Below are 57671 nucleotides of genomic sequence, written 5' to 3'. Positions count from 1 at the left end.
CGGATGCCCGTCAGTGACATTTCCAAGGTTCGCGGAATCGGCGTGGCACTCATGGCCAGCACATCGACGTTGGTGCGCATCTTTTTAAGCGCTTCCTTGTGCTCCACGCCGAAGCGCTGCTCCTCGTCAACGATCACCAGGCCCAGGTCTTTGAACTCGAAGTCCTTGGACAGCAGCCGGTGCGTACCGATCACCACGTCCACGGCGCCGCTCTTAACGCCTTCAGCCGTCTCCTTGGCTTCCTTGCCGCTTTGGAACCGGGACAGCGGTTTCACTCGCAGGGGGAAGCCGGAGAAGCGCTCGGTGAACGTTTCGTAGTGCTGTTGCGCAAGGAGCGTGGTGGGCACCAGAACCGCCACCTGTTTGCCGTCCTGGACGGCTTTGAAGGCAGCGCGGACGGCGATTTCGGTTTTGCCGTAGCCCACGTCGCCCGAGACCAGTCGGTCCATGGGAATCTCGCGCTCCATGTCGGCTTTGACCTCGTTGATGGTGGTCAACTGGTCCGGCGTCTCCACATAGGGGAACGCTTCCTCCAGCTCACGCTGCCACGGGGTGTCGGGCGCGAAAGCGTGGCCCCGGGAGGCCATGCGGGCGGAATACAACCGGATCAGCTCACCGGCGATCTCCTTGACGGCCCTGCGTGCCTTGGACTTGGTGCTGGCCCAGTCCGCGCCGCCCATCTTGCTCAGCGCCGGCGCGTCTCCGCCCACGTAGCGCGTCACCTGGTCCAGTTGGTCGGTTGGTACGAAGAGCCGGTCCCCCGGCGCGCCACGCTTGGACGGCGCGTACTCCAACACCAAATACTCGCGCAGCCCTGCATCGGACGACGACGTTCCGGTTACCTTGCGCTGGATCAGCTCCACGAACCGGCCGATACCGTGTTGTTCGTGCACCACGAAGTCGCCCGCATGCAGCTGCAACGGGTCCACGGCGTTGCGGCGCTTGGACGGCATGCGCCGCATGTCCTTGGTGGAGCTCGCTGTGGCACGGCCCAGCAAATCGGCTTCAGTCAGCAAGCCAAGTTTCAGGCCGTCCAGGACAAACCCACGTCCGACGGCGGCAGTGGTCACCTCGATGATGCCCGGCTGGGGCTCCTTATCCAGGGACTCCACGCGGGAACAAGGAATGTCTGCGTCATGGAACAGTTCGGCCAGGCGCTGGGCGGGTCCGGGACCGTCGGTCACCACCACCACACGCCACTGCTCGCGGACGCGGGAGCCGATGAATTCCAGCATCTCGGCCACGTCACCCTGGTAGCCACGAGGTTCGCGGGCACGCATGTTGAGCACATCGATGTCCAGGACCAGGTCCTCATCGGAGGCGAGTGAGGTGATGGACCACCAGGACACGCCATGTTCCAAGGCGGCCGAGCGGGTGTCGGTGAGCGAACGGAAACTGGCGGCATGCAGGTCGGCAGATGCCTGGGACGAAAGGTCGAGGGGCGCCGCACCGCCGTCGGACGCCGTTGACCAAGCAGCTTCCAGGAACTCCTCGTTGGTCGCTGCGAGGTCGTGCGCGCGGGTGCGCACTTTCTCCGGTTCGATGACCACCGAAAGCGAGCCGGCCGGGAGCTGGTCCACGAACGGGACCATGGCATCTACCAGCACAGGGGCCAGTGATTCCATGCCTTCAACAGCGATGCCGCCCGCGATCTTCTCCAGCATGTCAGCCGCGGCAGGCATGTCGGCTTTGAGCTTGGCCGCCCGGGACATCACGGAAGCGGTGATCAGGATTTCCCGGCACGGCGGGGCATGCAGTTCTGTGGGGTGGTGGATTCCGGGTGCGGACAGCGAGCGCTGGTCGGCCACGGCAAACCAGCGCATCTGGTCCACTTCGTCACCGAAGAATTCCACGCGGATGGGATGGTCTTCGGTGGGCGGGAAGACGTCAAGGATGCCGCCGCGGACCGCGAACTCACCACGGTGGGTCACCATATCAACGCGGGCATACGCGGCGTCGGACAGGGCCCTGACAACTTCCGTGAACGAACGCTCCTGCCCTACCTGTAGCGTCACCGGAACCAGGTCGCCCAAGCCGGCCACAATAGGCTGGACCACGGCGCGGACCGGGGCCACCACCACGCGCAAGGGGGCCGCCGTCGAGCTTTCAGGGTGTGTCAGGCGGCGCAGGACGGAGAGTCGGCGGCCCACAGTGTCGGATCGGGGCGAAAGCCGCTCATGCGGGAGGGTCTCCCAGCTGGGGAAAGTGGCCACGGACTCCGCGGGGAGGTAGGAGGCGAGCGCCGCGGTGAGGTCCTCGGCTTCACGGCCGGTGGCGGTGACGGCGAGGACCACGGGAGCGCCCGCGCCATCGGCAGCAGCATCAGTCAGCGCATCGGCCATTTCGGCGAGCAACACGGCACGCATGCCAGTGGGAGCGCTGATCTGGTAGTCGGCGTTCCGGTCGCTGAAGGACCGCTGTGCCTCCGTACGAACGCGCGCAAAAGTCTTGTCCTCCGCCAGTGCGCGGCGCAGACCGTTGAGGCTCATGGCAGAAACTCCTAGGGTGGGTCCAAGGGCAGGCAACACAAATGCCCGGAAATTCAGATGAATGCCGGGTCATTCCAGCCTACCTCTACCCCCAGCCACAGGAGTTCCTTTGCAGCCTTCGGAAGCTACGCATTCCAATACCCCGCAGGACACCAAGACGGTGCTGGTCACCGGTGCCACGGGCTACATCGGCGGGCGGTTGGTCCCCCGGCTCCTCGAGGCCGGTCACAGGGTCAAGGTGCTGGTCCGCACACCACAGAAGATTGCCGATGTTCCCTGGTACGATCAGGTTGAGATCATCCAGGACAGCCTGTCCGATGCCGGCAGCCTGGCGACCGCCCTGACCGGCGTGGACGTCCTCTACTATCTGGTCCACTCCATGGCTTCCGGCAGCGGATTTGAAGCCAAGGAAGAATCGATGGCCAGGCTCGTGGCGCGTGCAGCCACGGATGCGGGCGTGGACAGGATCGTCTACCTCGGCGGCCTGCACCCCGAAAACGCGGAACTTTCCATCCATATGCGCTCCCGCGAGACCGTGGGCCGGGTGTTCCTCGAGTCTGCGGTTGACTCCATCGTGTTCCAGGCCGGTGTGGTGATCGGTTCGGGTTCGGCGTCTTTCGAGATGATCCGCCACCTTGCTGAGACCCTGCCTGTCATGCCTGCGCCAAGCTGGGTTAATAACCGTGTGGAGGCCATCGCCGTCCGTGACGTCCTCCACTACCTTGTGGCCGCCGCCGCACTCCCGGAAAAGCTGAACCGTTCCTTCGATGTCGGTTCCAGGGACGTCCTGAAGTACAAGGACATGATGAACGAGTACGCCGTGGAGCGTGGGCTCCCCCGGCGGCTGGTGGTCGCGCTTCCGGTGCCGGCTCCCAAGCTTGCGGGCTTGTGGGTAGCCCTGGTGACTCCCATTCCGTTGTCCATGTCCCTGCCCTTGGTGCAGTCGCTGCAACACGACGCGGTGTCGCGGGAGCACGACGTCGACGATTACATTCCCCAGCCCGACGGCGGCCTGACTCCCTACCGGCGCGCCGTCGCCTTGGCGTTGGGCAAGGAACGGGACGGGCAGGTTGAGACGACGTGGGCGAACGCGGGCATTGACGCCGATCCCCTGCCGAGCGATCCCGACTGGGCCGGTTACAAGGTATTCCTTGACGAACGGACCTTCCACAGCGAGGCCAAGCCGGAGCACGTATGGACCATCATTGAGGGCATCGGCGGCAAGAACGGCTGGTACTCCCTTCCACTGGCTTGGCGGGTGCGGGGTTGGCTGGACAAGTTGCAGGGTGGTGCAGGGCTGTTGAGGGGTCGCCGGCACCCGAAGACCCTGAACACAGGTGAAGTGGTGGACTGGTGGCGTGTGGAGGCCATTGACCGCGGGCACCTGCTGCGATTGCGCGCGGAGATGCGGGCCCCCGGCGGCGCCTGGCTGGAGTTGGCAGTGGAGCCCGATGGTGACGGCAGCCTCTATAAGCAACGCGCCATTTTCTTCCCGCGCGGCTTGGCTGGACGGCTCTACTGGCTTGGCGTGTACCCCTTCCACGGGTTCATTTTTCCCTCAATGGCCCGCAACATTTCTGCCGCGGCCACTACCCTCCAGGAGGCCGGTTCAAGCGTGTCCACCCAGACCCCGTAGGATGTTGGGAGCTAAAAAGCTTCACCACAACCATCCACGGAGGACCCATGGCCCTGAGTGCATCCACCACCCTGCCCCACAGCGTTGACCGCGTAGCTGCCGTCTTCGTCAACGAAGATTTCCTGCGTCACACCAGCGAATACGTGGGCGGCTCCTTGGAATCGTTCACCGTTGACGGCGAGACTGCCGGCGCTTTCACCACCACCACGGTTCGCACGCTGCCCACCACGCGCCTGCCGGATATCGCCCGCAAGTTCGTTGGCGAAACCCTCAAGGTGACCCAGACCGAGAAGTGGGAAGCCCCGGCTGCCGACGGTTCACGGTCCAGCACGATTGCCCTGAAGATCTCCGGCGCTCCGCTTGATGTCACCGCGGTCCAGCGCCTGGTGGCCGAGGGCAGCAGCACCCGGATCGAGCTCGAAGGCAACGTGACCTCCTCGGTTCCGTTCCTCGGTGGCAAGATCGCTGATGCTGCCGAGCCCATGGTGGGCAAGGCTTTGGGCATTCAGTCGCAGCAGGCGCAGGCCTGGCTCGAAAGCCACTAGCGTGGAGATCCCCGCAATCCTGGCGGTCGTCCTGATCGTTGCCGGTGTCTGGTCCTTGGTGGTGTGGCCGCAGTTCCTTAAGCGCGTCATGAAGGATCCGCGAGCCCGCGACGCCGCCGGGAAGGCCACCAAGTTCCTCACGGTCCACGTTGTGCTGGTCACCATCTCCATGGTGCTCGGACTCGCGACGGCGGCCATCGGAATCGCGGGCCTGGTCGCCTAAGTTTCACCCAACTGAGTCGCAACAGTGCGCGTTATGAGAGCTCAAAACGCGCTCTACTGCGACTCAGTTGGGTAAGATGGATAGTGGTGTGCCGGGAAGTCTGGTCGGCGGTTCTTTTGCAGTACCCGCAAATGCCCGCCCACTTTTGAGGAGCCCCTGTGCCCCAGCCATCGAACCAGCCCGCGGCACCCGAGCCCGGCGCATCGAGCCAGACCGGCAAAGTTTTCTCACGCTCCAGCTACCCCGAGTACCGCAGGATCCTCTCGATCCTCCGCACGGAGACAGTTGGCGGCGCCCTCCTCCTGGCAGCCACCGTGGTTGCCCTCATTTGGGCGAACTCCCCTGCAGCAGACGGCTATTTCGCACTCCGCGACGTCAAGATCGGCTACGAACCCTGGCATCTTGACCTGAGCTTGGGCCATTGGGCCTCGGATGGCTTGCTGGCGGTGTTCTTCTTCCTCGCGGGCCTCGAACTCAAGCGTGAATTCGTCGCCGGGGAACTCCGCAAACCTGCCCGGGCAGTTGTCCCGGTAGCCGCTGCCGTTGGCGGGGTGGTGGTTCCAGCCCTGATCTACGTTCTCTTCAACCTCGGAACAGCCGGAGAAACCCTCAAAGGCTGGGCGATCCCCACTGCCACGGACATCGCCTTCGCCCTCGCAGTGCTGGCCGTCATTAACACACATTTGCCCGCCGCGCTCCGGACTTTCCTGCTGACCCTTGCAGTGGTGGATGACCTCATCGCTATCGGCATCATCGCCTTCTTCTACTCCACCGGGCTCCAGCCCCTCATGCTTTTGGCCGCGCTGGTCCCGCTGGCGCTGTTCACGTTCCTCGTCCAAAAACGGATCCGTAGCTGGTATCTCCTGCTGCCGCTCGCCCTGGCAACGTGGGGCTTTGTCCATGCCTCCGGCATTCACGCCACCGTGGCCGGAGTGCTGTTGGGCTTCGCCGTTCCGGTCCTGGCCAGCGGCAAAAAGGGAGAACCGGCCGAGGGCCTGGCCGAGTACCTCGAACACAAACTACGCCCGTTCTCAGCAGGCTTCGCCGTGCCTGTCTTCGCGTTCTTCTCCGCAGGCGTGGCCTTGGGAGGGTTGGACGGCATGGGGGCCGCCCTCCGGGATCCGGTGGCCTTGGGCATCGTGGCCGCGCTGGTGATAGGCAAGGCCGTGGGTGTCTTCGGCACCACGTTCCTGGTCACCAAAACCACCCGCGCAAGCCTCGATTCCAGCATCGCCTGGATCGACCTCTTCGGGCTGGCACTGCTGGCCGGCATCGGATTTACTGTCTCGTTGCTGATCGGCGAGTTGAGCTTCGGCGCTGGCTCTGCCCATAACGATCACGCCAAGGTAGCCATCCTGGCAGGTTCCCTGATCTCGGCGCTGCTGGCCGCCGTCGTGCTCAAGGCCCGCAACCGGCGCTACCGCCAGGTCCAGGCAGATGAAGAACGGGACGACGACGGCGACGGCGTCCCTGACGTCTTTGCGCGCGCCTAACGCGGAGGTACTGCTGTTACGCGGTGGCTTGGTTGAGCGCGTCCTCGGCGGCAACCCAGGAAATCATGGCGCATTTCACGCGGGCGGCATAGCGGGCCACCCCTTCGAACGCAGCTGCATCGCCCAGAATCTCAGGGTCCGCCTGGACCTTCCCACGGGAACGCAGAACCTCCCGGAAGTTATCAATAACGGAGTGCAGTTCGTCCACGGACATCCCCTCACCCAGTTCGCTGAGCACCGAGGCCGAGGCCATGGAGATGGAACAGCCCGCGCCGTCCCAGCTGATCTGCTGGACGGTTCCATCGGAAACTGCAAGCCGCAAGGTCACCTCATCACCGCACACGGGGTTCAGCTGGTGCGACTGACCGGTGGATGTACCGTCCGGGGCGTCCGTTCCCGCCAGGCCGCTGCCGTGCCGCTGCTTGGAATGGTCCAGGATGATCTGCTGGTACAGCTGGTCAAGACTCATGATGCTTGTTGCCTCTTCTAGGGGAAATCGTTGGGTGACGGCTGTGCGGCCGAAGGCCCGTGCCGCGTGTCAGGCTTGGAAGTAAGCCCGGACACCCGAAACGGCGTCGAGGAAAGCATCGACGTCGTCCGTGGTGTTGTAGAGGTACGTGCTCGCGCGGGTGGTTGCCGTGAGTCCGAGCCGGCGGTGCAGCGGCTGGGCGCAGTGGTGGCCCACGCGAACGGCGATGCCGCGGTCATCAAGGAACTGTCCGACGTCGTGGGCGTGGACCCCGGCGACGTCGAAGGCTGCCAGTCCGATTCGTTCAGAGCCGGACGCCGGACCCACCACGCGAATGCCGTCGATGCTTTCCAGCCCCTTCACCAGACGCTGGCCAAGTTCCGCTTCCCAAGCGTGGATGCGATCAATACCCGTCTCGGTGAGATAGTTCACGGCAGTTGCGAGCGCAACAGCCTGGGAGATCCGTTGCGTTCCGGCCTCGAACCGCTGTGGCGCCGGCAAGTACTCTGCCCGTTCCATGGTGACCGTGGTAATCATGGACCCGCCCGTGAGGAAAGGCGGCAGGACATCCAGGAGCTCCTGCTTCCCGTACAGCACGCCCACGCCGGTGGGGGCCAACATTTTGTGGCCGGAGAAAACGGCGAAATCAACGTCCAGTTCCTTGACGTCAACGGCCATGTGAGGAACGGACTGGCAAGCGTCCAGGACCACCAAAGCACCCACACGTCGGGCCATGGCTACCAGTTCGGGTACCGGGTTGATGGTGCCCAGGACGTTCGATGCGTGGGTGAAGGCCAGAAGCTTGGTCCGCTCCCCCACAATCTCGCCCGCTGCATCGAGCCGGAGCATCCCGTCGTCCGTGACGGGGATGTATTTCAGTGTGGCACCCGTCCGGAAGGCCAGTTCCTGCCAGGGGATGAGGTTGGCGTGGTGCTCCATTTCGGTGACGACGATCTCGTCGCCCGGACCGATCGCCAGGTCCTTCAGACTGGAACCACCGCGTCCCTGGGCAGCCCACAGGGCGGCGTTGGATAGCGCGTAGCTGATGAGGTTCAGGCCCTCCGTGGCATTGGAGGTCCAAACGGTTTCCTCGTACTGCGCGCCAATAAAGTCCGCCACGGTCTGGCGTGCGTCCTCAAAGACCTCGGTGGCTTCCACCGCAAGATGGTGTGCACCGCGGTGAACGGCGGCGTTGCGTTGCTCGTAGTACTCCTGCTCGGCCTCGATGACGCTGAGCGGGTTCTGCGACGTAGCGCCGGAATCGAGGTAGATCAAGGGTTTGCCGTTGACCAGCTGATCCAGCACCGGGAAATCGTTCCGGATCCGCAACACCTCCGCGTTGTCCATGGCATGCATGGACCGCTGCAGTGAGGCGGGAGTTGATACGGCAGTCAAGGGGCGCTCCTTGGAAATCCTTCAGGGACTCCTCATTATCCCACGCTGGCCCCTACCCGGCGGTGTGCCGTACAGCACGTCAGCTGCCGGCCCGCCCCGGCACCCATCCCAGTGGTGGGACCATACCGCTGTCGAAGGCACTCCGGAGCCGTTCGACGAGCACCGAGGCCCGACGACTCGCGGCAGCGCGCGTCCTGGCCTCGTAACCGCTGGCCGCCCGCGAATAGCAAAGTGCTGCGTGGGCAAACTGCCGGTCTGCAGACAAATTCCGCCCAGCCGACTCCAGTGCCTTGGGGTCGTTGTCCGTCAAGGCCGATGCGAACCTCCCGAGCGCCGCACCGCCCGCGCCGTGGAGGGTGGCGGCCAGAGCGTCCAAGCGGCGCAGGATCTCAAGATCGTCGACGGCGGCACTGCCCGCGTTAAGTGTCAGGAGCGAGAACACCTCAGCCTCCATCAAAGTGCTCCCCTGTGAGTGCAACCTTTCCGCCAAGGCCAACAGATGAGTTGCTGTGCCGGAGGCTTGGTCCTGCGCTGCCGCGATATACACGGTACTGAGCTGTAGCAAGAGGCCATCAGGGCTCGCAGTGTTCCGAGCGGCTTCCTGCGCGGCCTTGCCCTGCTGGACCCGTGCCATGGCCTGAAGTGAGTTCCCGCACCACGCCTCGCAGTAGGCAAACATGGCCGCCGCCAGGGCGAGTACCGGCGGTAGGCCGGCGTCGTGCAGTTCAGCGAGGACGGGCTCCAAGGTGACGCGGGCTGCGCGCGGGAGCCCCTGGCTGAGCTGGACGTAACCGCGGGCGACGTCCAGGCATGCCGAAAGGTGCATAGGCATGGCGTACTCGGCGGGACAGTCCAAGAGCGGGTCCACCAGTCCCCAGGCCAGGTTGTACCGGAGACTCACGACATGCCGAAGCATCGTCCCCGGCAGGAACATCTCCATCGCCGGGTCAGCACTGATGGCTCCCATCGCAGCAGAGGACCCCTGCAACGCTTCCGGCGCCGCACCGGAAAGCAGCAGGCGCTCCGCTTCCTGCACATTCCACATGATCAGGGCGGCAGGGTCCGCGGGTTCCCCGGAGCCCTGGCCGCCAGGCGCCTGCCCCACATGCTCCAACCCGGCAGGCTCCGCTTCGAGAGGCACGGCACCAGGCGCGGCACCCAGCAATCCGAGGGCCATGAGTCTATGTGCGGCGTCGACCTTCACTCCAAGGGACCCACCCGCGGCCGCCAAGCGCCGAAGTTCCGGAGCTGCTTCCGCCAGCTGGCCCTCGGCGATCAGCGCCCGCGCGCTGAGCAGTCGGGCCTCGTCTGCGTGATCCGCACCCCTCACTGCTGAAGCAACCCTCCGGGCGAGTTCGGCAGTGGACGGCCTGTCAGCGGCGGGAGCGGCGGCCAAGAGAAGCTCGTCGGAGAGGCTCAGTCCGCAGTCGAGGGTCCATGTCATCCATCGCAGCATGGCGGGGGCCGTCTCCACAGTCAGTGCCGGTTCCTCCACACCCAGCCGGAGTGCCAGGCTCCGGGACCGCGGCACGGACAAACGGGTTCCTTCCCCGCGCAGCCACGAACTCGTGCGGACCAGCAGGGGCTGGCCCGGCAACAACCTGATGTCATGGTTCGTGAAGAGATGCTCCATGGCCTTCTGCCCGAAATGTCGCTCCACTACCTCCAACGCCACGGGCTCAGCCAGCGCGATGAGTTCCAGCGCCTGGCGTTCTTCCGGCGGGCGGGAAACGTTCTCCGCCCGGACATGCTCAACCACGCTGGGCCAGTCGCAGTGCGCCCGGACATCGATGGTCCAGAAACCGTCCATCTGCACCAGGAAACCGGAGCGGCGGGCGTCATTCACCGCGAGGCAGAGCAATCCAACGTTGAAGCCGCTCATGGCAGCGAGGAGGCTGCTTGCTCGTCGCTGGACGTGTCCGCCCAAGACTGTCTCGCACAGAGCGTGAGCCTCTTTGAAGCTAAAGGGCGGCAGGAAGTACTGCTCCAGGAAGCCGTCTTCCCAGAGCTGGTAGAGGTCCTGCGGGAGGGGGTAGCGGCTTTCCGCCGTAGCCACCAACGTTGCGCCGAATCCCGGAATGAGTTGCAACAGGACCGCCAGCGAGGCTGGATCGATGAAGTGGATGTCGTCCACCAACAGGACCAGCTGCGGCCGCGCCGGTTGAGCGTGCCGCTTGTTCCGGCGTCGTCCAAGCGGGGGTGTGTACAAGTAGTCGGCTGGTCCCAGAGTATTGGTGAGGGCCCGCAGCACGTGGAGGCCCGGAGCTGCAGCCTCCTCCGCTTCGCCTGCGGAAACGGCTCCCAATGCGCCGAAGTGGAGTGCCCTAAGTTCAGGCTTTCCGGTGAAGGTGCGGACATCCACGGTTTTGGGGAGCCTCTCTTTGAGGGAGAGCAAAAGGTGGCTCTTTCCCGAACCCCGTTCTCCCACCACCACGATCCCACTGGTGGAAGCCGATGGAACGGCGGAAAGAATGAGGTTGAGCAGCTGCGCCCTGTCCGGGAGTGTTGATGGCCTCAGCCCTGCTGTGACGGTGTCTTCGTCCAGCCAGGGGTCCGGCAACATGCACACTCCAATAGCAGCAGTCCCATGATGCGGGAGGGGGTTGGGGGTCCGCGGTTCGCGGGGTCCCTGGCCTAGAAGCCGGCGGCGGCTGGGGGGAGAGTCTCGGTCTCAGAAGACTCTGTCGCCGCCGGCTTCGTACAGGGCCGGACCACCTTTCGGCGGCCGGAGCATCGGCTCAAGAGACCTCCGATGCGGGTGATGCGACTTTCGGAATCCCGGTGATGCTTGGGGCTGAACCGTTCTTCCAAGATCAATATTGCCGGGGCGCAACATCGCGTACATCAGTAGTTGGTACTCGAAAAGTAGGCAGCATTTGGCGCCGTCATACTCTGTTGTACTCAGTCCCCGGATAGGGCACTACTTGGTTTCGACACGGAATACCCGCGCATTACTCCATTGATTTGGTAAATCCCGCGCGATTCCGGGGGTAGGTGGGCCGGGAGGCCCTGAAACGGGTACTCAGCAGCGCGCGTCAGTGACGGACGGCCGCACCCAGATCTTCACGCCGCCGGATGCCCAGTTTGGCGTAGCTCCGGTACAAATGACCTTCCACGGTCCGGACCGACACCATGAGCTTCTCGGCGATCTGGCGATCAGTCAGTCCTGAGACGGCCAATGCCACGATGTCCTGCTCACGTCGGGTCAATGGCACGGACCGGTCCGCCTTGGTGTGCGGGTCATGAACCAGGGCATCGCCCAGGCTGGCCTCGCTGACATCGCGCAGGACAGCTGCTTGCCGCGCCTCGGGCCGTTTGCCTTCAGCGTCGAAGGTCACAGCAGCCCTGTCGAAGGCCACCGCGGCGGGCCCGGGCATTCCGGAAGCAGCCAAGAGATTGCCCGCAGTCACGAACCCTTGGCCGTCACCGCGCAACTGTGCCGCCGCCATGGACTGCCAGCCCGCTGCCCAGCCCCCGCCCATCGGCGACGCCGTTTCCTGGATGGACTCCATGGCCTGCACGTCCCCGACCTCGGCCCTAAGGACCAGGTTCTGCAGCAAAATGCCGGGCAACCGGTGCAGATACCCGGATTCCGGAAGTCGGCTCAATTTCTGCAGGCCTGTGCCTTTACCGAGAAGTTCCTGGCCTGCAAGCCTGAACAGTTCCGCGAGTGCTTCCACAAAGGCGCCTGCGCCGGCTGCCGCTCGCTGCTCGCTTTCCAGGCGCCGGGCAAGCAGTGTGTTGCCGGACTTGGCTGCGGCATAGAACGCCAAGGCGTTTCCAAGGCCTCGCAACTGCAGGGGGTCCCTGACCCGCAGCGCTTCGACGGCGGGCGTCAGCAGCTCCGTTGCCTGTTCCAGGCGGCCCTGGCGCAACAGTGACATGCCTTTGAGCGCTTCGATGCCTCCACCGAAATAGATGAGTCCCATGGCCGAACCGGCGGCGTAGCGGTCAAGGCCTGTAGCGGCCGCTACCCAATCTCCGGATTCCAAGGCGGCCAGGGTATATCGCAGCAGAACAAAGTCGCTGAAGTACAGGAGGTCATTATCGTATTCCAACAGCAGCAAGGCCTCGCGGCCAGCCTCCAAAGCCTGCCCGGGTTGCCCCTCCACAGTCAGGAGCTCACACTGCATCGCCAGCAGGAAAATCCGGTTCATGGCAAGGTCAGGCCCATCATCCCCGAGCGCTTCCGCGAACCCGTCCAGGCCCTCACGGAGTTCCTCGTAGCGGCCGTCATTGGCGAGCACTGCCAATTCCAGCGCCCGCACGTGCCTTTCGACTTGCCGGACAACAGGGTCCGAGATCTCCCGGTCACCAATCAGGACTTTGGCAGCGGTCCGCGCATCGGCCACGATATCAGCTGGCGGATCACCCGCGGCAATGCGCGCGGCAGCCCACAGAAGGCCTGCGCCTAAAGGTCGCGACGGATCAGCGTCCAGGAACCCGGAGCCTTCCTCCAACAAGCCGACGGCACTGCGGTAGTCGCCGTCGTTGTAGTGGACCATGGCCATCACCGCGCGCGCCCGCGGACGCAGCGCCTCCGCCCGGACTTTGCCCGCTGCAGCTAGCGCCAAGGGATTCTGAAGCAGCTTGGCGGCCAGGAATGCTGCCTGCAGCAGCCGTTCATCATCGACGTCGGCGCCACAGTCCAGGGCCCAGCTCACCATCCGCAGCAGTCCCTCCGCTGTGGACGGTTCCGTGGGCAATTGCTGCTCCATGCGCTGGCGGATTTGGAGGCTGCGGGCAGGCGAAACGATCTTGCGCAGCGCCTCACTGTACATGGGGTGCCACATTTTGAGGGGCCCGCCGGCTCCATTGGCGGAGAGTACAAGCCGGCTGTCCATCAACGCCCGTACAGTGTCCCTGCCCACCTGCGTATCCAGCACAGCGGCAGGGACGGGCTCGGACAGGGCGATGATGTACATCGCCTCCCGTTCAGCTTCGCTGGTCCGGAGTACCCTGTTGCGGACTACCTCGGCCAGGCTTTCCCCGCTGCCGGAGAGTGCCCGGGTCAGGAGCCAGACTCCGTTCCGGCGTACCAGGTTTCCCTCAGACTTTGAATCCTCAAGGAGGCAGTGAAGCAGCAATGGGTTGCCTTCGGACGCTGAGTGCAGGACCTCAACCGCGCTGGACATGACGATCCCGCCGAGCGTCTTTTCTGCCAGCTCAGTGACCGTTTGCTTGTCCAGCGGGTGGAGCTCCAACCGTTCTGCCAGTCCGTCGTACCAGAGTTGAAGCAGGGCCGCGGGCAAACCCGGCCTGGGCCTGCTGGTGGCTACGAGCCGCGCCCAGCCCGCAGTGACCAGCTCGGCGAGAATCTGCGTACTGCCTTCATCGAGGTCGTGTGCGTCGTCCACGATCAACAGCAGGCGCGCTCCTTCGCCGCCACGCCGTTTCTCGAATTGGGACCAGAACTCACGCAGGATCGCCACAGGCGACGTCGCTTGCTCAACCGGAAGGTCCAGTAAGTATGGGGCAAGGACGCCATAGGGCACGGCGGACAAGGCGGGACTCCCATGAACCCGCATCACCACCATTTCCCCAGCCAGGCGCGCTGCGATTTCCGCTGCCAGGGCGGTCTTTCCGATGCCGGGATCCGCAACCAGGAGCACGGCCCCGGCGCCTTCCTGACGCAGAATCTCCATGGCCAGTTCCAGTTCGGCGTCCCGCCCTACAAGGTGCTCAGCCTGCATGGGCAACCCACACCGTGTCTACGGAAGTTTCGCCGCTAGCCTCACAGCAGTCCATTGAGCTCGCCCCGAGACGATACGCCGAGCTTGGTGAACACCTGGTACAGATGACCTTCTACAGTTCGCACAGACACCCCAATATCCATCGCGATTTCACGGTTGCTGACACCCTTTCCCGCGAGTTTAGCAATCTGGCGTTCCCGTTCGGTTAACACCGGCGCGTCGCTGCGTGGCTGGATCGGCAATGCCGGGACCGAATGTTCCAGCCGTTCAAGCCTCAGCTGCGCCGTTCGGGCCGCTGTTGTTTCCCCGGCGTCCCTGGCGTAATCAAGTGCCATGGCCACGCACCGGGCTTCCACCACCAACAGGTCAAGGGATGCTGCAGCATCAGCGGCCGCCAGCAATGAGCGGGAGCTCTTGGTCAGGGCGCCACGCGCAAGATCGCCGGAAATCTTGGCCAAGGGCCCTTGGCGGCGGCCGGCAATATCCTCCAGCAACCGGTATTCCTCGTCTGTCCCTTCCACGGTGGCGCCAAAAAGGTAGATGCCGGCCGTGGTGAAGCGCTGCTGCTCGATGTCTGTACGCACCCGGGCCAGGAGCCGCTGCTTCACATCAGGGTCACCCATCCACCGCCCGGCCAGCTCCGCACAGAACTCAGCGACGGATTCGGAGAAATACGTCCCCACTCCCCTGCAGGTTCTGTAGAGGTCCAGGTACCGGCCTGCCTCCACGGAATTGCCCAGTTGAGCGTAGGCAAAAGCGGTGGCTGCATAGGCAACCTTGTTCATGTTCATGCTGGGCCGGAGCTCCAATTGCGCAACGGCCGAGCGCAGGGGTTCGATTGCGCTGGCAGGCTTGCCCGCATAAGCGAACGCAAGCCCAACGCCCAGTTCAGTGAGCGCACCCCGGTATTGAAGGCGTGAGGACCCTGAGGGTGTGCGGCGCATGAGTTCGATGCACTTCCGCCATTGGCCGGACAACAGCAGGACCAGGAACGCGTGCCTCGCGAAAGATTCCTCCAGCTGTGCGGGGCGGTCCGTGTCCCCCAAGTGCCGTGAAACGGTTCGCGCAAGCTGTTGTGCCTCCAACTCCCTGCCAAGCATGCAGCGGGCCTCGATCAGGAAGAAGGATGACTTGAGCCAATGTTCGCGGTCCTCCGAGGGATCTTTGGCCTGTTCCTCCTCCAAGGCGTCAATCATGGCGGCGTACTCACCCATGTAGGTTTGGTACTCGTAGCCGCAGAGCCGGAGTCGGTTGCGCGCCGCCGTCATTGCCTGTGCCGGGTAATCCCCGGCCTTGGCTTCGAGCGTCTCCACACCGGCGGCGATAACCCCCGGCACCATTGCTGACCGACCGTCGATCCACGTCATCGCCTGGCATTTTGCTGCGATGACTTCAGCGAACTCCAATGGCTCCAAAGCCTCGATGTGGGAGTCCGACACCTCATCCAATGCCTGGGCTGCGTGCAACGGCAGGTCCAGCAAGAGGTAGGCCGCAGCTTTGAGCCTCTGCCCGGGCACCCATTCGCTGTCCTTCGGGTCCAGTGACAGCGTGCACTGAATGGCGAAGTTGGGGTCATAGTCATCCAGCGCGGCCCGCCCGGCCGCAAGTGCATGCGCGGGTGAGGGCGCGGGCTCGTCCTCGGAGGCATGCATCCACGCCGCATAGCTGAGGAGGTCCTGCGGCGCCAAAGCTTGGAGTTCAGGCTCTTTGGGACCGTGCAGCATCAACCGCAGCTCACGCATGCGGCGGGTACTCAACCAGCCGCGCACTACCTCGCCCACGTACGGGTCCCGGAGCGAAACCCAGTGGTCGCCGTCCTTTTCAATGGTCAGCAGGGCTGACTCTTCCATCTCCACCAGAACTTCGGTGCCGAAGATGTCGGCCAGATCCAACAGTGTTGCGCGCTGCGCACAAGCCAGGATTTCGACGACGGTCCTGCTGGCTTGCGCTTCGCGCGCCAGTCTGGAGCGGACAAAGTCCTCCACAACCGTGGCGCCCTCAAGTTTGATTCGGTCACGGAGAGTCCAGACGGAGTCGTTGAGAACCAGGTTGCCAGTATGCCGTTGCTCCTCGAGAAGCGCATGCAGGAGCATGGGGTTACCACCCACGGCGGAGTGCAGTGAACCTACCAATGTTGAAGAGACATAATGCCCCAGGACCGAACCCAGGACCTGCTTGGTCTGTTCCTCGCTGAGGGTATTCAAATGCACCTCACCCAGCGTTCCTTCAAGGACCAGGCGATGGAAATCAGCTGGAAGGTCGCTGGCGCGTTGGACTGTGGCGATGACTTTCGCGGTGCCCGTAGCCATGAGGTTCAACAGAACGCCTGTGCTCATGGGATCCATGCCGCCGGCGTTGTCCACGATGAAGACAGTTTCGCGGCCCGCGGCTTCTGTCCTGATCAGGTTCGTGACCGCATGCAGGATGCCCGTAGGCGAGCCCACGGCACCCGAAGGCAACCGGGCCAGCAGGAAACCAAGGCATCCATAGGGGGTTTGGCCGCTTGCTACTGTGTTGCGCAGCTGGAGGCTGTGGACTTTGGGACCAAGAGAGGACACTACTGCCCTTGCCAGGCCTGACTTACCGATTCCCCGTTCCCCTGTTAGGACCACTCCGTAGGAGTCGGGCGATTCGAGGTGTTTGCCCGCCTTGGACAAATCGTGGCTCCGGGCCAACAGCGACCATGTTTGACGGTCTGTTGGGCCGCCCACAAGATCGGGAGCCGCAGCTCTCGCTGCGCCTCCCCCGCTCCTGTTTAGCAACTCCGCCGACATCCGCATCCTTAGCTACACATCCGCGACAGTCCCCCACCGCTTACTTGCGTAAGATGCACACTACCGCCGGGGGCCCACAGTTTGTAGGCCTTAAGGTCCTCGGGACCATCAGGCTTTCCTCAAGATTTGCTCAAGCTTTGGCAGGGTGGTGCTTCTGTTGCGCGGCGAGCAGGCCCTGGTCCATGAGCAGCTCCACTGCGTCAGCCGCTTCGTCCACGAGGAACGGCAGTTCCTTCTTCTCCGCGGTGGCGAAATCCCGGAGGACGTAGTCGGCTGTCTCCATGCGGCCCGGCGGTCGGCCCACCCCTACACGGACACGCAGGTAGTCCTTGGTGGCAAGTGCTTTGGAGATGTCCCGCAGACCGTTGTGCCCGCCCTCACCGCCGCCTATTTTTAGCTTGACTGTGTTAAAAGGGATGTCGATCTCGTCGTGGACGGCTATGACATGGTCCGGTGCGATGTCGAAGAAGTTGCACAGCCCTGATACGGGTCCGCCTGAGACGTTCATGTATGTCATGGGCTTCGCCAGCACCACGCGTGGACCTCCAATACCCAGCCGGCCCTCCACCACCTGGGCGCGAGCCTTGTGGACCTTGAACTTCCCACCCATGCGGGAAGCCAGTTCGTCCAGCACCATCTGGCCAACATTGTGCCGGTTGTTGCTGTACTCGCTGCCGGGGTTGCCGAGGCCGACAATCAGCCAGGTGTCAGTCATGGTCTCATCCTAGGGAGGGTTCGGTTGATCAGCAGGGATGGTGGGTGGCAAAGAAGAAGTGGCCGGGACCCCAAGGGTGCCCGGCCACTCAACGGCGTAAGCCTCAAGCAGTCAGAAGACTACTCAGCGGCAGCTTCCGTGCTCTCTTCTTCTTCAGCACCAGCGGCTTCAGCGATGCGGACCACCAAGGTGTCGCCTTCGGTGAGCAGGATGGAACCCTTCGGAAGGACCAGGTCGGAAGCGTGGATGCTCTCGCCGGCCTTGAGGCCGTCGATGTTGACCTCGACGGCGGTGGGAACGTGGGTTGCTTCAGCTTCGAGGGAAACCGTGGTGGCTTCGAGGCTGGCGACAGCACCCGGAGCAACTTCACCGGAAACGTGGATGGCGATGTCGACGGTAACCTTCTCGCCGGCCTTCACGGTCTGGAGGTCAACGTGCTCGATGATCTGCTTAACGGGATCGCGCTGGATGTCCTTGACGAGCGTAAGGTGCTGCTCGCCGTCGACGTCGATTGCAAGCAGGGCGTTGGAAACGCGAACTGCCAGCGTGGTGGCGCGGCCCGGCAGGTTGATGTGGATGGGCTCTGCGCCGTGACCGTAGATGACAGCCGGGATCTGGCCGGCCATGCGTGCACGGCGGGCGAAACCCTTGCCGAATTCGGTGCGCAGTTCTGCGGTGAGCTTCTGCTCAGACATGTGTACTCCTTGATTACTGTGGCACCCGGGAAGTCCGGGCTGGTCTATCAGCAAGGGCGGAGGTCTGGAGACCTTCTACGCCCGGCTGAGATCGGCCGCCGAGCAGCCGTTCCGCCTGTGTTGAAGGAGATGCAGACCCAGTCGATAACGGAGACCCGCAACCCTGGTCCACAAATGCGGACCGGATGTGCTCTCCCTCGCCAAGGTATCCCCAAGAGTTTAGCAGCGGTTCGCGCCCTTTCTGAAAACGGGCAATGAAAACGGGCCACCCGCACGCCCGAAGGCGGCGGATGGCCCGCTCAAATTCAGCAGTCCGGCGCTATGCTTTGCCGTCGAACAGGCTGGTGACCGAACCGTCGTCGAACACTTCACGAATGGCGCGGGCAATCAACGGTGCGATCGACAACACCGTCAGCGACGGGAAGCGCTTCTCTGCCGGGATGGGCAGCGTGTTGGTGACCACGACTTCGCGGGCACCGGAATCAGCGAGGCGCTGCGCGGCGGGATCTGAGAAGACCGCGTGCGTGCAGGCAATGATGACGTCCTTGGCGCCGGCGTTCTTCAGGACCTGAACGGCGCCGGAAATGGTTCCGCCAGTGTCGATCATGTCGTCGATGAGGACGCAGGTGCGGCCTTCAACCTGGCCAACAACAGTCTTGGAGACTGCCTGGTTGGGGACGGTGAGGTCGCGGCTCTTGTGAACGAACGCGAGCGGGGCACCGCCCAGGCGCTCAGCCCACTGCTCGGCTACCCGGACGCGGCCTGTGTCAGGCGAAACAACCGTGATGTTGTCCGCTTCCACCTTGGTGCGGATGTAATCGGCCAGCAGCGGGATGGCCATCAGGTGGTCCACAGGACCGTCGAAGAAGCCCTGGATCTGCGAGGTGTGCAGGTCAACGGACATGATGCGGTCCGCGCCGGCGGTCTTGTAAAGGTCGGCAACCAGTCGGGCGGAAATGGGCTCGCGGCCGCGGCCCTTCTTGTCCTGGCGGGAGTACGGGTAGAACGGGGAAACAACCGTGATCCTCTTGGCAGAGGCGCGCTTGAGCGAGTCAATCATGATCAACTGCTCCATGAGCCAGTTGTTCAGCGGAGCCGGGTGGGCCTGGATGACGAAGGCATCAGTGCCTCGCACGCTCTCGGCCGAACGGACGTAGATTTCCCCGTTGGCGAAGTCGTAGGCGTCGATGGGCAGGAGCTCGGTCTCCAGCTCCTTCGCGATTTCCTGCGCCAGCTCCGGATGCGCCCTTCCGGCGGCGAGAATCAGTTTCTTCTCGCCGTGTGCGGTAATTTCGCTCATGCCTGTTTGCCTTCTTCTATGGTTGCCGGGGATTGTGAAGATGTGGATGCGGACGCCGGCTCCTGCGCGGCTTCGGCCAGCTTCGCGGAGGCGGTGCCCGGCCGGTTGGCCGCTACCCAGCCTTCGGCGTTCCGCTGTGCGGCCAGGCTGAGCGCGAGGGCTCCCGGGGGAACATCCTTACGGATGACCGCACCGGCGCCACTGTAAGCGCCGTCGCCAACTGTCACAGGTGCCACGAAGACCGTGTTTGAACCTGTGCGGACGCCCGAGCCGATCACAGTGCGGTGCTTCTTCTCGCCGTCGTAGTTGGCCGTGATGTTGCCGCAACCGATGTTGGTGTCTTCGCCGATCTCAGCATCACCGGCGTAGCCCAGGTGGGACAGTTTGGAACCGCGGCCGATTGTCACGTTCTTGGTTTCGTAGAACGCGCCGATCTTGCCGGTCTCGCCCAGGACCGTGCCGGGGCGGAGGTACGTGAACGGTCCGACACTTGCCTTGGCGCCGATGGTGGAACCCGAACCGTGCGTACGGATCACCTTTGCGCCTTCGCCAACGCTGACGTCCGTCAAGGTTGTGTCAGGACCAACGACGGCGTCGCGCGCCACCGTGGTGGAACCGTGAAGTTGGGTGTTAGGCAGCAACCGGACGTCTTCATCAAGCGTGACGGTGGAATCGATCCAGGTGGTGGCGGGATCCACCACGGTCACGCCAGCACGCATCCAGGACTCGATGATGCGGCGGTTGTGCTCTGCACCAAGCGCGGACAACTGGATGCGGTCATTGGCACCTTCAACCTGCCAGCGGTCCTCAGTCACGACGGCGGCTACCCGGCCGCCTGCGTCACGGGCCAACCCGAGGACGTCGGTCAGATACATCTCGCCCTGGGCATTGTCCGTGGTGACCTTCGCAAGTGCGGTGCGCAAAACGGCGGCGTCGAAAGCGTAGATACCGGAGTTGACCTCGCGGATGGTGCGCTCGGTCTCGCTGGCATCCTTGTGCTCACGAATACCGGTGACGGTGCCATCTTCGGCGCGCAGGATCCGGCCGTAGCCGGTCGCGTCGGCCAGCACCGCGGTGAGGACCGTGACGGCGTTGCCCTCAGCCTCGTGCGTTGCCACAAGTTCACCGAGCAGTTGACCGGTCAGCAGCGGGACGTCGCCGTAAGTGACCACCACGGTGCCGGAAAGTTCGGCGTCGGCATCCAGAGCGTTGAGTGCCACTTCCACTGCGCGGCCAGTGCCGGGAACGTCGTCCTGGTCAACAATGAGTGCTTCCGGATCCAGCCCGGTAACGTGCTCTGCTACGCGGTCACGCTCGTGGCGGACAACCAGGGCCAGCTTCAACGGGTTGATGGCACGTGCGGCGAGGAGAGCGTGGCCCACCATGGAGCGACCGCCGATTTCGTGGAGGATCTTGGGAGTCCGCGACTTCATGCGCGTTCCGGCACCTGCGGCCAAAACGATCACCGCTGCGGGACCGGTGGTTTCGGGGCTCACGTACTGGCTCTCCTTGCTCGGTATGTCCCGGGTAACCCGGCTTCGGAATGCTGCCATCCAGCAATGGACCCAGGCACCGTGAGAGCCGCTACAGGTACAGAGAAGGAGAGCATTTTCCGACCGTTCCGCCCATAGGATTCGAACCTATACTCCACGGCTCCAAAGGCCGGGGTGCTGCCATTACACCAGAGCGGACCGTGCATGATTCATCCCCCGGATCTTGCGGCCCGGAGGGTTACCCGGATCACCGGGATGCACACACAAGAATCTAGTTTGCCATGACCAATGCATGCTTCGCGACTTGACCACCCCGAGGCCGCTCCGGGATTCACACTTCCGCTACCGGAGGACCCGCCCTGCGCCCGTTCCAGCAGTCACTTAGGGCATGATGGACACGTGAGCAACCGCACTGAACTCCCCCGGCCGGCGGCCGCCTCCGAGCCCGCAGAGCATGTCACCAGCGGCCCGGCAGTGCGTGTACGGATGACCGGACAGCAGCGGAAATCACAACTCGTCGGCATCGGTCGTGCCCTCTTCGCCGCCCGAGGACTGGATGGCACTACCATCGAGGAAATCGCTGCCGCCGCCGGAGTTTCCAAGCCCGTGATCTACGAACATTTCGGCTCCAAGGAAGGCCTGTACCGCCAAGTGGTGGACACCGAATTCCGGATCCTTCTGGACTCCATCACCGAGGCCCTCAGCACCGAAGCAAAGCCCCGCGTACTGGTTGAACGTGCTGCGTTGGCACTTCTTGGCTACATCGAAGACCGCACCGACGGCTTTCGGATCCTCGTGCGCGACGCCCCGCCTTCGCAGCCCGAGGGCGCCTTCTCCACGCTGCTCACCCACGTGACGGCCCGGGTGGAACACCTGCTCTCCGACGAATTCGCGCGGCGCGGATTCAGCGCCGCGGACGGAGCCATGTATGCGCAGATGCTCGTGGGAATGGTGGCCATGACAGGCCAGTGGTGGCTGGACAGCCGCACTCCCGACAAACGGGCTGTCGCCGCTCACCTGGTGAACCTGGCGTGGAACGGCCTGACGGGCCTCCAAAAGGAGCCTGAGCTCCGCTCCGAAGCGTAGAGTCCCTCCTTTGGTCACCTGCGCAGCACCGCCGCCCTTCGCCGTCGCTTAGACACAACGCATAGGTGACCCTCCGGTCGGGGGCGACCTCAGGCCACCGATGCGCCGCGATGCGCTCCTTCCCGAAGGCCGCCGGCGCCGCTAAAAGGTACGCTCTCTCACATCACACGCCCTTGAGCCCCACCTTCTCTCACCTCCCGGCGCCTCCCGGGCAACCCTCTCTCATTCCCACCTGCTTGGTACTTTGTAGGATGTGCTCATGACCGCACCGCAGATCTATGTGAGTTTCCCGGGAACGGCTCGTGACGCGCTTGGTTTCTACGCGGAGATCTTCGGCGGGGAGCTTTCCCTGTACACCTTCGAGGAATTCAATCGCACCGACGGCCCTTCTGATGCGATCGCCCACGGAGTCCTCCGCGGGGTGGTTTCATTGGGCGGATCCGACACTTCAAACGGCGAAAAGAGCATCCGCACCGAAGGAGTCATGCTCTCACTGCTGGGAGCAGCCGAACCAGCAGTCCTTCACGAATGGTTCAACAAGCTCGCCGACGGGGGCCGAATCGTGGACCCACTTGCGCCGAAACCATGGGGCGCATCAGACGGCCAGGTAGTGGACCGCCACGGCCTGCACTGGCTCATAGGCTACGAACAAGCGCAAAGACCCTAGGGACGCGAGAGACCATCCACCCCAAACCCTAGGGACGTGAGAGACGATCGACCCGAAACCCTTGGGATGTGAGAGACCATCCACCGCAAACCCGAGGAACGTGATAGAGGGTTGGTAATCGGCCGTCGGCGCAGCGGCAGGCATCCGGAAGCGTGCGTCAAAGCGACGAAGGAGCAGCACGCGGAGGATGCGTGCCGCTGGGACGTAGCTAGGCGACGGCGAGACAGCTCTGGCCGCCGCCCGCGACGTAAAGCGACGAAGTAGCAGCACGCTGAGGATGTTTGCGGCCGGCCGGCACCGGCCCACCCCTACTCGCCCAGGATTTCGGCGGCCTCGAGCCATTCAAGTTCCAGGCCCTCTTTCTCCTCGAGCAATTCCTGGAGCTTTGCGTTGAGCTCCCCCAGGGCATCGAAGTCACCGGATTCGGACTTGGCTGCCATCTGGGTGTGGAGCTTTTCTTCCTGCTGGGAGATCTTGCCGAGTTGGCGGTCGATCCTGTTGAGGTCCTTGCGGGCTTCGCGTTTTTCGGCTTCGCTGGCACCGGATGGAGCGGCAGCGCCCGAAGAGCCGCCACTTGCGGAAGTGGGAGCACCTGAGCCGCCGCCAACTGCGCCCGAGGCCAGTGCAGCTTCGCGCAATTCGAGGTACTGGTCCACACCTCCGGGCAGGCCACGGAGTTTGCCGTCGCCCAGGAGTGCCATTTGGTTGTCCGTGACGCGTTCCAGGAGGTAGCGGTCGTGGCTCACCACAACCAGGGTGCCGGGCCAGCCGTCCAGGACGTCCTCGACGGCGGCAAGGGTGTCGGTGTCGAGGTCGTTGGTGGGTTCGTCGAGCATCAGGACGTTGGGCTCCCCTACCAGCAGGCGCAGGAGCTGAAGTCGACGACGCTCACCGCCGGAGAGGTCGCTGACGGGTGTCCACTGCTTTTCCTTGGTGAACCCGAGCTGTTCCACGAGCTGTCCGGCGGTAAATTCCTTGCCGCCCACACTGAAGGACCGCTTTTCGCGTTCGATGACCTCAATGACGCGCAGGTCCGATACTTCATCGAGCTCTTTGACGTCCTGGGTCAGCACGGCAGTGACCACAGTCTTGCCACGCTTGACCTTGCCCGAGCTCGGCTGGATTTCGCCGTTCAGCAGCCTCAGGAGCGTGGACTTGCCTGCCCCGTTGACGCCCACCAGCCCAAGACGTTCGCCCGGCGCAAGCCGCAGGGTGATGTTGTCGAAGAGCTTCTGTCCGTCCTCGCCGTCGAGGAAGTCAAGGGTGACGTTCTCGAGGTCCAGCACGTCCTTGCCCAAGCGTGCGGTGGCCATTTTGCTGAGGGCCACGGAGTCGCGGGGATCGGGTACGTCGGCGATGAGGTCGTTGGCAGCTTCGATGCGGAACTTGGGCTTCGCGGTTCGGGCAGGTGCACCACGCCGAAGCCACGCCAGTTCCTTTTTGACGAGCTGCTGGCGTTTACCTTCGACGACGGCGGCCATACGGTCGCGCTCGGCGCGCGCCAAAACGTAGGCTGCGTACCCGCCGTCGAACATGTCCACCATGGCGTCGTGGACTTCCCAGGTGTAGTTGCAAACTTCGTCGAGGAACCAGCGGTCGTGGGTGACCACCAGGAAGGCGCCCTGGTTGGCGCGCCAACGTGTCTTGAGGTGCCGGGCCAGCCACGCCACGCCTTCGACGTCGAGGTGGTTGGTGGGTTCGTCCAGCATGATGACGTCGTGGTCTTCGATGAGGAGTTTGGCCAGCGCAACACGGCGCTTCTGGCCGCCGGATAGAGCATGGACGTTGGCGTGCCAGTCGACGTCGCCCACCAGTCCACCCATGACTTCGCGGATCTTGGCGTTGGCCGCCCATTCGTGGTCCGCACGGTCACCGACGATCGCAGCGCCTACTGTGAGGTCGCCGTCGAGCACGTCGCCTTGGTCCAGGTAGCCGACGTTGACGTCTCCGCGCTTGGTGACGCGGCCCGAGTCGGGCGTCGAACGCAAGGCGAGCAGGCGCATGAGTGTCGATTTACCGTCACCGTTGCGGCCCACCATGCCGATGCGGTCGCCATCCTCCAAACCGAGGGTGACGCCGTCGAGGACAGTGCGGGTCGCGAACGAAACGGTGAGGTTTTCGCCGCCAAGCAGGTGGGCCAATGGGTACTACTTTCTACTGCTGGAATGCGGAGGTACTACAGGAGGGTATCGGAGATGATCCGGGCGCCGGGCACGGGACCGTGAACGGCCAGGGCATTGTGTCCCCGATGGCCAAGCTCTTCAGCAAGGACCTTAGCTGAGACAGAATCCCTGGCAAGCAGGGCGATGGTGGGTCCCGAGCCGGACACCATGCCGGCAAGGGCACCGCGCGCTTCACCCAGTCCGATGGTGTCGCGAAGCTGGGGTGCGAGCGTAATGGAGGCCCGTTGGAGGTCGTTGATCAGCACGCGGCTGAGGGTTTCGGGGTCGCCGTTCCGCAGGGCTTGCAGGATGGTGGGGTCCACGTCAACGGGCTCGGGAATCTCCACGCCTTCTGAGTCCCGAAGCCCGTCCAGGGTTCGGAACACGTCAGGGGTGGACAGCCCGTAATCGGCAAAAACCAGCACCCAATCCATTTGCGCCTTGGCCAGCGCGGGCGAGAGTTTATCTCCCACGCCAAGCCCGACGGCGGTCCCTCCCAGGAGCGAGAACGGCACGTCTGCGCCCAACTCGGCTGCAAGGTGTGCCAGTTCCTCTCGTGAGAGGCCGCTGTTCCAGAGCGCATCGCAGGCCAGCAGCGTGGCGGCGGCGTCTGCAGAGCCACCGCCCATTCCACCAGCCACGGGGACACGCTTGGTGATTTCCAAGTGCACGCCGGTTGGTTTCTCGGACATTTCAGCCATGATGGCCGCAGCCTTGTAGGCGAGATTGCGCTCGTCCAGGGGGATGTCCACGCCGTCCAGGTCCAGTGTGCTGTCCGGGCTGATGCTGACAGTGATTCCTTCAGCCTCAGTACTTGTGGCCGCCACTTCCTCGTAGAGGGAGACGGCGAGGTATACGCTGGCCACCGAATGGTATCCGTCGGGCCGCAACGGTCCTACGCTCAGGGAGACGTTGATCTTGCCCGGGGCTTTGACGCGAACCGTGCGGGCATGAAAGCGATCCCCCACGAACGGGAGGCTGCTTGGCTTGCGGTTACCCGGGTTCATGCGTCCACGGGGTGGCGGGCTTCGGCGATCTTGACGTAGGCGTGGATGTCCAGGACCTCGCCGCGCGCTGTGGGGTCAACTCCGGCGGCCACGAGGCACCGCTCCGCTTCGGAGGCGCTCCCGGCCCACCCGGCGAGTGCCGCGCGCAGCGTTTTCCGCCGCTGCGCGAAGGCAGCATCAATGACGGCGAATACCTGTTCACGCGTGGCATGCGTTTCCGGGGGGTTATGCCGGGTGAAGGCAACCAGGCCTGAATGGATCTTCGGCGCAGGCCAGAAGACGTTCATCCCGATGACACCGGCCTTGCGCATATGCCCATACCAGGCCGCCTTGACCGACGGGACACCGTAGATCTTGGAACCCGGCGTGGCGGCCAGGCGATCCGCAACCTCATCCTGAACCATGACCAAGCCATGCTGGAGGCTGGGGAAATGTTGCAGCAGATGAAGCACCACCGGAACGGCCACGTTGTAGGGCAGGTTGGCCACCAATGCGGTGGGCGGCAAAGGCAGTTCGGTGACCTTCATGGCGTCCGACAACACCAGGTGGAAGTTGTCCTCCGCACCGGGCCGCCAAGCGCGCACAGTCGCCGGCAGCTTTTCCGCCAACACGGGGTCGATTTCGACGGCGACCACGGCCTTGGCCGCGTCCAGCAAACCGAGTGTCAAGGAGCCAAGCCCAGGGCCTACCTCCAGCACGGTTTCATCGTCGCCAATATTTGCTGCGGCCACAATCCTGCGGATGGTGTTGCCGTCGATCACAAAGTTCTGCCCCAGGGTTTTCGTGGGGCGTACACCGATCTCCTCGGCGAGCCGTCGGATATCTGTGGCGCCCATCAAGGGCGCGACGGCGGCGGGTTCGGAATTCGGTTCAGTCACCTAGGTATCGTATCGCCTGTGCGGGGTCAGGCTGCGTGGGCGCAGCCCCAGTCGCTGAGGCCGTTCTTGGCGTAGAGGCGGTTGGCGATGTCAATCTGCTGAGCCTTGGTGGCAAGGCTGGCGTTGGGAGCGTAGGCTCCACCACCGTTGGCAAGCCAGGTGGGGCTGGAGAACTGCAGGCCACCGTAGTAGCCGTTGCCGGTGTTGATTGACCAGTTTCCGCCCGATTCACACTGGGCGATCCTGTCCCACATGGCTTCGTTCGGCGCGCCGGTGGGGCCGCTGGCTGCGGGTGCTGCAGTTGCGGCTGCTGCCTGCGGGGCAGGGGTGGGAACGGGGCGGGCCTTGGTGCCGACGCTGATCTTTTCGGTCACCGGCTCGGTGGCTACGTTGCTGGAGACCAGGGTGCGGGACGCTTCGCGGCCGTCCACGAGGACCAGCTTGAACGTCTTGACCAGGGACCCTGCCACGCCTTCCTGGGTCACTTTCTCTTCGCCTTTGAAGAGTTCAGCACTGTCACTCTTCACGCTTTCGAACGGTACTTCTTCGGTGGCTTCGGCGGTCTTGCTGGTGTCCACCCGGGAGACCTTAATCACCATGTCCTGGACGATGGGCGCATTGCCCGGCTGGGAGATGCGGTCGTTGGCACCGAGGGTGATTCCGGTGTCCTTGAGCACGGTGGCGACGTCGTCCGCCGTCGTGGTGGTGCTGGTGTCCTTGCCGTCAGCTACCACGCTGATGGTCTTGGGAGTGGAGATGGACACGAAGGAGCCGGTGACTTCCAAGGACGCTTCTTTGGGCTGGGAGATTTCGGAGGAGCTTGCTACACCGAGTTCGCTCACCAGGCCTGCAACGTCAGGGGCAGTGGTGTTCACGGTCTTCCGGGCGCCATCCAGTTCAATGGACACGGCCTTGGCCAGGTTGACGTTCACTACGGATCCGTTTTCGACCCGCGCGTCAAGAGCAGGGGAAACGCGGTCTGCGTCCTTCAACTCGACCTTGGCTGCTTTGACCACTTGGTCAACAGTGCCGCCGAAGGTCTGGATGGAGCTCACTTTGCCGTCCACGTTGAGGGTGACGGTCTTGTTGTTGCCGACGAAGGCGACGACACCAACCACCAGCGCTGCAACCACCAGCAGCTGGGTACCTACCTTGAGGAAACTGAACTTGCCATCCGTTGTGAAGAACTTGATCACGATCGCCCATTACTCTCAGACCATCCGGGCACGGGGAAAAGCGCAAAAGTAATGCCGACCGCAAAAACGGAGGGCCAGGCAGTACGCTTGGTCCTACACTTGCTGCCGGCATCTGCGCCGCCAAAAACATTCAACTGATTGCTCCGGAATCAACCGGTGCAGTTGTCCGAAGGCCTTCCCCGACCCCGGCTACTTGTCTAACACAGTAACCGATCCGTTATAAACGAACCAAGAATCGTGCATACCGGGTATCCAGGCCCGGGGCCCGCCTCGTTGTCAAAAAAGGTGGCTTAGGCCCATGGACCGTAGGCATTCAGAGTGTTTTCGGCCAACCGCGAACAAAGTTCGGCCAAGTCATCTCCTGTCACGTCAGCCATGGACCGGACTGTGTAGGGAACCATGTAGCTCGCATTCGGCCGCCCACGGTGGGGATGCGGAGTGAGGAACGGAGAGTCGGTTTCCACCAGAATCCTGCCAGGTTCGGCAATGGCCAGGGCAGCGCGGAGATTCCCGGCGTTCTTGAACGTCATGGTGCCGGCGAAGGACATGTACCAGCCGTTCCCGTTACAGATCCGGGCTAGTTCCTCATCTCCGGAGAAACAGTGAAACACCACGCGATCCGGAGCGCCTTCCTCCCGCAGGACCTGCACTACGTCGTCGTGGGCGTCGCGGTCGTGAATCTGCAGTGTCAGCCCGAGCCTCTTGGCGATGTCAATGTGTCGCCGGAAGGAGTACCGCTGATGGGCCAGCCCCTCACCGTGGGTTCGGAAGAAGTCCAACCCGGTCTCGCCGATGGCCCGGATCCGCGGATGACCGGCCAGCGCCTCGATCTCGGCGAGCGCTGATTCCAGTTCACCGCGGGCCGCGTATTCGGGGGCGTCGTTGGGGTGGATCGCTACGGCACCGAGTAGCCGGGGGTCAGCTTCCACCGCCTGCACTGTGAACCTGGAGGATTCGAGGTCGCAGCCCACTTGGATGGCGCCCTGCACACCAACGGCTTCCGCGGAGTCCATCGCGTCCCGGACCGAGACCTCAATCAAGCCGTGCCTGAAGTCCAGATGCGTGTGATTGTCCATCACAGGTACAGGCAGGGGTTCGGGCGCTGGTGGGTACTCCCGGCGTGAGTCTTTTTCGTCTGCTGCGTCGGAAGGCGCCCGGTAAGGTGCGGGAGCGAGGGAATTGCACATGCTTCCACCTTATTCGGACCGTGGTCCTCCCCGGGCGCCCGGGAGGAGCGAGCCATGAATTCCGTTTGCCACATAAATTCCGGGGCACTATGTTAGCGCAGGCCAATGTCTGGGTAGTCTGGAACGGACAAGCGGCCAACACCAGCAGCGCTCAGCGAAGACAGCTGCTGCGGAGGCCACGGCTGAAGGGCAATTCATGGAGTCCAAGCGACAAGTCACCGTTGAACCTTCTCCTGCTCAGGGCGAGGCTTACAGTCCCCTGCCCCGTGACGGCGCTGGGCTCAATGGGCACAGGCCGCACGTCATGGACGCCGAACGGTTCCACGATGCCAGCGAGCGCATCCTTGGTTCCATCAATAAGGTCATCGATGGAAAGGCCGACGCCGCCAAGCTCGCCCTTACTGTGCTGCTGGCCCAGGGCCATCTTCTGCTGGAGGATGTGCCGGGGGTCGGCAAGACCCTGCTCGCAAAGACGCTGGCCCGCACTGTGGACTGCACTGTGTCCCGCATTCAATTCACCCCGGACCTGCTCCCTTCCGACGTCACAGGAGTGTCCATCTACAACCAGTCGTCCCGGCAGTTCGAGTTCCGGCCCGGTGCCGTGTTCGCGAACATCGTGATCGGCGACGAAATCAACCGCGCTTCGGCCAAAACCCAATCCGCCTTGCTTGAATGCATGGAAGAGCACCAGGTGACTGTGGACGGCCATTCGTATCAGCTGGGATTGCCTTTCATGGTGGTGGCCACGCAGAACCCCATCGAGATGGAAGGCACGTACCCGCTGCCCGAAGCACAGCGTGACCGCTTTATGGCCAGGATTTCCATGGGCTACCCGGACAGGGAGGCCGAGATCGAGATGTTGGAGACACATCAGGCGTCCTCACCCCTGATTAAGGTGACTCCCGTGGTCACGGCGGCCGACGTGGCTGCCATGATCGCCACCGTCCAGCAGGTTTATGTCTCCACTGCCATCAAGGAATACACGGTGGCCATTGGACGGGCAACCCGTGACAGTGCCCGGCTCCGTCTTGGTGCCAGCCCGCGATCCTTGCTGCAACTGCTCCGTGCGGCCAAGGCCACGGCGGCCCTGGATGGCCGCGATTTTGTCCTTCCGGATGACGTGGTGGACGTGGCCGAATCAGTGCTCGCCCACCGGATCATCCTGGACCGCAAGGCTGCGAGTTCGGGCGACACGCCGCAGAGCATTCTCCGGGGCATCTTCGCTTCCTTGCCCGTGGCTCAGGAACCGCCCGGCGCGTGGCGCAGGGACAGGCACAGCGTTTAGGAGAGATGCCGGTATGGCGCTCATGGATCGGCTTCCCAAGCACTTATTCACCAACCGCGGCTGGGGGCTTCTGGCCGCCGGGGCCCTTTCCATGGGGTGCGCGTATGTCATGGGCAGGCGTGATCTCCTGACTCTGGCTGTCCTGTTGATTCTCCTTCCCTTGGTGGCGCTCGCCGGCGTCCGGGTGCTCAAACCCAAGTTCCAGGTGTACCGGGAGTTCAATCCGTCCACGGTGGAGACGTCCGGCACCACAACCGTTCGCCTCGCTGTTGCACGGTCGTCATATTCCACAGGGCACGTGATCATGGAGGAGCAACTGCCTCCCCGCTTCGGTGAGCCACCCGCTTTCCGCTTTCCTGCCCGATCAGCATCCGGAGGCACCAGCCGCTACGAATATCACTTGCGCTCGGGCAAGCGGGGACAGTTCCGGATTGGTCCGGTCACCGCAGAGTTCAGTGACCCTTTCGGCTTATCGCTGCGGCGGCATGCAATTGACGACGGCGACATCCTCACCGTGACTCCTGCCGCCGTCGAACTTCCCGTCACGGGCCTCGCCGGCGCGCGTGGCAATGATGGCGTGACGGCGACCCGTATCCGGGCCAATCCCAGCGATGACGACATCATGACCCGTGAGTACAGGCACGGTGATCCCATGCGCCGCGTTCACTGGGCGGCGACTGCCCGCCATGGCCAGCTCATGGTGCGTCAAGAGGAGTCGGTGACCACCCCGGAGGCCACCCTCATCCTGGACCAGAGATTCACCGCATTTGCCGCCGGAACCGGTTCTGTCTTCGGGAGCCATGACGAGAACTCTGACCTTGTCACCAGTACGAACTTCGAGTGGATGGTCACCGCGGCGATGTCCATTAGCGCGCATTTGGCAGAACGGAATTATTCGTTACGACTCCTTGATGCATTCGGCAGCCCGGCGTTCCATCGTTCGCGGTCGGCGCCGGACACGGAGGCGGAGGAGTTCGCGGGCGTGGGCGGACTTCAGGCCATCGCAGAGAGTCTTGCGGCAGTGGAGCTAAGCGGCCCGAGGCACACCAGGCTGGAGCACCACAGGACCGAGCAAATCTCCGAACACAAGGAGGGCTCCCCCGGCTCGGCGGGCACGGAGAATGCCGATTCTCCTTTCAACGATCGCCTGATGGACAAACTCTCAGCGCACCGGTTGCGCGGTCCGCTGCTTGCCTTGGTGGGCAACCTGACGCCTGCGGAGGCAAGGACACTGGCCCCGGCGGCCGGCTATGGTGCCAACGCCTTTGCCTTGGTGATCACCGATGCCTCACGGAACAACGAGGAAATACTTGAGATCTTGCGCGTTGCTGGTTGGAGGGCAGCCGCTGTGACATCGAAAACCCAGCTGACGGCTGCCTGGTCAGCCTTCGATGCCGGCGGCATCGTAGCTGCCGCAGATGCGGCCATGGATGTCCGGCGTGGAGCGGCGGTGCCACGATGACCGCTACATCCCACCAGGGCTCCCCCAGCGCTCCGACCCAACCGGGTGGAACAGCCAGCACGGCTTCGTCCGGCAAGCCGCCCCGACCGCAGGTCCCGGGTCCAGGGCCCTATCCATGGGCCATGGCAGGATCAGTGGCGGTGGCTGTCCTAGGGGCGGCGTTGTCCTTGAACGGTGTCCTCAGGGGCTGGGCCTGGTTCATGCCGCTGATCACCACGGTGGTAGTGGTCGCGCTGACGCTTGCTGCCCTCCGGGCACTCCGGGCCCAGCCGCTGATCGCGACCCTGGGCTCCTTTGCCACCCTGGCGGCTGCGCTCAGCTTCATCTTCTGCCGCCAGGAGAGCCTGGCGGGGTTCATCCCCACCACCGAAACCTTTACCGCCGTCGGACGACACATTAAGCGGGCCGCCGAAACAGTGGTTTCCGAAAGCGCGCCGGTGGCACCCAACGCCGGGATCGTTTTCGTCATGTGTGCCTGCCTTGGGCTCCTGGTGATCCTCATCGATGCCCTGGCCGTTCCACTTTCCATGCCTGCGGCCAGCGGCATTGGCCTGCTGGCGGTCATGGTGGTGCCTGCCACTATCAAACCGCAGAGCGTGGGAGTAGCCGGATTCATCGGCGCGACCGTGGGTTACTTGCTCATCCTCGGTTGCAGCCACTGGTTCGCCCCTGATGCCAGGCTCCAGTCCGGTTCGGGGCGCGGTGCCGGCCAGTTCAAGCGCTCAGTTGTCACCGGTGGCTTGGCGCTGGCATTGACCATGACCGTGCCCTTGGCCATACCCGGTTTCGAGACCGGCACCTTTCCGCAGGGTTCAAGGCTCAGCCCGTGGGGCACCTCCAATGGGCTCAATCCCATGATCACCCTGGGCAACAGCCTCAGGAGTCCTACCGGTTCGGGCCGCATCACGTATGCCACGAGCGCCGGCGCACCCCTGTATTTGAGGTCGGTCACTGTTGACCACTTCGACGGCGAAACCTGGGCCCCGGATGATCGTGCAGGCGAGCGCCGCGTAGGTGCTGACAGGATCGAGACGGGGTACGCCGTCCAGGGCGAAGTGGTCAATGCCGTGACGTCCATTAACGCGGGCCTGTTCACCAGCCCTTACCTCCCTGCCCCGTTTGCTCCGGCTTCGGTGAACGGCCTCAACGGACGCTGGACCTGGGATCCGGCTACTTTGAGCATCATGAGCACGGAGACCACCACCCGCGCCCAACGGTACGTTGTCTTCTCCGCAGCCCCCAGGATCACATCAGAGTCCCTGTCCCAAGCCACTTCCGTCCCGCAGGGCATTTCAGATGACTTCCTCAGGATCCCGGGCAACCTTCCGGACATCGTGCGGCAAACAGCCGATACCGTCACGGCATCCGCGGGCAGCAACTACGCCAAAGCGCTGGCCCTCCAGAAGTACCTGCGTTCCGGCGAGTTCACGTACTCCTTACAAGCTCCCGTGCAAAACGGCTATGACGGTAACGGCCTCTCGGTCCTGTCGGATTTCCTTGCCGTCAAGAGCGGTTATTGTGTTCACTTCTCCTCGGCTATGGCCGTCATGGCGCGGGCCGTAGGGATTCCGAGCCGCATCGCCGTGGGCTACGCGCCGGGCCGGCTCACGGGCGAGTCCGTGGCCTTGGTCGGTCAGGGTTCCTTCCCCGAGTACGAGGTGGACGCCCGGGATGCTCACGCATGGCCCGAACTGTACTTTGAGGGGCTTGGCTGGGTTCCCTTTGAGCCCACGCCGTCGCGGGGCTTCGTCCCCGACTACGCCGCGGAATCCTCAGTTCCCAGTAATCTCAGCACCAACGCCGACGAGAAAGAAGTCCTCACAACCCCCGCACCGCCGGCAGCAGCGCCCGTCCCGATTCCAGGGGTAGAGACCCCTGCTACGGGTTCGGGCGCCACGAACCCGCTCCCAGCGATCGTCGCCGCCGCAGCCGGGGTGTTGCTGCTCGTCGGTTTCCTCTGGTCGCCGAGGCTGAGCAGGACGGTCCTGAGGCGACGCCGGCTGAATCAAAAACCTCCGGATGAAGACGGAATCCCCGGTGTCAAGGATCCTGCCCCGGAACTTGCCTGGGCGGAACTGCAGGACCTCGCTACGGATTACGGCGTGCCATCGACACCCAGCGAGACGCCGAGGCATTTTTCCGCCCGACTGCGGTCCAGCATCGCGCTTGGTGACGCGGGAGGACTCGACGACGCCGCACACGCCGCAGTGGCTTCCCTCACCTCTGACTTCGAACGGCAGCGCTACGGTCGCATGGCGGGCCCGGCACCGGCAGCGGCGGGCCGTATCGCCGTCGTCCGTGAGGCGTTGCGAAACAATGCCCGCTGGTTGGTGCGCTTCCGCGCCGACTGGGTGCCGCCGTCGATGATGCAACGCTGGGTCCACGCGCTCGGCGCACCGTTCCGGGCTGTGGGAAGGCTCGGCAAAGCCATGGGCCGGGCGGTTGGCCGGTGGTGGCACAGGCTCGCGGGCCTGCTCCCCCAGCGCCGCTAGGTTCAGGTACAGACAGCGTTCAGCTACAGAAAGCGTTCAGGTACAGACAGCGAGGGGCCCGGCCCCGGAACTTGTGGTTCCGGGGCCGGGCCCCTGCGTGTGTCAACCGTTCTTGTTGCGAGAGCGGTGGACCGGATCCTGTGCGGCCTAGTCGGCGTACGGGTCCGCGATACCTACGTACTGGGTGTAGAGGTACTCTTCGATGCCTTCGGAACCGCCTTCGCGGCCCAGGCCGGACTGCTTGACGCCACCGAACGGTGCCGCAGCGTTGGAGATGACACCTGCGTTGAGGCCGAGCATGCCGGTCTCGATGCGTTCGCTGATGCGCAAGCCCCGGTTGAGGTCCTTGGTGAAGACGTAGGCAACCAGGCCGTATTCGGTGTTGTTGGCCAAGCGAACGGCGTCGTCTTCGGTGGAGAAGGTGATGATCGGCGCTACCGGCCCGAAGATTTCTTCCTGCAGGATGCGCGCGTCAGCTGCAACGTTCTTCAGCACGGTGGGCTGGTAGAAGTAGCCGGGACCGTCGACGGCGGCACCACCGGTGACAGCTGTGGCACCTCCTGCTACGGCTTCGGAAACGAGGGCGTGGACGCCGTCGCGGGCCTTGCCGTCGATGAGCGGGCCAACCTTGGATTCGGGCTCGGTACCGCGGGCGGTGGTGAGGGAACCGATTTTGGCGGCGAACTTCTCGGCGAAGGAATCGGCGATGGACTCGTGCACAATGAAGCGGTTCGCTGCGGTGCAGGCCTCGCCCATGTTGCGCATCTTGGCGGCAATGGCGCCTTCAACGGCCTTGTCCAGGTCGGCGTCTTCGAAGACCACGAACGGTGCGTTGCCACCGAGTTCCATGGAGGTGCGCAGGACCTTGTCCGCTGCTTCACGGATCAGTGCCTGGCCCACCGGGGTGGAGCCGGTGAAGGAGATCTTGCGGAGGCGGTCATCCTTGATCAGCGGGCCCGTGACGGCGCCGGCGGTGGAGGTCTGGATGACGTTGAGGACACCGGCGGGGAGGCCGGCTTCCTGCATGACCTGGGCGAAGAGCAGGCTGGTGAGCGGGGTCAGGTTGGCCGGCTTGAGCACCATGGTGCAGCCAGCGGCGACGGCGGGGGCTACTTTGCGGGTGGCCATGGCCAGCGGGAAGTTCCACGGGGTGATCAGCAGGCAGGGTCCCACGGGCTTCTTCTGCACGAGGAGGCGGTTCTTGCCATCAGGTGCTGCGGAGTAACGGCCGGACACGCGGACTGCTTCTTCGGAGAACCAGCGCAGGAACTCGGCACCGTAGGTGACTTCACCACGGGCTTCGGCAAGGGGCTTGCCCATTTCGAGGGTCATCAGCAGTGCGAAGTCTTCGGCACGCTCGGTGACCAGTTCAAAGGCGCGGCGCAGGATTTCGCCGCGTTCGCGCGGTGCGGTGCGGGCCCAACCAGCCTGGGCGGCCGCAGCGGCGTCGAGGGCGGCAGCGCCGTCTTCAGCGCCGGCGTCGGAGATGCTGAGCAGGACCTTGCCCGTGGCCGGGTCCTCAACATCAAAGGTCTTTCCGGATCCGGCCGGGCGCCACTGACCGTTGATCAGCAGGCCGGTAGGGACGGAAGCCAGCAGTTCGCTTTCGCGTTCAACCGTGACAGTCATGGCGACTCCTTCGTCTTGGGTGCTTTGGAGAATTGCACCACTGGGGTTCGTTGCCGGAAGTGGCTTGAATTACTGCCACGGTACTGCCCCGCGAGAAGCAGTGTCTACGCCTTCACGCACTGCCGCATGGTCGCTATTTTGTGCAGCTGCACAGCGGACGTCAGCGCGCGGCGAGGACTGCCGAATAGAGCTCCCGCTTGCTGACCCGGGCATCGTCGGCCACTGCGGCCACAGCTTCCTTCAAGCGGATGCCCTGGGAAATGAGTTCGTTCACCGCGGCGACGTGATCCTCGGGCTTGCCCGGTTCCTGCTCAGGTGCACCGCCCACCACCACTGCGATTTCGCCGCGGACCTCGTTGTTCTCCGCCCACTCCAGCAGTTCGCGCAAGGTGCCACGGATGACTTCCTCATAGGTCTTGGTCAGTTCGCGGCACACAGCAACCCGGCGATCGGCCCCGAAGCGCTCGTGCAGTGCGCGCAACATGACCTCGAGCCTGTGCGGGGCCTCAAAGAAGACCATGGTGCGGCGTTCATTTGCGAGGTCGGCCAGACGTGAGTTCCGATCCCCCGACTTCCGGGGAAGAAAGCCTTCAAAGCAGAAGCGGTCGGTGGGCAAGCCGGACAGCGCCAAGGCCGTCAGTACCGCAGAAGGGCCGGGAACGGCTGTGACGGTCAGTCCGGCGGCAACTGCGCCCTCCACCAGACGGAAACCCGGGTCGGAAACCGCGGGCATTCCGGCGTCGCTGACCATCAGGATGGTCTTGCCGGCGCGCACGTGGTCCAGGAGTTCACCGGTCTTGGCCACTTCATTGTGCTCGTGGTAGCTGATGACGCGTCCGGTGACCTCGACGCCCAGTGCCGTTACCAACCGGTGCAAACGCCGGGTGTCCTCTGCGGCCACAATGTCTGAGGTGCCCAGGAGTTCAATCAAGCGCGCGGATGCGTCACCCACGTTGCCGATGGGCGTAGCGGCAAGCACGATCCTGCCGACGCCGGGAGTTGCACCGGAATCGGCAGCAGAAGCTGACTCATCCAGGTCGTCGTTGAAGGGAGTCTCATCCGGGGTGCTGCGCTGTTCGTCCACCTGCCAAGCCTAATGCCGCACGCGCTTCAAGGATGCAGCCGCGGGGTTCAGGGATACAGCAAGGATGGAAAGGTAGCATGGGCGGGTGAACCAGTCGCCCGTTTCTGCTACCGCTTCCGGATCCCCGGCGGCGTCCCCGGCGACCCCTGAACCCGAAGACACAACTGTGGAGTTAGGCAGCAGTCAGCAGGATGCACCGAAACGCGCCGTCGGGTCAGCGCCCCGGCAGGCGTCGGCGCCGACCGACATCCCCGGCGGAACTTTTCCCGGCCGTGGGCTGGAAGGTCACCGTTGGATCGTCCGACCGACCGAGGCCTACACTGCCCAGGCGTTGAAGGAACGCCTGATCGGTGGTGTCCAAAGCTGGCGCGACTACCCGGCCTCGTTGCGCTTGTGGTTTTGGCTGATCCCCACCATCACGGCGATCCTGGGCGGAGTCCTCCGCTTCTTCCGGCTTGATGCCCCGCACAGCCTGGTTTTCGACGAAACATACTACGTCAAGGACGCTTACTCCTATGTGGTGAGCGGCTACGAACGCAGTTGGCCGGCCAACGCCAACGATTCCTTCAATGCCGGCAACCCGGACATCCTCCTCAACACTCCGGAGTACGTGGTCCACCCGCCGGTGGGCAAATGGATGATTGCCTTTGGCATGTGGCTGTTCGGCGGGGACAACCCCTTCGGCTGGCGGTTCAGTGCGGCCCTGGCAGGCACGCTGACGGTCTTCCTCGTTTCACTCATCGCACTGAAGCTGTTCCGCTCGCACACCCTGGGTGCCGTCGCCGGGCTCCTGCTGGCCATTGATGGCCACCATCTGGTGCTCTCCCGTACGTCGCTGCTTGACGTCTTCCTGGCGCTCTGGATCCTGGCCGCTTTCGGTGCCTTGTTGATGGACCGCGACGACGGCCGCCGTCGTCTGGCTTCCCGGCTCGCCGCCCAAGCGGCTGCTTCGCCGGGAGGCCTGCCCACACCCACCCAATTAGTTGCCGGCCCCTGGCTGGGCATGCGGTGGTGGCGACTGGTGGCAGGCCTCTGCCTCGGCCTGGCAGTGGGGACCAAATGGTCGGCGCTGTTCTTCGTAGCCGCCTTCGGGCTGATGACCGTGCTGTGGGACCTGAGCGCCCGGCGCATCGCAGGCATCCGGAGCTGGTTCAGCGCCGGCATCATCAAGGACGGCCTCCCCGCCTTCCTGACCATCATCCCGATTGCCGCCGTCACCTATGTGGTCAGTTGGACGGGCTGGTTCCTCTCGAAGGACGCCTACTACCGGCAATGGGCTGCCACCAACCCGGCCCCCGGCTGGGATTGGCTGCCCAACTCCGTACGGTCCCTGGCGCACTACCACCTGGAAGCCTACAAATTCCATCAAGGCCTCAGCTCCGACCATCCGTATGAGTCCAGCCCCTGGACGTGGCTCATCATGGGCCGTCCCACCTCGTTCTTCTACCAGACCCCAAAGCAGGGCACCCCGGGCTGTGTTGTTGAAACGTGTTCCTCGGCCATCCTGCCAGTGGGGAATCCAGTGGTGTGGTGGGGTGGAACCATCGCCTTGGTCATCCTGTTGTTCTGGTGGGCAGGCCGCCGGGACTGGCGTGCAGGTGCCATCCTTGCCGGAGTGGCCGCCGGATACCTTCCGTGGTTCATGTACCCGGAACGCACCATGTTCATCTTCTACGCGGTGTCCTTCGAGCCGTTCCTGGTTCTGGGCTTGACGTATGTGCTGGGGTTGGTCTTGGGACGCAGCGGCGACCCCGTCTGGCGGCGACGATCGGGCCTTTACATAGTGGCGCTCGTCCTGGTGCTGGCCGTGCTGGCAACGGCATTCTTCTATCCCGTGCTCACGGCGGAGGTCATCAGCTACCAGGAGTGGCGGATGAGAATGTGGATGCCATCGTGGATTTAGGAGGAGGCAAGCAGTGAGGGAAGCAAGCACGGAGCTTCTGGTCGAGGCGGACCCGAACACCAACGTGACGGACCTCCTCCTGGAACGCTGCCACAAGGATCCGTTCGGTAACTTGTACGCGCATAAAACCGCGAACGGTTGGCTTAACGTTTCGGCAGCCAGGTTCCTTGCCGACGTCACTGCCTTGGCCAAAGGCCTGATCGCGGGCGGGCTCAACCCCGGCGATCCGGTAGCCGTGCTTTCCCGCTCAAGCTTTGAGTGGACGCTGGTGGACTTCGCCATCTGGATGGCCGGCGGAGTCACTGTCCCCATTTATGAGACGTCTTCGGCGAGCCAGATCGAGTGGATCCTCACGGATTCCGGCGCCCGGCGCATCTTTGTGGAGGACACTGCCAAGGAGAGCCTCGTCCGTGCCTTGGTGGAACAGTCCCCGGCCTTGGGCGAGGACCCAGTGACCATCATCCGAATGGAGCACGACGGCGACGCACCCAACCTGACCAGCGTCTCCGCCGTCGGAATCGGCATCATGGACGCCGAACTGGAGCGCCAGCGCAGCGCGGCAAACCTGGCGAGCGTCGCGTCCATCGTTTACACCTCCGGAACCACGGGCAAGCCCAAGGGATGCGAAATCACCCATGGCAACTTTGTCCTCGTGGCGCGTAACGTCATCCCTTTCCTCCCCGAGCTGCTCATGCAGCAAGGCGCACGGACGCTGATGTTCCTGCCCTTGGCGCACGTCCTCGCCAGGGCTGTCCAGGTTGTTTGCCTCACGGCGGGCATCACGCTGGGACACAGTGCCGGCGCCAGCGGACTCATGGCGGATCTCGGATCTTTCAAGCCCACTTTCCTGCTCGCTGTGCCCCGCATCTTCGAGAAGGTTTACGCTGGTGCCAGCCACAAAGCGGCCATGAGCGGTAAGTCCGCTCTCTTCTCGGCAGCTTCAACCACCGCGGTGCAATATTCGACGGCGGTGGACCTCGCCAACCGTGGCGAAGGACCGGGTCCGGGTTGGCTTCTGGGCCTGAAGCACTCCACTTTCAACAAGCTCCTTTATCCCAAGGTGCGGGACGTTTTCGGCGGCGACGTCGGCTACACGGTTTCCGGAGCCAGTCCCCTTAGCCTCCGGGACAACCACTTCTTCCACGGCGCGGGAGTTCCTGTTCTTGAGGGCTACGGGCTGACAGAGACCACGGCACCCTGCACCGTCAACACTCCCAGCATGTCCCGCATAGGTACGGTGGGCATTCCTCTTCCTGGAACCACCGTCAGGGTGGCGCAGGACGGCGAAGTGCTGGTCAAGGGCATTGGAGTCTTCAAGGGCTACCACAACAACGACAAGGCCACGCAGGCTGCCTTCGTTGAGGGCTTCTTCCGGACCGGCGACCTCGGAGAGCTCGACGCCGACGGCTTCCTGACCATCACCGGCCGAAAGAAGGACCTCCTGGTCACCGCCGCTGGAAAGAACGTGGCACCGGCTCCTTTGGAGGAGAAGCTGCGCGAACACCCCTTGGTGGGTCAGGCAGTAGTAGTCGGCGACGGCCGGCCCTTCGTGGCGGCACTCGTCGGATTGGACCCCGAAGGGCTTTCGGACTGGTGCGCCGAGAACAAGGTGGGGGCCATGACCCCCGATGAAGCCGCTGCCGATGACCGCGTAAAAGCGGCCGTTCAGACGGCAGTGGACGAGGCCAACAAACTCGTCTCAGCTGCTGAGTCCATCAAGAAATTCGCATTCATCACGGCGGATCTCAGCGTCGAGTCAGGGCACCTGACGCCCTCGCTCAAACTGAAGCGGGCCGCGGTGCTTAACGACTTCTCCGCGGCTGTGGAAAAGCTGTACAGGAAGTAGCTTTCCCCGCCTGGCGCAGCCCCCTGCGGAACGAGCCCGCTAGCGCGCAGCGCTCGTCGGTTCCTTGCGAAGGCTGTCGGCATCGTCGTTTGTGGGAGTTGCCTCGTCAGATTCCTCGCGATCTTCGTCCGCTTGTGCCGTCGCAAGGCCGCGACGCCGCTTGGTAGGCCACGTGAGGATGAACGTCACCGTCGCTGCGAGGAACACCAGGGCCCCGATGACAATGCCCGCGTCAATCCAGAACTGTCCGGGGAAGAGCCGGATGAGGGTGTCTTCCAGCGAGAACGTCCACGTTCCGTTGGCAAAGAAGATGCGGTGGAACTCGGTAAAGAACTGCTGCCAGCTCAGGACGGCCAATACTGCGAGGCCAATGATGATGACCAGGGTGACGATTGAGCCCGCAAAGAGACCGCGGCGGATCCCGCCTGTGCTTCGCTTACGCAGATACAGGATGGCGATGATGCTGAGGACGATGAGCAAAAGCCCGGCGCCGAAGGCGGACAGAATGACCAGCTTCACGTCTGCCATGTGCGACACTTCGCTGTCGGTGAAGAGCTTGTCGCCGTCCAGGTTGACCAAGCCCCCCAGGTAGCGCGGACCGGCCCAGTTACTGAGGTAATCAACGGCGTATGAGCCGTACGTCATACGGTCGTCAGTGCTGAAACCGTAGCCGTCGCCGGGGAAGCCCGGGCGGTTGTACTCCACCCACAGGAACAGCGGGCTGGTGACTGCCCGGACGGCAAGCACCAGGAGGATCACCGGGTAGAAGACCGCCAAAAGCACCTGGAAGATCCGCGGGCCTACCGGCTTCACCTTTGCTGCTTGCTCGCGTTCGGCGTTTCGTCGCGCCACTTCGTCTTCCGGCGGGCGGATCTGAAGAGCCGACGTCGGCAGGGGTTCCGAATAGTGCGACGGCTGCTTGGTGGTGGAAGCGCCTGCCAAGGTGTCGGCGAACAGCGGCGGCTCAACCTCGACGTCGGCCGCTTCTGCCGCTTTCCGGTCCGCGCGGCTCCCGGGCTGGCCGGTGGCAGGCGTTGTGGGAGTGGAAGCGGTGGCGGCCGACGGCTTGTTGTCCGACGGTGTGGCACCGGTCTTGGGTGTGGCAGCGGTGCTGGCTGCAGGAGTGGCCGGAGAAGCACCACTGGACGTCTTCGGCTTCATCCAGTCGAAGGCCGGTTCGTTGGGGTCCTCGTGGACTTCCGTGTCCGGTTCTTGTGGTTTTGGGCTCTTGTCGCTCACAGCGGGTTCACTTCCGTAGGCATCCACCGGCGATTGCTTGCTGCCGGCTCTCTTGTCTGCATTCGAGCCTACCGCCCGGCATTACAGAGACACGCGGTGCCACCCCGGCCGCGACCAGATTGAAACGCAACTGTAAGCTCTACGCAGCAATGCTGCGATAACCGGCGTCGTTGTCATCCATGTCTCCTGTGACACCTGCACGGACTGCCTTCCCACCCAGCACCAAGGTGTATGCCCAGTACCCGGCCAGAACCAGCGCACCAATGGTGATCTTGGCCCAGACGGGAAGCGGGCTCGGTGTCACAAAGCCCTCAACAATGCCCGAAACCAGCAGGACGAGCACCAGCCCCAAGGCAATGGTGATCAACGAACGGCCTTCATCGGCCACAGCCTGCAGCCTTGTCCGTGGGCCCGGCCGCACCATGGCCCAGAAAATCTTGAGCCCCGCCGCGCAGGCGATGAAGACGGCTGTGAGTTCCATGAGGCCGTGCGGAAGGATGTAGCTGAAGAAAATGTCCATCTTCCCGGTGGCCAGGAAGAGACCGGCCGCGATTCCCAGCCCCTGCGCGTTCATGAACAAGATGAATGGCACCCAGAATCCGGTAATGCCAAAAGCCACAGCTTGAGCGGAAATCCAGGCGTTGTTCGTCCACACCAACCCGGCGAAGGAAGCCGCAGGATTCTCGGAGTAGTAGTCGATGAAGTCTTCCTCCACATACTGCTGCACCTTGGCATCACTGGATGCTACGGCCCTCAGGGCCTCCGGAGAGGTGCCAATCCACAAAGCATAGGCACCCGCCACCAGGAGAAAAGCAAGCCCGCACCACATGGTCAACCACCGGATCCGGTAGAAGGCCGCAGGGAGGGAAATAACAAAGAACCGCGCCAGGTCCTCCATGAAATTGGAGCGGGCCCCCGTGAACCTCGTCCGGGCCTGGGCCAACGCTGCAGACAAGGATGCGGACAACCCCGTCTCCGGCGCCACAGACCGGATCAGCGACAGGTGCCCGGACACCGTTTGATACAGGCGAAGAAGCTCATCGGCCTCAGCACCCGTAAGCCTTCGCTTATGTGCCAGGAAATGAAGCCGCGACCATTTGTCCCCATGTACGGCCGAGAAGGCATCTATGTCCACGCCACCACCCTAGCGCCTGAATCCACTGGCAGGTCAGCCCGCCGCTAGACTCGTTGATGAGGGCAGTCGTGTGGCCCGAAGCGTTGGCGAAACATGGGGGCAGGCATGAGTTCAATCATCACAGGCGAGGCCGTGGTCCTCGAGCTTCGCCCGGCTTCCTTCGCCGCGCGAGCGCTGGGGCTCATCATTGACGTGATCTCCCAAATCGCCCTCGCGATACTCCTGATCATCCTGATCACCAGCGCCTCCCGGGATCTCGACGACGCCGCCATACAGGCAATGGTCCTCAGCAGCGTCGTCTTCTCGGTGGTCATCGTCCCCGTCACCGTGGAAACCCTGACACGGGGGCGGTCCCTGGGAAAGCTCGCAACAGGGCTCCGCATAGTGCGCGACGACGGCGGCTCCATCCGTTTCCGGCACGCCCTCATCCGCGGCCTCCTCGGCTTCCTGGAGATCTACCTGACCTTCGGCGGCCTCGCAATTGGCGTGGCGCTGTTCAACGACAAATCCAAGCGCCTCGGCGACATCGTTGCAGGCACCTACTCCCTCCGGCAACGAGTACCCTCAACGCCCCGCATCATGCCCGTAGCACCCCACCACCTGCAAGCATGGGTTGCGATGGCAGATATCGGCAGGGTGCCGGATGCCACCGCTCGCCGGGCAGGAACCTTCGTGCAGCAGGCCTACCTCATGGCACCGGCCTCACGCGTCAACATGGCCGCCTCGCTCGCATCGGAACTCGCAAGGTACGTCGCCCCACCCCCGCCCGCCGGCACCATCCCCGAAGACTACATAGGCGCAGTCCTCGGGGAACGGCGCAACCGCGAACTCACACGTCTCCGCCAAGCGGAGCAGCGGAACGCCACCGTAGGGGAACGACTCAGAAAGCTGCCGTTCACTCACGATTCGTAACTCTGGTGCGGCTGTTACCAGCCATCGCCGGGCGGCCGCCGTCCTCGGCGTGCTCGCTCGTTCCTCGCTTAGACGCACGCTGCCGGACGCCGGCCGAGCGGCTAGTCCCGATTCCGCTGCAGTCACCAGTGATCCGGTCTTGTGAGTCGTGGGGGTAGGAGGGTGGAGGGGTCGCCTTCGGCGGCGTTGATCTGCGGTTGGGTGAGGTAGAGCGCGCTGGAGAGGTCGGCTCCGTGGAGTTGTGCTCCGCGAAGATCTGCTCCCAGGAGGTCCACGGCTGTGAGGTCAGACTTCCGTAGATTGGCTCCGATCAGGTATGCACCGCGGAGGTCCCATCCGCACAGGCTTTGGTTCGCAAGGTTGGCTCCCATCAGATCAGCGCCGCCCAGCCTGGCGTCGGCACCCGGTTGGCGGCCGGCGTCGAGCCTTGGCTTGTCCTCGGCCCCGTAGGAGGCGCGTAGTTCTTCGCTAACCTCCATCAGGAGAGCGCGGACTTCTCCATGGAGAGTTTCGACGTCGGTGGCCAGGACCGTGGACGCATCCCCATGTGCGGCGTCCGCTATGCGCTCGGATAGGTGCTCCGCCGTGAATGCGAGGTCTGGATCAAACGTCCGTTGCCGGGCTTCGTCCAGGTACCAGAGCATCTCGTGGAGTTGCCTGACCACCTTGAACACGGCGAACATCGAGGACTTGGACGCAGGGTCCTGCGTCCAACTGGTGCCGGCGAAGGTGTGTTGGGACACTACTTGCCCGGCGCCGAAACAATTAAATACCGTGCAACCGCGGAAGCCTCTCGGCCGTAAGCGTTGGTGGATGGTGCAGGAAAAGTCGTCCGCCATATTCGGGCACGGCGAAGCGGCAGGTTTGTCGATGGCGAAGTCAGCTGATCGGGTAAATCCGAGCGCGGTGCAGCAAAGGGCGAAGCAATTGCCGCAGTCGGGGCTGAGCGTAGGTGAAATGGTCATGCGTGCTCCAAGTGATAAGAAAGGGTCCGGTGGAAGGAGCCGGGGAACCCATGAGCGGGTTCCCCTGAGGGACACCCGGAATCATCTTGGAGGGCAGCACAAATAGCAGGGCCGACGTCGTGTCAGCGCTGGAGCAATGGGTCAAAGTGCGCAGGAAATAATCACTACAAGGATCTTAACAGCAGGACTACCGCTGGGCGTAGCTAGCCCACGGAATGTTCCAGTCGCCAAAGCCTTCCAGCGGTTCCACTGCCGGTGCGCCGGTGTTCAGGATCTGGACAACGTCACCGGTCTTCATGTTGTTGAAGAACCACTCGGCATCCGCCGGCAGCAGGCCCACACAGCCATGCGAGACGTTAGCCACCCCGATGGAGCTCCATGCGGCTTCAAGGGCCTGGTGAACGTACACACCAGACCACGTGAGCCGGTTGGCATATTCCACTACGAGGGGCGGGTAGTAGCCTTTGTCGCCGGGCTTCAGGCCGATTGTTCCGGCGTTGAAGTTCGAGTGGCGTTCCTGTTCCATGATCACCGCGTACCCGGTGGGAGAAAGCCAATCTTCCCCGCCGAGAGACACAGGTGCAGTGTGAACCAACTGGCCGTCGGAATACACGTTCATGGTCTTGGTTTTGTCGTCAACCACGGCCACCCGCTGGGGGCCGGTGGTGAACGTTGAGACCACGTCGGCGTTGCCGATCATGTTGTTCCCGAAATCCACGCCCAATAGCTTCATATCCACGGTGACGGTGGTGCCGGAGGCCCAGAAAGCCTCGGGACGGATCCGGACCTTCTTGTCCGAATACCAGTGCCAGGCAACGGGCTGGCCGGAGGAAACGGTGATGGCCACCCGCTTCTCCATTGCCACCTTGTCTACAACGGGCTCACTGAAGTTGATTTCAATGGGCTGACCGGAGCCGGCCGTGGTGCCGTGGCGGGGGTAGATGGAAGCGTCGGCCTCGTAGGCGGCGGAAACCGTGGTGAAAGTTTGGGACTTCTTAGTCTCTTTCCCCGCCGTATCCACAACGGTGAAGGAGTAGCTGTATTGGGTTTTGAACTTCAGGACTTCCAGAGTTGTCCACGTGCTGCCGTCAGGGCTGGTGGTGCCTTGCACAGGCGCACCACCGCCCACCGGCGCCAACACTACGTCCTTCAGCTTCCCGTTGACTGCTTTGATCTGGGGACCCACAACAGGGTTCCACTCCACGGCGCCATCCAGCGGGGTGATGCCCAGCTCAACGGGTTTGGCTTCCACCGTGGGAGTCGGTGACGGCGCTACGGCCGCATCCTGCGGAGAACCTGCCAGCAGGCCCGGCACCGCGACCACGCCAATTCCACCCACGACAATGGCTGCGCAGACTCCAATGATGGCAAGGATCTTGCCCTTTTTACGTTTGGCGACTTCCGTCATGGTTCCTGTCATCCTGTCCCCCACAAGCATTACCGAACACCCAATTCTACCGGAAAGGCCGGCCACGCAGGTTGCGTGTCCGGCCTTTCGCCATCGATTTGGGTACCGCCGGGGGCGGATAGTGCAGCTTAGTAGCGGTAGTGCTCAGGCTTGTACGGACCCGCAACATCCAGGTCCAGGTAATCCGCCTGGTCCTTGCTCAGCTCCGTCAGCTCCACGCCCAAAGCATCCAAGTGGAGGCGTGCAACCTTCTCATCAAGGATCTTGGGAAGGACGTAAACCTGGTTCCGGTACTCGCGCTCACCGGCGGGCTGGTCCTTCTTGGTCCAGAGTTCGATCTGCGCAATGGTCTGGTTGGCGAACGAGTTGCTCATCACGAACGACGGGTGTCCTGTGGCGTTGCCCAGGTTGAGCAGCCTGCCCTCGGACAGCACAATGATGGACCGTTCGGAATCCGTCCCGGACTCGAAGACCCACTCGTGGACCTGCGGCTTGATCTCAACCTTCTTGACGCCCGGAATCCTGGCAAGCCCGGCGATGTCGATTTCGTTGTCGAAGTGGCCGATGTTGCCAACGATCGCTTTGTTCTTCATGCCCAGCATGTGCTCGGCCATGATGACGTCCTTGTTGCCTGTGGTGGTGATGAAGATGTCGCCCTGGGCGAGCACCGTCTCCAGCCTGGCAACCTGGTAGCCGTCCATAGCGGCCTGAAGAGCGCAGATGGGATCAATTTCAGTGACGATGACGCGCGAGCCCTGGCCGCGCAGCGCCTCAGCGGCGCCCTTGCCGACGTCGCCATAGCCGCATACAACCGCCACTTTGCCGCCCATCAGGACATCCGTGGCCCTGTTGATACCGTCCGGCAACGAGTGGCGGATGCCGTACTTGTTGTCGAACTTGCTCTTGGTCACGGAGTCGTTGACGTTGATGGCCGGGAACAGCAGCTTGCCCTGCTCCGCGAGCTGGTACAGACGGTGCACGCCTGTGGTGGTTTCCTCAGTGACGCCTTCGATGCGGGCGGCCAGGCGGGTCCACTTCTGCGGATCAGCGGCAAGGGTCCTGCGCAGGAGGTCCAGGATGAGGACGTATTCCTCCGGATCATCCTCAGTGGCGGTCGGCACGGCTCCTGCGGCTTCGAATTCGACGCCCTTGTGAAGCAGCAGTGTGGCGTCGCCGCCGTCGTCGAGAATCATGTTGGGACCCAACTCCGGGTTGGTGTCGGCACCAGGCCAGGTGAGGATCTGCTCCGCAGTCCACCAGTACTCCTCAAGGGTTTCGCCCTTCCAGGCGAAAACCGGAACACCCTGCGGGTTTTCCGGGGTACCCTTGCCGACGACGACGGCGGCAGCGGCTTCGTCCTGGGTGGAGAAGATGTTGCAGGAAGCCCAGCGAACTTCCGCGCCCAAGGCAGTGAGGGTTTCGATGAGTACTGCGGTTTGGACCGTCATGTGCAGGGAACCGGCAATCCTTGCACCCTTGAGGGGCTGCTCTGCACCGAACTCCGCGCGAAGCGACATGAGGCCCGGCATTTCGTGCTCGGCGAGACGGATTTGGTGACGGCCGGCCTCCGCAAGAGTGATGTCAGCCACTTTGAAGTCAAAAGTCATGGAAGTCCTTAGGGGTACCGTGCGGATTTGATGGAAGAAAGCGCGTCAGGCCTTGGAATCGTGCTGGCCTGAGGTTGCCGCATTGGCTGCGGCCAGCAGTTCGGGTGGCAGGAGCAGCGGGATGCCGTCCTCGATGGTGTAGCGGAGCTTTTCGCCGTCCGCAGCGGCATCGGTGGAAACCAACTCATCGCCCTCCTGGACCAGCGGTGAACCCGTCACGGGGCAGCGCAGGATGGACAACAGTTCAGGACTGACCTTTGGCATGAATGATGCTCCCTGGGTGGCGCCGGCATGGCGCCGCTGGCGGATATATCTGCAGATTCCAGACTACCGCGCAGGGAGATCCTGTTTTGATCCCGACGACGAATTGCGTCCGGTAGCCGAAGCCCGGCAGCTGAAACGGGCACGGTCCGGCTAAGACGGCTCGCGGAGGATGCGCAAGTGCCCTCGACGCGTTCCTTCGGTGCCGGCGGGCGGCTCCATCTGAGGGTGGCTGTGCCGGGCTGGAGTTTCGGTGGTGACCGAAGCCGCCTCCCTGACCGCGTTGGCAAGTGCCAGCAAGTCATCCGGGCCCGGCTCTTGTGGCGTTGTGGGCATGGCAAGGCGAAGGACTTCCCAGCCACGCGGAACCGTGAGTGATTCAGCGTGCTGCGAGCAAAGATCGTACGCATGCGGTTCTGCGTACGTGGCCAGGGGACCCAAAACTGCGGTTGACTCTGCGTACACGTACGTCAAAGTGGCCACCGCGGACTGGCGGCAGGCTGATCTGGAACACTGACGAATGGCACCCACAACATCCCAGATTAGCGCCATTGGGCGCATTCATTGCGCATTGCCCGCCCGTGCCCCGCGAACTCCAAGCGAGTATCCGCCGCTGCGGCGCGCTGCGGGCCTTGATGTCGCGCTGGCGGTTCCTCAGGACTAAAGTCGATATATGCAGTCACAGCCACATGTTCCCGGGTTCAACATCCGGTGGACTGACGCCGATGGCGATCAGGCCCAGGAACACGCCGGTTCGGAAGCGCGGGGCTTCCGGCGACGCCGGCGAAACCGGCACGGACGGGGACTGCGTGGAGAGCTGATGCTCCCCAATCTCCCCGGCTTCCGCACGCGCTCGGAACGCTTTGATGACATGGTGCTGGACTCCGCCGAACGGCTCCAGGACATGTGGGGCAAACAGCTCGACGGCGTTCTCTTTGCAGTCGATGAAATTCCACCCAACCTTGAGCAGCTGGTTGCCACAGGAAACACTGCCCCCATGGGCTCCTACATCCCTGGTGGCCGCGGCGAGGCACCCATGATTACGGTGTACCGCCGGGTAGTTGAGCAGGGCGCTGCCACTCGCGAAGAACTGCAGGACCTTGTCCACGACGTCGTAGTGGAGTACACCGCCGAGATGCTCGGCGTGCCCCCGGAGACCTTGGACCCGGTCTACCGGCGCCGCTACCAATAACTTCGCTAGTAGCCGACTGAGACCGGAACCTTCTCAAGGCCGGCCGCTGCGTCCTGAATTGCTACGACGGAAACGTCTGTCCGTCCTTGCTTTCCAAGTACCAGCGCACCGTACACCGGGTCACCCGCGGCCGAAACCACGTAGCCCACCACAGCCGAACTACCGGACTTGTCCGGTAACCCGATCACCGACGTCGTCCCGCCCGACATGTCCACGTCAATGGCCTTGCCGACTTTTCCATCAGCGGTCACCGGAGCGTAACTGACCGTGCCACGCCCCTCGGGAACACCGAAGCTCAAAGACCGCTGGCCTTCCCGTGGTACGGCCACCAGGTGCTGGCTGCCTAGACGGGCCGACGACGGCGACCACGCGAAGTCGGTTGCTTCCTCGGCCTTGGAACCGCGGGTGACCCTCGCCGATGCCAAGAAGGAGACATCCGAGCTGGCTCTGACGGTGTAGCTACCGGCCGGGACGCCCTCAAGGTTGACGGTGGATACTGTCCCGCCCTTAACCGTCACCACTCCCCCATTGGGAATCTTTCGTTCACCGTTAGCGCCATAAAGGCTTACTTGCACAACGGCGTCGGTGGATCCGGGCACTGCGATCTGGAGTGCCGGTGCGGCGTCCGCAAAACCTGACTTACCGGCCAGTGCCTTGACGGCCGCCGGGTCCTGGATATCGACGCCGGACATCACCTGCAGGTTGGACGGCGCCGCACCTGGCGAGAGGTACTCCACACCACCAGGGGCGATTCCACGCAACACGCTCTGCTGGATGGTGGAGGCAACAGGACCACCCGTGCTGCGCACGTGCACGGCAAGCTGCGATTCGCCCGGAGCGAGTCCAGCCAGGTTCACCGAGCGGGTGGTTCCGGGAGCCACCAAGAGACCACGGGCCCCGGGGGCTTGGATCTGCCCCTCGGATCCATAGAGGTCAAGGCTCACTGTCGCCGGGGTCTCGGAGGCATTACTCACGTTCAGGACGGCAGTTCGGCCCACGGACGTGTTGGCCCCCAGGAGCCAAGCGTCGTTGCCCGGCGGCTGGCATTGGGTAGATGCGAGGCCGCGAAGATCGCCGTCCGTAGCTGAGTAGCTAAGGTTGGCAGCCAAGGATGCCTGCTCGTTTCCAAGGGCCTCGGCTCCCACAACGGTGGGAGACGCCACCGGGCTGATGTTCGCCACTCCGGCCGCGAGTACGGGCGGACCAACCGTGGGTGTAGGCGTGCTGGTAGGAGCCTTGGCGATCTCCTCCACCATCTCACCGCCCAGCGAGGTCACGTTGCTCTCGGGCACCGTACCGGCCGGGTTGCTCAGTACCACGGCGTTCAGGGCGCTGGTGGCAGTAGTGGAGACCGGGCTGAAATCGGCATCTGTGCCCACCACGGTTCCGCTCACAAGCCTCGCGGGTTCCGGACAGACACCCATGGAACGGCCCGCGGGAACGTCTGCCTGGCGGATATCCATGGTGGTACCCCCGGAAGGTTCCGGGACCATCGACGTCGCGGCCACGGCACCTCCGCCAGCCGCAAGGATGACCACTGCTGACAGGGCGCCAGTGATCACTCCCTTGTTGGAGCTGCGGGACTTCGTGCTTCGGGAACCGGAGTCGCGGGAACTCGAACTCCGCGGGCCTTTACCCGACCTGTTTGTTTCTCCGTTGTTCCCGGCACGGGACTTCGGGGCTTCCGAGGTTCCAGAGCTTTCGCCGGACTCGTTCTTCTGGTCCTCAGACACTGCTGTACTCCTTACGGAGGGAGACTTCATCCCTCGACATGCCGGTTCGGCTGCGGCGTGCGGGCATTGGAACGGCCAAAAGTACCGTCAATCCAATCACCACAGCCTGCAGGATCCCGATCCACAAGGCCCAAGGGTTGGTGTAGCGGATTTCAAGGTCGCCGCCGCTGGCAGGCAACTCGAACGCCTGTGACCAGCCGGATGTGGTGGCCTGCAGTTGGCGGCCATCCAACCAGGCGCTCCAGCCGGGATCGGACCGTTCGGCGAGGACCACCTTTCGGCCCTCATTGCCTGATTCAACAGTGGCATCCACATCCACTTCTTCGGATGGCAGCGCACGTAGCAGAGCGCCTTCGGAGTCCACAATGCGTACCCGGTGTGCCGTGTCCGCGGCAGTAGCCGCGGGCTGGCTCCGGGGCGTCACCCGCCACAGCCACCCGGCGTCGGTCTGGCCAACAGCCACGAGCCCGGGGACGGCGTCGATCCGGCTGGCCGTCAACTGGGCGGCGTTGTCTGCTGCCTTGAGGACCACGAATCCGGCCCCAAGTTGTTCCAGGTCGGCGCGGGGATCCACGCCGGTTCCCGCCACGATGGTGGCCACGGACCGGCGGAGGGACGTGGTGGCAGCGTCATCGGCCGCGATTTCTTCGCGTCCCGGCGCGCCAATGATGGTCCGTGCAGAGGCAATGGTGGACAAACTGTCCAACGTGGTTCCTGCTCCCCGCATCAGGGACGAGGAGAAGGCGCCCTGCTCACCGCTGGTGATGACCAACGTTCGGGTTCGCTCCGGTCCCTGGCCACGGTCGACGGCGGTGGCAGGCAACGTGCCCGTATCCACCGGCCATATTTGTCGGCCGGCGCCCAGGGACGACGTCTTTTCGGCAGTGTCGGGTGCCGCAATGGTTACGGCAGTCGGCGTAGGCTGCAGGACATTCTGAGCAGTCCAGGCAGCCATGCCGGCAAGAGGGCCGGCAACCAGAAGCGCTATGGTCGCGGCCGAAGCTACGCGCCGCAGCGGGAAGTGGCGCCGGGAAGCCTTGGGCGTCTTTCGCGGTGCCGTGAAGAGCTTCTCAGCACCGAGAACGGCAGCACCCAGAAGCAACATTCCCGCCGCCGATACGGCCGGGCCGGTGAACGGTCCAACAATCACATTGTTATTGACCCCGGTAGCTACGTGGCCCACCAGCCAAGCGCTCGAAAGCGTAGCCAAAGCGACCAGCCAAAACACCCGGGCCAGCGCAGCGCGTTTACCGGGTACGAACAAGGCGGCAACAGCCAGGATCAGGACTGGTGCGATGACCAGCAGAGCCAGCAACAGGGCCCAGGGCACAGCGCCAGGACCGAAGACCGCCAAACCGGTCAAGCCGCCGTCGATGTCGAAGGCCAGCGGCTGGCCAAGTAGCTGTTGCCACAACGGAGCAGCCTCAAACGTCAGCGGCAAACCAGGGTCGGCAAGCAACGAGCGCGGCCTGTCCAAAACGGATATCGCATACGGAAGGAACAAAGCGAGAGTTGGCAGGAGCGACCACCACAGCGTCTTGCCCCGATGCCCGAGGACTACTGCAGCCAGTATCACTGCAACGGCGATAGGCCCCAACAATGACGGGGCAGAGGCCGTGACAACGGCCATGGCAAGACCTGCGGCGGCTGCAGCAGTCCATGACGGTGTTCCGTTGATGCCGGGCTTACCGACTACCAGGGCCGGACGGCGGCTGAGTTGGGTCCCCGCCGAAGCGGACCCTTGGGCGACTGCCGATCCCGAGGCACGCAACAGCGCGAGGAGAAGCAGCGGCATCATGACGTGCGCCACCAAAGCGCCGAGACGACCCTCGTTGATGGAGATCAGAAGTGCGGGAGCACCGGACCAGGCGAGGGCCGCCGCAACCCGGAAGCGACGCTTGGTAGTTAGCGCGCCCGCCGCGAACCATGCGCCCAATGCGGATAACGGCATGGCAAGGATCAGCAGCCACACCATTGCGGCGTTGCCATCCCCGCCCCCGAAGAGGGAAAGCAGCCACAGGACATAGCCGAATGGATCGCCGTGTCCGGGCAGGCCTGCACCCAATGAGATCCACCAAGTGGACGCATTCGCCCAGATGTCACCTGGTGACGCCGAAAGAGGGAGGAGCCCACCACCGGCAACGGTGCCTGAACGGAGCAGCCCCAGCAGTCCCACAAGTGCTGCGGCAAGAGCTATCAATGCAGCTGCAACGGCACCTGTGCCCACCCAGCCACGTTCGCTGGTGGCCAGCGCGGCGAAGTCATCCGCCGCATCCCCGCTCGGTTCAGGGGCCAGAAGGTCAGAGACAGCGGGAGTCTCTTCTGCGGGCCGGATTGCTTCCAATAAGGAGCGCCTGTTGGCACGCACCTCCCGCGTGGGTGTCTGAAGTCCCCGGACCACGGACCTGTGTACCCGGCGTGTCCTGGCCGCAACGCGGCGGCCCCTGGCTATGGCCACCGGCCGGACAAGGGCAGCGATGGTGGCGGTGAATTGGGAGAAGCCATATCCCGGTTCCTTAACCAGGATGCTCAGCATGAGTCGAATGATGGCGCCGAACAAGGCGCCCACGGCTTGGAACGGCACTTTCCACCAGGAAGCATGTTTGAGCCGCAGATGGATCTGGGCTTTACGTGCCGCGGAGGATGTGCCCAGGCCATTCGGGCGGTGCTCCACATGGAACATGCGGGCACTGGGGACTACGACTACGCGATTGCCCGCAAGCCAGTTACGCCAGCAGAAGTCCACGTCATCGCCGCTGCCAGGCAAGGCCGGGTCAAATCCTTCCAGCAGTTCCCAGACGTCGCGGCGGATCAACATACCTGCGGAGTTCACCGCGAAGGTGTCCGTGCGGGCATCGTATTGCCCTTGGTCCACTTCGTCGGCGTCGATCAAGGTGAGGCGTTCAGCCCAGCGGCTGGTTGAGAGTCCAACATCGACCAGGTGCCGCTTATTGTCCCAGCCAAGCTGCTTACAGCCGGCCACAGTTACCGAGGGGGCCCGTTCAACCGCATGGAGCAGCTCTGCCAGCGCATCAGGCGCGGGCGCGGCGTCGTCGTGCAAGAGCCAGATCCATTGCACGGAATCACCCTGCGTGTCACCGTCGGCGGGGGCGAGCTCTTGCAGGCCAGCGCGAACAGCGGCTCCGAAACCGGACCTCGCATGCTGGAAAGAGGTGACGCTGTTCTGGCCGAGGGCCTCGCGGAGCAAGTCCAGCGATGTGTCGGTGGAACCTGTATCAATGCCAATGGCGGCATCGGCCGAACGCGTCTGGTCCGACAATGCCGCCAATGTCCTGGGCAGATAGTTGCCGCCGTCGTGGGAAACCACGACGGCGGTAACATGCACTTCCTTGAGAATTAGACCGCTCGCTTCCTTAGCCGACGACGCTCCCGCTCGGAGAGTCCGCCCCAAATTCCGAACCGCTCATCATTCGCGAGAGCGTATTCCAAGCACTGCGAGCGGACGTTGCACGCACCGCAGACCTTCTTGGCGTCCCTCGTTGATCCGCCCTTTTCGGGGAAGAAAGCTTCAGGGTCGGTCTGTGCACACAGCGCGTCCGTCTGCCAGCCAAGTTCGCCCTCGTCATCGAAGTCCCCTTGCGGCAAGCCGATCCACACGGGCTGCCCCGGAGTTTCAAGCGGACGACGCAGCTCCATGGGAGGGTCGTCCAGATCTTCATCCGGTCCAGCGGGCAGGTCACCCACCAACGCCTCATGTGCTGCCAGGAGGGCAGTTGCCTGATCCTCCAAGGACTGCTGCACATTCTGGTTATATCGGTCTGCCGCTTCCGGGTCCGCCGGGTCTACGTACCAATCTCCCGGCACTTCCCTTGAACGGTATTTCACCGACGCATGTTCTGCGACGACTGCATCTTCCTGGATACGCAACGCTTGCCCCATGGCGTCCCTCCTGATTTTGCAGCTGCTGCTTGGATGTGTTTCCGATTCCCTGTGTCGTTCCGGGAATCTGTGCAGCGGCGTTGATTACTAATTACACGCGTGTAACTACCCGCCAGTCAAGCCACGCCGGGATAATAATCAAGAATCTGTAGAAACGTGGGATGCGCCACGCCCAACATTTTGGCCGCGCCGCCGCGTGTCCCTGCCGGAAATGGAAGCACTGGATCGCTTCAAGTGAACTTTCATTGAATTTCCGCGGAAATGGACTCCAGTTCGCCACTGAGCCCAACGACTTGAGAAATTCCAGTGTGTCGCATTTCACAATCACGGCGCACGGCCCGGGGACGCTCCGGGGCCACCGTGGCAAGATTGACGCATGAGCATCCCGGCAGCGAACCTGATGACCGCCCTGCGATCCGGTCATTCAACGTCACCACGACTCACCTGGTATGGCCCCGACTCCGAGCGTGTGGAGCTTTCGGGGCGCGTGTTGGATAACTGGGTAGCCAAAACCAGCAACCTGTTACAGGACGAACTGGACGCCGAACCCGGAATGTCCATCAGGCTGGACCTCCCGGCACATTGGAAATCCTTCGTCTGGGCCCTGGCGGCGTGGCAACTGGGAATGGAGGTGGTCTTTGACGACACCTCGGCGGATCTGCTGGCGACCGATAGGCCCGACGACGGCGCCGGGGCCGGCTTCGAAGCTGTAGTCGCCGTGCCGCTCGCTGCACTGGCCATGCGTTGGCCGGGTGAGCTGCCGTCCGGCGTCGTGGATTATGCGGCAGAAGTCCGTTCCCATGGCGATGTCTTCATGGCGCACAACGAACCCGAGGCAACCCTGCCCGCCGTACGCGGAACATCAGGACTCCCCCATGAGGACCTTATTGAAGGCTTTGCTGCCGCCCAGGAACCAGGCGTTCGGCTCTTGGTACGCGCGGCGGACGGCCTGGAGTCATGCCTGGCAGCTTCTCTGGGGGCTTGGAAAGAGGACGGCTCCGTAGTACTCGTGCACCCCGACCTCGATGTGACCGAGCACCTTCTGGAGAACGAGCGCGTCAGCCGTTCTTAACCTCTAAAGGTTCTTGGGCGTCAGAGGTTCTTGACTGAAGGGAATTCGCCGGTCGCCGGGTTGGCCCCGGATTCGGAATTGGTCTTGGATTTGTGGTGCAGCTCGATGATCTCGTGGTCATGCGAGAACTCGGGTTCGGCATCCAGTTCTTCGTTGAATACCCAGAAGCGGTAGGCGAAGAAACGGAAGATGGTGCCCAGGATGAGGCCCACGACGCTGCCGGCGATGAACAGTGAAGGCTTGTCGTTGAGGTCCAGGATGTACTTTGCGAACCACACACATCCCGACGCAATCAGGAGCCCGACAAGGTTCATGATGGCAAACAGCACGGCTTCACGAACCACGTTGGCCTGTTTACGGTGCCGGAACGTCCAGAAACGATTCGCGACCCACGAGAAAATACTTGCAACAATGGTTGCAATGGCCTTGGCCCACACTTCGCTGCCGTGCATCGGGCCCGAAAAGAGCCAGATGAAGACCGCCGAATCGATGACGAAAGCAACACCGCCGACGGCGCCGAACTTTGCTACCTCACGCCAAAAAAGTGAGGCAAGTCCGCGGATGCGATCTGCAAGTGTGGTGATCATGACCCTCCATGGCCGTTGAAAAGTGGGCCGATGGGCCTCACCCATTTTAGCGCCGATTTCCATGTGCTGCCTTTGAAGGGGCTGTGAGAACGCCGATACTGGCGCCTCACGCCGCAGAAAACCATCCCAAAGGACGGCAGAATCAGTGATCCTGCCGGCGGTTCGGTAGGCTGAACCTTGTGACTTTTCCAGTAATTGGCGTTGTTGGCGGCGGCCAGCTCGCACGAATGATGGCTCCGCCCGCTACCGCCTTGGGCTTCGAACTCCGTGTTTTGGCCGAGGGTGAGGACGTTTCTGCCGTGGCCGCAGTGGCCACGGCGCCTCTTGGCGACTACAAGGACCTGGATGCTCTTCTTGAGTTCTCCAAGGGCCTGGACGTGCTCACGTTTGATCACGAACACGTCCCCACGGAACACCTGCAAGCCCTCCTGGACGCAGGCGTCAACGTCCAACCCGGCCCTGACGCGTTGGTTAACGCCCAGGACAAGTTGGTGATGCGGGCTGCAATTGACCGTTTGGGCCTGCCGAACCCTGAGTGGTCGGCTGTCCATAGCGTTGAGGATCTGGTGGCCTTTGGCGACAGGATCGGCTGGCCCGTGGTTCTGAAGACCCCTCGCGGAGGCTACGACGGCAAGGGTGTCAGGATTGTTGACTCCGCGGACGATGCCTTGGAAACTGCCGACTGGTTCCAGGCAATGAGTCCCCTGCTGGCAGAAGCCAAGGTTGATTTCAGCCGCGAACTCTCGGCCCTTGTGGCACGCAGCCCAAGTGGGGAATCCCGTGCATGGCCGGTTGTCCACACCATTCAGGTGGATGGAGTTTGCGACGAAGTGATCGCACCCGCCCAGAACATTTC

The 57671-nt window shown here is 63.4% G+C and carries 43 protein-coding genes and 1 tRNA gene (2 of these 44 only partly in view); 15 read left to right on the top strand and 29 right to left on the bottom strand.

Annotated elements, in window-relative coordinates; translation table 11 throughout:
* Positions 1-2489: the 5' portion of a transcription-repair coupling factor gene (gene mfd, locus ACNAOT_RS07045; RefSeq protein ID WP_420180544.1), read on the bottom strand. It extends 1144 nt beyond the left edge of the window; only the first 2489 of its 3633 coding nucleotides appear in the window; the start codon lies at positions 2487-2489; its stop codon lies off the left edge, out of view.
* A 109-nt stretch (positions 2490-2598) separates the two neighbouring features.
* Between mfd and ACNAOT_RS07040 the strand changes: the two genes are divergently transcribed.
* The 4 genes from ACNAOT_RS07040 to nhaA all read left to right on the top strand — a co-directional run bounded on the left by ACNAOT_RS07040 (position 2599) and on the right by nhaA (position 6386).
* On the top strand, positions 2599-4125 hold the full coding sequence (locus ACNAOT_RS07040; RefSeq protein ID WP_420180543.1) for an SDR family oxidoreductase: 1527 nt from the start codon (positions 2599-2601) through the stop codon (positions 4123-4125).
* Between the two features lie 47 nt (positions 4126-4172).
* The gene (locus ACNAOT_RS07035) at positions 4173-4670 is read left to right on the top strand and encodes a DUF2505 domain-containing protein (protein WP_420180542.1); all 498 of its coding nucleotides are present in this window, start codon (positions 4173-4175) and stop codon (positions 4668-4670) included.
* 1 nt (position 4671) lies between these two features.
* The gene (locus ACNAOT_RS07030; RefSeq protein WP_089594213.1) at positions 4672-4893 is read left to right on the top strand and encodes an SCO4848 family membrane protein; all 222 of its coding nucleotides are present in this window, start codon (positions 4672-4674) and stop codon (positions 4891-4893) included.
* Positions 4894-5051: 158 nt separating this feature from the next.
* On the top strand, positions 5052-6386 hold the full coding sequence (gene nhaA / locus ACNAOT_RS07025; protein ID WP_420180541.1) for a Na+/H+ antiporter NhaA: 1335 nt from the start codon (positions 5052-5054) through the stop codon (positions 6384-6386).
* Positions 6387-6402: 16 nt separating this feature from the next.
* Here the strand turns inward: nhaA and sufU are convergent, their stop codons facing one another.
* The 10 genes from sufU to ACNAOT_RS06975 form a co-directional block, all read right to left on the bottom strand.
* On the bottom strand, positions 6403-6855 hold the full coding sequence (gene sufU / locus ACNAOT_RS07020) for a Fe-S cluster assembly sulfur transfer protein SufU (RefSeq protein WP_420180540.1): 453 nt from the start codon (positions 6853-6855) through the stop codon (positions 6403-6405).
* A 69-nt stretch (positions 6856-6924) separates the two neighbouring features.
* Complete coding sequence (locus ACNAOT_RS07015; RefSeq protein WP_420180539.1) at positions 6925-8250, bottom strand: cysteine desulfurase; 1326 nt, start codon at positions 8248-8250, stop codon at positions 6925-6927.
* A 79-nt stretch (positions 8251-8329) separates the two neighbouring features.
* Positions 8330-10813 (bottom strand): AAA family ATPase, encoded by a 2484-nt coding sequence (locus ACNAOT_RS07010; protein WP_420180538.1) that lies wholly within the window; start codon positions 10811-10813, stop codon positions 8330-8332.
* A 472-nt stretch (positions 10814-11285) separates the two neighbouring features.
* Positions 11286-13943 carry a helix-turn-helix transcriptional regulator gene (locus tag ACNAOT_RS07005; protein ID WP_420180537.1) on the bottom strand — a complete coding sequence of 886 codons (2658 nt, stop codon included), beginning with the start codon at positions 13941-13943 and terminating at the stop codon, positions 11286-11288.
* A gap of 41 nt (positions 13944-13984) precedes the next feature.
* A complete protein-coding gene (locus ACNAOT_RS07000) occupies positions 13985-16717 on the bottom strand; it encodes a LuxR C-terminal-related transcriptional regulator (protein ID WP_420180536.1) in 2733 nt (910 codons plus the stop codon).
* Between the two features lie 130 nt (positions 16718-16847).
* The gene (gene pth / locus ACNAOT_RS06995) at positions 16848-17432 is read right to left on the bottom strand and encodes an aminoacyl-tRNA hydrolase (protein ID WP_091466181.1); all 585 of its coding nucleotides are present in this window, start codon (positions 17430-17432) and stop codon (positions 16848-16850) included.
* A gap of 119 nt (positions 17433-17551) precedes the next feature.
* Entirely contained in the window at positions 17552-18127 is a 576-nt protein-coding gene (locus ACNAOT_RS06990; RefSeq protein WP_091466180.1) for a 50S ribosomal protein L25/general stress protein Ctc, read from the bottom strand.
* Between the two features lie 319 nt (positions 18128-18446).
* Positions 18447-19427 carry a ribose-phosphate diphosphokinase gene (locus ACNAOT_RS06985; protein ID WP_011774071.1) on the bottom strand — a complete coding sequence of 327 codons (981 nt, stop codon included), beginning with the start codon at positions 19425-19427 and terminating at the stop codon, positions 18447-18449.
* Positions 19424-20923, bottom strand: coding sequence for a bifunctional UDP-N-acetylglucosamine diphosphorylase/glucosamine-1-phosphate N-acetyltransferase GlmU (gene glmU / locus ACNAOT_RS06980; protein WP_420180534.1), 1500 nt, complete (start codon positions 20921-20923; stop codon positions 19424-19426). The genes ACNAOT_RS06985 and glmU overlap by 4 nt, the downstream gene beginning before the upstream one ends.
* A 123-nt stretch (positions 20924-21046) precedes the next feature.
* Positions 21047-21118: transfer RNA gene (locus tag ACNAOT_RS06975), tRNA-Gln, on the bottom strand.
* A 288-nt stretch (positions 21119-21406) separates the two neighbouring features.
* On the opposite strand from ACNAOT_RS06975, the gene ACNAOT_RS06970 reads away from it, so the two are divergent.
* A complete protein-coding gene (locus ACNAOT_RS06970) occupies positions 21407-22006 on the top strand; it encodes a TetR/AcrR family transcriptional regulator (RefSeq protein ID WP_420181135.1) in 600 nt (199 codons plus the stop codon).
* 259 nt (positions 22007-22265) lie between these two features.
* Positions 22266-22673, top strand: a complete 408-nt coding sequence (locus tag ACNAOT_RS06965) for a VOC family protein (protein ID WP_420180533.1) — start codon at positions 22266-22268, stop codon at positions 22671-22673.
* 308 nt (positions 22674-22981) lie between these two features.
* On the opposite strand, the gene ACNAOT_RS06960 is transcribed toward ACNAOT_RS06965, so the two are convergent.
* The 5 genes from ACNAOT_RS06960 to ACNAOT_RS06940 all read right to left on the bottom strand — a co-directional run bounded on the left by ACNAOT_RS06960 (position 22982) and on the right by ACNAOT_RS06940 (position 29103).
* Positions 22982-24814: an ABC-F family ATP-binding cassette domain-containing protein gene (locus ACNAOT_RS06960; RefSeq protein ID WP_364308313.1), complete on the bottom strand. Its 1833-nt coding sequence runs from the start codon at positions 24812-24814 to the stop codon at positions 22982-22984.
* 35 nt (positions 24815-24849) lie between these two features.
* Positions 24850-25842, bottom strand: a complete 993-nt coding sequence (locus tag ACNAOT_RS06955; RefSeq protein ID WP_420180532.1) for a 4-(cytidine 5'-diphospho)-2-C-methyl-D-erythritol kinase — start codon at positions 25840-25842, stop codon at positions 24850-24852.
* Positions 25839-26720, bottom strand: coding sequence for a 16S rRNA (adenine(1518)-N(6)/adenine(1519)-N(6))-dimethyltransferase RsmA (gene rsmA, locus ACNAOT_RS06950; protein WP_091466175.1), 882 nt, complete (start codon positions 26718-26720; stop codon positions 25839-25841). The genes ACNAOT_RS06955 and rsmA overlap by 4 nt, the downstream gene beginning before the upstream one ends.
* Before the next feature lie 26 nt (positions 26721-26746).
* Positions 26747-27916, bottom strand: coding sequence for a transglycosylase family protein (locus ACNAOT_RS06945; protein ID WP_420180531.1), 1170 nt, complete (start codon positions 27914-27916; stop codon positions 26747-26749).
* A 290-nt stretch (positions 27917-28206) separates the two neighbouring features.
* Complete coding sequence (locus tag ACNAOT_RS06940; RefSeq protein ID WP_420180530.1) at positions 28207-29103, bottom strand: TatD family hydrolase; 897 nt, start codon at positions 29101-29103, stop codon at positions 28207-28209.
* Positions 29104-29299: 196 nt separating this feature from the next.
* Here ACNAOT_RS06940 and ACNAOT_RS06935 point away from each other — a divergent pair, with 196 nt between their 5' ends.
* The 3 genes from ACNAOT_RS06935 to ACNAOT_RS06925 are packed head-to-tail and all read left to right on the top strand — an operon-like array spanning position 29300 to position 34342.
* Positions 29300-30388 carry an AAA family ATPase gene (locus ACNAOT_RS06935; protein WP_420180529.1) on the top strand — a complete coding sequence of 363 codons (1089 nt, stop codon included), beginning with the start codon at positions 29300-29302 and terminating at the stop codon, positions 30386-30388.
* Positions 30389-30401: 13 nt separating this feature from the next.
* Positions 30402-31850, top strand: coding sequence for a DUF58 domain-containing protein (locus ACNAOT_RS06930; protein ID WP_420180528.1), 1449 nt, complete (start codon positions 30402-30404; stop codon positions 31848-31850).
* Complete coding sequence (locus ACNAOT_RS06925; protein WP_420180527.1) at positions 31847-34342, top strand: transglutaminase TgpA family protein; 2496 nt, start codon at positions 31847-31849, stop codon at positions 34340-34342. The genes ACNAOT_RS06930 and ACNAOT_RS06925 overlap by 4 nt, the downstream gene beginning before the upstream one ends.
* Positions 34343-34489: 147 nt before the next feature.
* Here the strand turns inward: ACNAOT_RS06925 and ACNAOT_RS06920 are convergent, their stop codons facing one another.
* Complete coding sequence (locus ACNAOT_RS06920; protein ID WP_420180526.1) at positions 34490-35971, bottom strand: NAD-dependent succinate-semialdehyde dehydrogenase; 1482 nt, start codon at positions 35969-35971, stop codon at positions 34490-34492.
* Between the two features lie 160 nt (positions 35972-36131).
* Entirely contained in the window at positions 36132-37007 is an 876-nt protein-coding gene (gene rsmI / locus ACNAOT_RS06915; protein ID WP_091467602.1) for a 16S rRNA (cytidine(1402)-2'-O)-methyltransferase, read from the bottom strand.
* Positions 37008-37140: 133 nt separating this feature from the next.
* Between rsmI and ACNAOT_RS06910 the strand changes: the two genes are divergently transcribed.
* Together ACNAOT_RS06910 and ACNAOT_RS06905 are read left to right on the top strand one after the other, a co-directional pair.
* A complete protein-coding gene (locus ACNAOT_RS06910) occupies positions 37141-38958 on the top strand; it encodes a dolichyl-phosphate-mannose--protein mannosyltransferase (protein WP_420180525.1) in 1818 nt (605 codons plus the stop codon).
* A gap of 13 nt (positions 38959-38971) precedes the next feature.
* Complete coding sequence (locus tag ACNAOT_RS06905) at positions 38972-40804, top strand: AMP-dependent synthetase/ligase (protein WP_420180524.1); 1833 nt, start codon at positions 38972-38974, stop codon at positions 40802-40804.
* A gap of 39 nt (positions 40805-40843) precedes the next feature.
* On the opposite strand, the gene ACNAOT_RS06900 is transcribed toward ACNAOT_RS06905, so the two are convergent.
* Both ACNAOT_RS06900 and ACNAOT_RS06895 read right to left on the bottom strand, forming a co-directional pair.
* Positions 40844-42043, bottom strand: coding sequence for a TIGR01906 family membrane protein (locus ACNAOT_RS06900; RefSeq protein ID WP_420180523.1), 1200 nt, complete (start codon positions 42041-42043; stop codon positions 40844-40846).
* Positions 42044-42182: 139 nt separating this feature from the next.
* Entirely contained in the window at positions 42183-43178 is a 996-nt protein-coding gene (locus ACNAOT_RS06895) for a stage II sporulation protein M (RefSeq protein WP_420180522.1), read from the bottom strand.
* A gap of 105 nt (positions 43179-43283) precedes the next feature.
* On the opposite strand from ACNAOT_RS06895, the gene ACNAOT_RS06890 reads away from it, so the two are divergent.
* Positions 43284-44090 (top strand): RDD family protein, encoded by an 807-nt coding sequence (locus ACNAOT_RS06890; protein ID WP_420180521.1) that lies wholly within the window; start codon positions 43284-43286, stop codon positions 44088-44090.
* Between the two features lie 122 nt (positions 44091-44212).
* On the opposite strand, the gene ACNAOT_RS06885 is transcribed toward ACNAOT_RS06890, so the two are convergent.
* The 5 genes from ACNAOT_RS06885 to ACNAOT_RS06865 all read right to left on the bottom strand — a co-directional run bounded on the left by ACNAOT_RS06885 (position 44213) and on the right by ACNAOT_RS06865 (position 48883).
* On the bottom strand, positions 44213-45055 hold the full coding sequence (locus tag ACNAOT_RS06885) for a pentapeptide repeat-containing protein (protein WP_420180520.1): 843 nt from the start codon (positions 45053-45055) through the stop codon (positions 44213-44215).
* Positions 45056-45242: 187 nt separating this feature from the next.
* Positions 45243-46463, bottom strand: coding sequence for a L,D-transpeptidase (locus ACNAOT_RS06880; protein ID WP_256870883.1), 1221 nt, complete (start codon positions 46461-46463; stop codon positions 45243-45245).
* Positions 46464-46591: 128 nt separating this feature from the next.
* A complete protein-coding gene (ahcY, locus tag ACNAOT_RS06875; RefSeq protein WP_178997908.1) occupies positions 46592-48070 on the bottom strand; it encodes an adenosylhomocysteinase in 1479 nt (492 codons plus the stop codon).
* A 45-nt stretch (positions 48071-48115) separates the two neighbouring features.
* Positions 48116-48334 carry a Trm112 family protein gene (locus tag ACNAOT_RS06870; RefSeq protein ID WP_017198664.1) on the bottom strand — a complete coding sequence of 73 codons (219 nt, stop codon included), beginning with the start codon at positions 48332-48334 and terminating at the stop codon, positions 48116-48118.
* A gap of 150 nt (positions 48335-48484) precedes the next feature.
* The gene (locus ACNAOT_RS06865; RefSeq protein WP_420180519.1) at positions 48485-48883 is read right to left on the bottom strand and encodes a DUF3499 domain-containing protein; all 399 of its coding nucleotides are present in this window, start codon (positions 48881-48883) and stop codon (positions 48485-48487) included.
* A gap of 121 nt (positions 48884-49004) precedes the next feature.
* Between ACNAOT_RS06865 and ACNAOT_RS06860 the strand changes: the two genes are divergently transcribed.
* Positions 49005-49523, top strand: a complete 519-nt coding sequence (locus tag ACNAOT_RS06860; RefSeq protein ID WP_420180518.1) for a metallopeptidase family protein — start codon at positions 49005-49007, stop codon at positions 49521-49523.
* Between the two features lie 5 nt (positions 49524-49528).
* Here the strand turns inward: ACNAOT_RS06860 and ACNAOT_RS06855 are convergent, their stop codons facing one another.
* From ACNAOT_RS06855 to ACNAOT_RS06845, 3 genes are read right to left on the bottom strand one after another with little or no spacing between them, the layout of a single operon-like run.
* Positions 49529-51256 (bottom strand): DUF5719 family protein, encoded by a 1728-nt coding sequence (locus tag ACNAOT_RS06855; protein ID WP_420180517.1) that lies wholly within the window; start codon positions 51254-51256, stop codon positions 49529-49531.
* Entirely contained in the window at positions 51249-54602 is a 3354-nt protein-coding gene (locus ACNAOT_RS06850) for a glycosyltransferase family 2 protein (protein ID WP_420180516.1), read from the bottom strand. The genes ACNAOT_RS06855 and ACNAOT_RS06850 overlap by 8 nt, the downstream gene beginning before the upstream one ends.
* Positions 54603-54613: 11 nt before the next feature.
* The gene (locus tag ACNAOT_RS06845) at positions 54614-55156 is read right to left on the bottom strand and encodes a WhiB family transcriptional regulator (protein WP_091466146.1); all 543 of its coding nucleotides are present in this window, start codon (positions 55154-55156) and stop codon (positions 54614-54616) included.
* A 376-nt stretch (positions 55157-55532) separates the two neighbouring features.
* Here ACNAOT_RS06845 and ACNAOT_RS06840 point away from each other — a divergent pair, with 376 nt between their 5' ends.
* Positions 55533-56228 (top strand): TIGR03089 family protein, encoded by a 696-nt coding sequence (locus ACNAOT_RS06840; RefSeq protein WP_420180515.1) that lies wholly within the window; start codon positions 55533-55535, stop codon positions 56226-56228.
* 20 nt (positions 56229-56248) lie between these two features.
* Here the strand turns inward: ACNAOT_RS06840 and ACNAOT_RS06835 are convergent, their stop codons facing one another.
* Positions 56249-56815: a GtrA family protein gene (locus ACNAOT_RS06835; RefSeq protein WP_091466143.1), complete on the bottom strand. Its 567-nt coding sequence runs from the start codon at positions 56813-56815 to the stop codon at positions 56249-56251.
* Positions 56816-56994: 179 nt separating this feature from the next.
* On the opposite strand from ACNAOT_RS06835, the gene ACNAOT_RS06830 reads away from it, so the two are divergent.
* Positions 56995-57671 carry the 5' portion of a 5-(carboxyamino)imidazole ribonucleotide synthase gene (locus tag ACNAOT_RS06830; RefSeq protein WP_091466142.1) on the top strand. 511 nt of this gene lie beyond the right edge of the window, so only the first 677 of its 1188 coding nucleotides appear in the window; the start codon lies at positions 56995-56997; its stop codon lies off the right edge, out of view.

The organism is Paenarthrobacter sp. TA1.8 (assembly GCF_048595705.1).
Lineage (GTDB): Bacteria > Actinomycetota > Actinomycetes > Actinomycetales > Micrococcaceae > Arthrobacter > Arthrobacter nitroguajacolicus.
This window is presented reverse-complemented; position numbering and strand designations above follow the sequence as displayed.

Bases quoted from the DNA above. Each gene is read 5' to 3' on its own strand.
- ACNAOT_RS07035 (WP_420180542.1), top strand. From the start codon at position 4,173: ATGGCCCTGAGTGCATCCACCACCCTGCCCCACAGCGTTGACCGCGTA.
- sufU (WP_420180540.1), bottom strand. From the start codon at position 6,855: ATGAGTCTTGACCAGCTGTACCAGCAGATCATCCTGGACCATTCCAAG.
- ACNAOT_RS07010 (WP_420180538.1), bottom strand. From the start codon at position 10,813: ATGTTGCCGGACCCCTGGCTGGACGAAGACACCGTCACAGCAGGGCTG.
- ACNAOT_RS07005 (WP_420180537.1), bottom strand. From the start codon at position 13,943: ATGCAGGCTGAGCACCTTGTAGGGCGGGACGCCGAACTGGAACTGGCC.
- ACNAOT_RS07000 (WP_420180536.1), bottom strand. From the start codon at position 16,717: ATGTCGGCGGAGTTGCTAAACAGGAGCGGGGGAGGCGCAGCGAGAGCT.
- pth (WP_091466181.1), bottom strand. From the start codon at position 17,432: ATGACTGACACCTGGCTGATTGTCGGCCTCGGCAACCCCGGCAGCGAG.
- ACNAOT_RS06990 (WP_091466180.1), bottom strand. From the start codon at position 18,127: ATGTCTGAGCAGAAGCTCACCGCAGAACTGCGCACCGAATTCGGCAAG.
- ACNAOT_RS06985 (WP_011774071.1), bottom strand. From the start codon at position 19,427: ATGAGCGAAATTACCGCACACGGCGAGAAGAAACTGATTCTCGCCGCC.
- ACNAOT_RS06970 (WP_420181135.1), top strand. From the start codon at position 21,407: ATGACCGGACAGCAGCGGAAATCACAACTCGTCGGCATCGGTCGTGCC.
- ACNAOT_RS06965 (WP_420180533.1), top strand. From the start codon at position 22,266: ATGACCGCACCGCAGATCTATGTGAGTTTCCCGGGAACGGCTCGTGAC.
- ACNAOT_RS06955 (WP_420180532.1), bottom strand. From the start codon at position 25,842: ATGAACCCGGGTAACCGCAAGCCAAGCAGCCTCCCGTTCGTGGGGGAT.
- ACNAOT_RS06940 (WP_420180530.1), bottom strand. From the start codon at position 29,103: ATGTGCAATTCCCTCGCTCCCGCACCTTACCGGGCGCCTTCCGACGCA.
- ACNAOT_RS06935 (WP_420180529.1), top strand. From the start codon at position 29,300: ATGGAGTCCAAGCGACAAGTCACCGTTGAACCTTCTCCTGCTCAGGGC.
- ACNAOT_RS06930 (WP_420180528.1), top strand. From the start codon at position 30,402: ATGGCGCTCATGGATCGGCTTCCCAAGCACTTATTCACCAACCGCGGC.
- ACNAOT_RS06925 (WP_420180527.1), top strand. From the start codon at position 31,847: ATGACCGCTACATCCCACCAGGGCTCCCCCAGCGCTCCGACCCAACCG.
- ACNAOT_RS06920 (WP_420180526.1), bottom strand. From the start codon at position 35,971: ATGACTGTCACGGTTGAACGCGAAAGCGAACTGCTGGCTTCCGTCCCT.
- ACNAOT_RS06890 (WP_420180521.1), top strand. From the start codon at position 43,284: ATGAGTTCAATCATCACAGGCGAGGCCGTGGTCCTCGAGCTTCGCCCG.
- ACNAOT_RS06885 (WP_420180520.1), bottom strand. From the start codon at position 45,055: ATGACCATTTCACCTACGCTCAGCCCCGACTGCGGCAATTGCTTCGCC.
- ACNAOT_RS06880 (WP_256870883.1), bottom strand. From the start codon at position 46,463: ATGACGGAAGTCGCCAAACGTAAAAAGGGCAAGATCCTTGCCATCATT.
- ahcY (WP_178997908.1), bottom strand. From the start codon at position 48,070: ATGACTTTTGACTTCAAAGTGGCTGACATCACTCTTGCGGAGGCCGGC.
- ACNAOT_RS06870 (WP_017198664.1), bottom strand. From the start codon at position 48,334: ATGCCAAAGGTCAGTCCTGAACTGTTGTCCATCCTGCGCTGCCCCGTG.
- ACNAOT_RS06865 (WP_420180519.1), bottom strand. From the start codon at position 48,883: ATGGCGCTAATCTGGGATGTTGTGGGTGCCATTCGTCAGTGTTCCAGA.
- ACNAOT_RS06860 (WP_420180518.1), top strand. From the start codon at position 49,005: ATGCAGTCACAGCCACATGTTCCCGGGTTCAACATCCGGTGGACTGAC.
- ACNAOT_RS06845 (WP_091466146.1), bottom strand. From the start codon at position 55,156: ATGGGGCAAGCGTTGCGTATCCAGGAAGATGCAGTCGTCGCAGAACAT.
- ACNAOT_RS06840 (WP_420180515.1), top strand. From the start codon at position 55,533: ATGAGCATCCCGGCAGCGAACCTGATGACCGCCCTGCGATCCGGTCAT.
- ACNAOT_RS06835 (WP_091466143.1), bottom strand. From the start codon at position 56,815: ATGATCACCACACTTGCAGATCGCATCCGCGGACTTGCCTCACTTTTT.